Genomic DNA, 57671 nt, shown 5'->3' on the forward strand with positions numbered 1-57671 from the left:
CTCCGCGAGATATATCGGTGAAATATGAATTATCTCCCTCCAGAACATTGGACAAATCCCCTAAAATACCTTCTCTGCCCAGCTCATCAATGGTTAGCCCATCAATGATAAACAAGTCGTAGGCTAGAGCTTTCCCAGAATACACCACAACATCTCGCAGCATTTCACTTTCAAAATAGACCTGAGATACGGTATGTCCATATTGCTTTTCGAACTTTTCTATCACGGTATCAGAGATATAGTCTTCCCAAGTGAAAATCTTGATCTCTTCAGCAAAACTCTGAACTGAAAAAAGAATAGAACAAGTTAAAGCAAAGCAAGTTAAAAAACGCATCAGATACCTATTACTACTTATTTCTATGGAGTCCAATTATGACGTTGACTCTAGTATTTATAATAATTACACGCGTAGTTTGCCTTCTTACATGATATGGATTCAAGATCTATATTAGATTTTGAACAAATAATTGACTTGCAATAGATTATGGTTAGGTAGAGAGTTGATAGGGTAATGTATGGGCTTGTTCAAAGGGGGGGAATAATATAATCATCCGCGTTACGTGCATAGTAGAAACGGTGATCAACACCAGATCCAATTCATTTTTAATGTGTTCTCTACTGAATGCATATCTGCCAAGCTCCTGATAAGTTTCATTTGCTATAGGTCGTTTGTATTCGTTGAAAGAACGATTAAGGCATTTCCATTAATATGCATCTTCCCCCTTAAACCTTTCTTTTGTTTAAGAGCTTAGACGCAGCCATAATTATAGATCTTCAGGGAAGTGGTATTTTAGAGGCTTGACGACACTATCAAGCCCTTCAATTTTCAAAGCAAGGCACAGTTTTAATAAGTCGCCCAACTCGCCAGACGGGAAGCCTTTCTTATCAAACCAGAGCAAATATTCTTCAGGTAAGTCAATCAATGCGCGGCCAGCGTATTTGCCAAATGGCATTTGCATTCTAGCTAACTTAATCAGGTTCTCTTTCTCTAGCATTACGTGCTCTTTCTATGCGTCGTCGATATTCTGTAGAGTATCACCTAAACGTTCAATCCAGTAGTTGATCGCATCTTTGGCATCGTCCAAAGAGTCAATCATCGTCGAAAAATCTTTATTGCCTGCTTCACGGTCTATTGCTGCAAACAATGGTGTGCCATCTTGTGCATCGCTCACCAGGAGTTCAACACTCGCGCTTCCAACATTGGTGTGCTCACCCGTTGTCACCTTGGATATCGTAGACATAGCGAGGCCGAATGGCAAAACACTACTTGTCACAGCTAAGATAGGATTTGGGGTTTCAACGTTACTCAAGGCAATACTTAAACGTAGTGTTTTACCCGTAGGTTCACCAACAATCGCTTTATGAGGCGATATCTTCGCCTCCAAACAGCTCACCATATGATCAATGAGCTCTTCGATCTCTTCCGGATCTAGTGTCCCTTCTTCTGCAAGAACAAAAATTTGGTCGATCACCACAGAATCATAAGAGTTTAATTTGGATTTCAATCGTTGGGCGTCACGTAGTCCAATCCTTGCCCAAACTAAATCGACACCGCTATCAGGACCAGGCTGAAAGTCTTCGTAGGTGGTGAATTTGGTTTCGGTTATAATCGGACCGCCTGCACAACCAAACAAGAAAATGCTGGTTGCGACAAGCACAAGAAGTTTTGAAGGGTTCATAGCGCACTTAGGTTAAATTTAACACTCGACATAAGTATGCCATACCCTAAGAGAAAATATTGTAGAAAAAGGATTTAAAACTCAGAGCTAGATCTAAAATTAGTCTCGCTGAACAGTGTGGGCATACTCTACTATCACTTGATTACCTTCGATGTAAGCATTTTGAATCTCACCATCAACACTCATACGACTTTTCAGATAGACTACTTTAGGCCCTGAATTATTCGCTTCTTTCAACGAAGGGAACACATTTCTAGGTTCTAAATGAAGTAAGCGGCAGAAATGGCTAATGAAGGACATGGTTAGTGCCGTTTCCCCTCTTAGCACTCTTGAGAAATCAAGTTGGTTCATTCCTAGCTTCTTTGAAAACTCCATTTGCGTAATTCTCATGCGCGATTTTTGTGACATCCACGTTTGATATAACGCATCTCTATCTTGCTCAGTGAATTCCATTACCGGTTCCTTTATATAATTCATGTCAATCAATTGTCCGGTTTTTCATACATAACATGTCAGAGTTAGGTTAGTGGAAGCCAAAGGTTTGGTCTGATATAAGGAAAACCTTATGTAGTTCAGCGCAAAGCTGTCAAAGCAAATAATGATCCGCCAACAGAGCGACAAATAAGATCATTAGGTGATAAATGGAGAACTTAAAGGTCTTCATCGCCATATTGGGCTCATCACGATATTTAAGTACCCAAGCATGATAAACAAACCCACCGTTGAGCACCAATGAAGCGCTTAGATATATCCAACTACTCATGCCGACCAATACCGGCAATATACACACGATGCTAAGCAACAAGGTATAGAGAAAAATAGAAGTCTTGGTGTATTCGATTCCGTGAGTCACAGGCAGCATGGGGATATTCACTTTGGCATACTCATCACGACGATGAATCGCCAACGCCCAAAAGTGCGGAGGCGTCCAAATAAAGATGATCATCACCAACAACCAAGCATTTGAATGCAATTCATTAGTTACTGCCGTCCAACCTAATAAAGGGGGCATAGCGCCAGCGATGCCTGCTATCACGATGTTTTGCGGCGTTGCTCGTTTCAAGTACATGGTATAAATCACGGCATAACCCAATAAGCTTGCAAAGGTTAACCAAGCGGTCAGTTGATTGACCCACACCACTAACGTGACAAAGCCAAGTAAGCCGATACCAGCAGCAAAGCTGAACACGTGCACACTGCTCAGTTCACCCGATGGCAAAGGACGTCGGTTTGTTCGAGTCATTTGCCCATCAATCTTTTTATCGATCAAGTGGTTGAATGCAGCTGCCGAACCTGCCATCAGCCCTATCCCAATCATTCCGAACAGGGTTTGTTGTAAGGGCAATCCATTGGGTACCGCTAAACACATCCCAACCAGTGCTGTAAGCAACATCAAAGCCACCACTTTTGGTTTGGTCAGCGTTAAATAGACTTTCCAAGTGGCTTTGTTTTTTGTAGCAATTTTGTTACTTAAAGCTGTGTCATTGTTGGTTGCTATCTTATGAGTTAAGGCTGCGTCTTGAGCCACCACTTCATACTGTGTTGACGTTCTACTGACCATGATTACCTCCTTGTAATACACTGTTCTTCACCAAGATCTCACTCGGTTTGCGTTGCCACACGACAAAATTGGTTACAACCATGCTGATGAGCAACATCGCTGCGACTAGGTTATGCAAAACCGCAACTAAAATTGGCAGATGAAACCATACATTACTGATCCCAAGGCCGATTTGAGTAAACAAGACTATTGCGACAATCACGCTCAGCTTTTGGTGAGGCGCTTGGCCAAATTTCCATAGCTGGAACACGATCATCAGCACCGTTAACGTCGCCACAATAGCCCCGAACCTGTGCATGACATGGATGGTAAGCCTCGCGGGATATTCCAACACACCAAACTCATAGTTATCGTGTCCATGTTGAGCAAAATCGAACGCATTTTTGAAGTCGAGGTAGCTCATCCAGTTACCTTCACAAATCGGCAATTGGGTACACACCAAAGCGGCATAGTTTGACGATGTCCAGCCACCTAGCAGTATCTGCCCGACTACAATGAGTAATCCGAATAGTGCCGAAATTTTAAGTGGTGAAGAATAGGCAACCTCTCCAAAACGGCTTTGGAATTGAGACAAACGACAGTAGAGCAAACACAACAGTGACAGCAACGTGAAGCCCCCCATCAAATGCGCCATAACCACAACGGGCATCAACTTGAGAGTCACCGTCCACATTCCAAGCAAAGCCTGAAATATCACGGTTGCAGAAATAAGTAACGGCAGACCAGCAGTTGTTATATTCTTTTTAATACACCAAGCAACAACGACAAAGATAAGCAGCCCTAATGTTCCTGCAAAGTAGCGATGGATCATCTCTATCCAAGCTTTGTCTGCTTCGAGAGCTCGTTCTGGAAATTGCAGATTCGCTTCAGTCACCGCCAATACATCAGAAGGCACCGTGATCTTTCCATAACAACCAGGCCAGTCGGGACAGCCAAGACCGGCATCAGACAAACGAGTGTAAGCACCGAGTACAATCACAGTCAAAGTTAGGAATATAGTCACTCTCATAATCAACATGAGTAACTTTGGAGCTCCTTTTTGCATTGCTTATCTCCCTATCTAGAATCATCAACGCCGACTAATTACTGGCCTTTACCCCACTCTCGACAACTTGAGTAATTTTCGTAAATCATGAATCATGCCTTTAGATTGGCTGACTAACTGCGAAGGATCAGAAACGCTTTTGTATTCCATAACCAATTGCCCGAGTGGGTCAATTATCACAATGGAAGCTGACGCAAACTCGGAACTTAACTGATCACCACCAGCTAACAAAGATAGATCAGGCTTATCAAGAGAACCCGATAACGAATTACCTTCTGAGACGAAAACAACGGCGGTCACGCGTTCTTTGTTTTTTCCTAACGCTAAGTAGCTTTGATTCAAATAATGAAGCTGTTGTTCACACAAGCTTTCGCACTCCATCGGTGCGATATAACCCACTAACCAACCCTCTCCAGCCATGGGTACCGTTACGCCAAAATCCGCTAGCGTGACTCTTGGTTCTACCAATTCGCCTGAGTTAGTGACACCTGAGGTATACCAATTCTGGTCCAACACAGTTTTGGCGATAATCGCAGGCAAAGTGAAAATTAGAACGAGTCCGATTAATACCAAACGTCCCTTAGTACGACGGCTTCTAAGCTCAGCCATGTTTGCCTCCGTACTTTCACTGTTCACTTGTGCTTGAGATTTATCCATCGTTGTTCTCCGTGATAGGTGTCGCTTTTAAGTACCGATAGCCAATTAACAACATCAAAAACAAAAGTACCGCTGCCATTACAAACCATTGAAATGAGTAACCGAAGTGCTTCTCAGATTTCATTGCCGTCGGTCGCCATAACAACTCATAAGGCCAGGAACCTAAGCTCTGAGGTTGGAAGACAAAGGGCAGCACTTCTTGCCCGGTGTATTGTGATAACGCTGCTATGTTTAGGTTTTGGATTCTATTCGGTGTCGTATTTTCTAAACCCAATTCATGACTTAAAGGATTCACTGAGCGTGTATACAAGCGCCCTGACATTTTGCTTGGTACAGTAATGCTTCCTAATTGCGGTAGTTCTCTTCTGTCATTACTTGCCGCAACAAACCCAAGATCGATCAACAACTGTTTTTCAGCCACTAATGAGTTGTTTTCATCTTCAAGACGAACCTTTCCCAACATGTAAATCACATACCCTACCGTTCCTTGGTTTATCTGGTTGTCTAACAAGAACATCAAGCCACTCGTATTTACCAAATCAACATCAGCCTTTAACCCGCTTAGGGTTTGAGGATTTAATGACTCTTGGCCAGATAAACCCTGCTCTCGCAACTCAGAAATAACGACATCTAAAGGTTGTGGCGATAGCTGTGCTCTCTCTGTCAATTGCTGTTCATAACGCAATTTCTCGTTACCTCGATCTAACTGCCACAAACCCAACTTGATTAAAATGCCGACTGAAACCACAGTTAAAACAACCGCTATCCAAAAACCTTTACTGCGGAACTTGTGTTCATCATCAATCAATCGGTTTGGAGTTATCACTATGGCGTTATCTACCTTTGTGTTGTTATTTAAAATTGTACTGGTCGCTTTGCTGTTTTTTATCGCTTTCAATTTGATGAAAGGTCTAATCCAAATCGCCTCGGGCAAACACAATGGAAAAAGGCTCAGTCACTTTTTGGGTCGTCGAGTGATGTGGTCAGTCGTTGTCGTACTACTGTTATTACTGGCTTTAGGTTCAGGAATGATAACGCCCAACCCTCGCCCTTATTAAGCCCATACAAATCCAGCAGCTAAACCAGCATATTTCGTTAGAGCACATACACAAACACAAACAAACCTAACCAAACCACATCAACAAAATGCCAATACCAACTGCCCGCTTGAAACGCAAAATGATCTTTTGGAGAAAAATGGTCTTTCGCAACTCTTGCCAGTAATACAACCAAAAAAATCGTTCCTAAACAAACATGCAAGCCGTGAAATCCAGTCAGCAAAAAGAAGGTGTTACCGTAGATACCAGACTGAAGTGTCAGTCCCATCTCCTGATAAGCGTGAAGGTACTCTTCAACTTGGAAGAACAGGAAGAAGCCAGCCAGAACAATGGTTATTTCCAACCACACGATTAAAGCCATACGTTTATTCTGTTCAAGACTGATATGTGCCATGTGCAGCGTCACAGATGAAAGCAGCAGTATAATAGTGTTTTTAAGCGGGATACCTTGCCAAGGCATGGCTTGTGTCGTCACACCATCAGGCGTCGTCGTTAATGGCCATATAGACTGAAACATCGGCCACAACACTTCATGGGTCATCGCATTGTTGCCTGCGCCACCAATCCACGGCACTGAAATCATACGAGCGTAAAAAAGAGCGCCAAAGAAAGCACCGAAAAACATGATTTCAGAGAAAATGAACCAGCTCATACCTTGTCGAAAAGATCGAGAAATCTGCTCAGAATAAAGACCACTCAATGATTCCGTGATCACATTGCTAAACCAACCTGCGAGCATGTAAAGCAGCACAGCAAACCCGACTAACAACACCGCTTTTCCAAATACACCACCGGCTGCGTCGGTGCCCATATTTTGCACCGTCAAGCCAGCACCAACCGCGACCAAAAACAGTGCTACAGCACCCACCAATGGCCAGTGGCTTTGATGTGGAACGAAATAAACTTCCTTTTTAGAACTCATCGCTCAACTCCTTATGTTGATACTGGTTCTGTAAATCCCTAGTTACTTGCGAGCACGTTAGACTCAGGCTTACTTGCCTCTCCACTCACCTGACTCGTGATGTTAAACAGCGTATAAGAGAGTGTAAGCGTATGTATTGATTCAGGAATGTCAGGATCAATGTAAAATATTAATCCCATTTCGGCACTCTTGTGCCCCTCTAATGGTTGCTGATTGAAACAAAAACATTCCATTTTGTTAAAGTAAGTCGCTCCCATGCCTGGAGAAACCGATGGTACGGCTTGGCCAACCAATGAGGCACCGGATAGGTTTTTAGCGATGTAGTTAGTCTGAATCACCTTACCAGGGTGAACCTCTAACACTTGAACTTCGGGCGAGAACTGCCACGGCATATCTGGCTTGATGTGGGACATGAATTCAACGCGTACCGTACGAGAATAGTCGGGCTGCATTCCCTGAGGTTGAACGGCAGAAACCGTATTGGTTTTGCCGTTGATCCCTAGGGCGTCACACATCACATCGTAGAGCGGCACCAAAGCAAAACCGAAACCAAACATCGCAACCACACTCAACACCAAATAACCCGTCAGCTTTTTGGATGAACGTTTAGGTTGGTTTTTATCTTGATCGCTTTGCTTATCACTCATGGCTCTGCCCTCTAATCCACTTTAGATGGATGAGTAAAGGTATGATGAGGCGCAGGGCTTGGAACTGTCCATTCTAGCCCTTCAGCTCTATCCCAAGGCTTGCTTGGTGCGGGCTCTCCGCCTCTTACGCACTTAATAACCAACCATAAGAAGATCAGCTGAGACAACCCAAAGGCAAAACCACCAATCGACACCACTTGGTTAACGTCAGCAAATTGAATAGCGTAATCTGGAATACGACGTGGCATGCCCGCTAACCCTAAAAAGTGCATCGGGAAGAACAGCACATTCACTGAGATTACCGACGTCCAGAAATGCCACAGACTGAGCTTGTGGTCGTACATATGCCCTGTCCACTTAGGCAGCCAATAATAGGCGGCAGCCATAATCGAGAACACAGCACCTGTTACCAGAACATAATGAAAGTGAGCCACCACAAAATAGGTATCGTGGTATTGGAAATCAGCAGGCACTATTGCCAACATCAATCCAGATAACCCACCAATCGTAAACAGAACAATGAAGGCAATCGCAAACAACATTGGTGTTTCAAAGGTCAAAGCCCCCCGCCACATAGTCGCCACCCAGTTGAAGACTTTCACACCGGTCGGCACCGCTATCAACATGGTGCAATACATGAAGAACAGTTCGGCAAATACTGGCATACCCGTTGTGAACATGTGGTGTGCCCACACTAAAAAAGACAAAATGGCGATACTACAGGTCGCGTACACCATCGAATGGTAACCAAACAAGCGCTTGCCACTAAAGGCTGGGATGATAGCCGAGACGATACCAAACGACGGCAAGATCATGATGTACACTTCGGGGTGCCCAAAGAACCAGAATATGTGCTGGAACATCACCGGGTCCCCACCACCAGCGGCATCAAAGAAGCTTGTTCCAAAGTATTTGTCAGTCAGTACCATAGTCACCGCACCCGCGAGAACGGGCATCACGGCTATCAGCAAGAAAGCGGTAATTAACCATGTCCATACGAACATTGGTAACTTGAACCAAGTCATACCCGGTGCGCGCATGTTCACTATGGTTACGATGACGTTGATCGCCCCCATGATCGAACTGATCCCCATAATATGGACAGAAAATACAAACAACGCCGTACTATCAGGACCATAAGTTGTCGAGAGCGGCGCATAAAATGTCCAACCAAAGCTCGGGCCGCCTCCCTCAGTAAACAAAGAACCAATTAAGATCAAGAAAGCAAAAGGTAGAATCCAGAAACTGAGATTATTCATTCTCGGCAGCGCCATGTCTGGAGCGCCAATCATCATTGGGATCATCCAGTTAGCCAAACCTGTGAATGCAGGCATCACGGCACCAAACACCATGATTAAACCGTGAACGGTAGTCATCTGATTAAAGAAGTCTGGCTCAACGAGCTGTAACCCCGGTTGGAATAACTCCGCACGGATCACCATCGCCATGGCGCCGCCTGTTAAGAACATGGCAAAGCTAAACCAAAGGTAAAGTGTACCGATGTCTTTGTGGTTGGTTGAGTAAAGCCAACGCGCCCAACCTTTGGGAGCAGCATGTGAGTCGTGATCATCATGAGTTAAATCATGGCTGTCCAATGAACCTTCAGCTGAATGACTCAGTGCTTGACCTTCTGCGGGAGCCGATTTCACCGGCTTATTGATTGGCGAACTCATAACTGCTCCTTAGCATCGTTTTGTGCCTCATCCGTTGAGCCTTGTTCACTGTTCGTTTCACTTTGTTCGTTGTCAGATCCACCTTCTTGCTTCGCCTTATAAGCGTTCACATCTGAAGCCTGAACCACATCGCCAGTGTCATTACCCCAAGCATTTCTTTGATAAGTCACTACCGCAGCAATCTCTTTTTCGGTTAACTGATTATCGAACGCCTGCATTGCGGTACCTCCGCGACCATAAACAATGGTATCGATATGAACACCCACATCACCAAGTGCAATAGGACTTCCTTTAATGGCAGGAAATGCGCCGGGAATACCTTCCCCATTGGCTTGGTGACAAACTGCGCAACGGGTTTTGTAAACTTCTTCACCGATGACGTTCAATTCATCTAAGGAAAGTGACGCATCTAGTGCATCTTGAGCCGCTTGCTTTGCGGCTATCGCCAATTCTTTCTGTTCCGCAAGCCATCCATCAAAGTCATCCTCCTCCATTGCATGCACCACTATCGGCATGAAACCATGAGCACGACCACACAACTCTGCACACTGCCCTCGATAAACACCGGGCTCATCGATCTTTGTCCACGCTTCGTTGATGAAACCGGGAATGGTATCTTTTTTTACCGCAAAAGCTGGTACCCACCATGAGTGAATAACATCATCAGAAGTCATCAAGAAACGGACTTTACGATCGATAGGCAGTACGAGCGGATTATCCACTTCTAACAAGTAATGTGCCCCTTTAACTTCGATTCCTTCAATCTCTTTATCACTTGTCGCCAAAAGACTAAAAAACTCAACATCTTCGCCAAAATAGCTGTAATGCCATTTCCATTGCGAGCCTGTAATTTTGACAGTGAGTTCTGATTGAGAGGTGTCTTCCATCGCTATCAAGGTCTTGGTGGCTGGGATGGCCATAGCGATGAGAATAATGATTGGGATGATCGTCCAAAGAATTTCAACTTTAGTACTTTCATGGAAATGAGCCGCTACTGCACCCTTCGACTTTCGGTGTCTCACAATAGAGTAAAACATCACACCGAAGACGACGAAAGCGATCGCACAACAGATATAGAAGATCAGCATATGGAGTTCATACACTTTACCGCTAATCTCAGTAACACCTTGTGTCATGTTGTATTCAGTACTTGCATGCACTAAAGGCGATATTAAGGCCGCAACAAAAATATTCAAAAGCCACGCTAGACTGACCAATAATCTTTTCAAAAGATCTCTCCTCATCCTTCCTAATTGGATAATTGCGACTTAAATGTTGTTGCGGGCTATAAGTCATTACTAGCAGGGCAACATACATTGTTATTCCGATTACATATGAAAAGGCTGAATCTCAATCTACAACTCACGCGACGACTAAAGTGATACAGTCTCAGTGACCACTGACCCATAAACAACCTATGTACTTTCCGATTAAGAGACATTGGAAGTTTCTACGAAAGATTCAAAAACGGCGAACTTGTCAAACTTTGTTATATTTATGTAAAAGGCTAGTTAGTGATATCCAATTGTTCAAGGTAAGTGTGCTTACTAAACAGACAATTATTGAAGTAGCTTTATCCATATGCCCTTCCCTTGCTGTTGGAATTTATTTTAAATCGAGTTTTACGATTGCTTTCATGGAAATGATAATCAATATCACTTAAATTAAATCAACAGAAAGATATCCCGACATGAAAAGGTTTAGTGATTATGCAAAATGCAATGAACTGGTTAGCGAGAGACCCAGATCCAAGAACTCGTGAAGAGCTACAGTACCTCATCGATGAGGGGATGAACGACGAATTAGAAGATCGCTTTATTCAACGGTTAGAATTTGGTACAGCAGGTCTACGAGGCAAAGTTGGATGCGGTCCAAATCGAATGAACCGGTTAGTAATACAGGAAACAGCAACCGGACTTGGCCACTATTTAATCGAGCATGTCGCTAATGCCACCATTCGCGGTGTCGTTGTTGGCTATGACGGGCGCTTAGATTCAAAGCAGTTCGCCATTGATACAGCTTCCGTGCTTACGGCTTTGGGGATCAAGGTTTACCTAACCTCTAACGTGGCAGCAACACCTATTGTGGCTTTCGGTATTGAGCATTTTAATGCGGCGGCTGCTGTTGTCGTAACGGCTAGCCACAACCCACCAGAATATAATGGCTTCAAGGTGTACTGGGAAAATGGCGCGCAAATTATTCCCCCTCACGATGCAGGCATTGCAGCTGAAATCGACACTGCTGCAGCCAAACCTATTCCTTTAATGAACTTGAGTGATGCAGAACAGCAAGGCAAATTAGTGTGGCTCACCGAGGGATATTATCAAACCTATCGAGCTGCGATTAATCAGAGCCCGCATGTAAACAACAGTACCGAAGCCGCTAAAACAACCATTACCTATACCGCCATGCATGGTGTAGGTGCACAAATGGCTGAAGATCTTCTCCATGATTCTGGATTCCACAAAGTATTCAGTGTACCGGAACAAAGAGAGCCCGATGGTCACTTCCCGACCGTTAACTTCCCGAACCCCGAAGAAAAAGGGGCAATGGATCTCGTTATTAACCTCGCCAAAAGTGTTGATGCCGACATCGCTTGCGCTAATGACCCAGATGCAGACCGATTTGCCGTTGCAGTTAGAATCGATGATACAATTAGAACCGATGATGCTTCTTACAAGATGCTGACTGGGGATCAAGTAGGTGTGTTATTCGCTCACTATTTATTATCGAAGCCGCACACCAAAAACCAATTAGTTGGTAACAGTATTGTATCTTCAACCTTGCTTGAAAAAGTGGCTCAATCCCACGGCGCGACTTACTTCCAAACGCTAACGGGCTTTAAATGGTTGGCGAATATTGGGATGCAGTTGGAGGATGAGCAGAATGAGTTCTTGTTCGCCTATGAAGAAGCCCTTGGCTACACAATCGGCACTCAGGTACGAGATAAAGATGGCCTATCGGCTATCGTTGTCTTCGCTCAATTAGTTGAAGAGTTGAAATCTCAAGGTCAAACCATCTGGGATCTCCTCGCTCAAATTTCGCGTGAGCATGGCGTCCATACTAACGCTCAGAGAAGTATTGCGCTTGACCCTGACTCGCCATCTATTGGTTCTAAACTCAGAGCTGCTCAACCTAAAGCTATAAACGAGGTCGCTATCTCTGTGATTGAAGATCTGCAATCCTCTTTGCGATACATCGTTGGTGGCGATACTGAAACCATTAACTTACCAACAAGTGACGTGCTGATTTATCACCTTGAAGATGGCTCACGTATTATCGTCCGCCCTTCTGGCACAGAGCCAAAAGTGAAAGTCTACTATGAAACAGTGACAAAGTTTGAAGAAACAGAGACGTATGAAGACACTCGTTTACGTGGTGAAAAGTTCATGGAGAAACTAATTGAACAGCACCAAAAAGAGCTGAATTCTTAGTCGGTGAAGCGAGAGTTTACTCGATATTCGAATAAGACAATTCGTACTTAGCAGAACCAAAAATGGACGCATTAAGCGTCCATTTTTTATCGGCAATGAGCCGTTATCATGTGCTTTACTTAGGTAATTGAAGCAGTAAAGAAAGAAGAAAGCATCCAAACCGCTAACACAATAAACACGCCGCCCATCACTTTCTGCTGATAAGTACGAAACTTTGCGTTTTCTACGAGAGGCTTACCAATAGTACCCACCAAAGCCACAAGAAGAAAATTAAACGTCAAACCAAGAACGTTCAATAATAGGCCCAAAAACAGCATCTGTTCACCAGAGGTCGCTTCAATATTTGTAGAAACGAATTGAGGCAAAAACATCACAAAAAAAACCAACGCCTTTGGATTAAGCAGATTACTAATTAACGCTCTTTGGTAATACGACTTAGCGGCAGCATTGTCACTGAGTCCGGCCGCTTCTCCCTGATCGGTTCGAAGGCAGTCCCATCCCATTTTAAGTAAGTATGCACCACCTAATAAATGCAGCGCTTTCAAAGCAATAGGGCTCATAGCGATCAATGCCGACACACCCATCGCCGCCAGCACTGTCAGAATAATTCCAGAAGTCGCGTTACCTAGGCTCGCAAACACACCGACCTTACGACCATAGCTCATACTTGAGCTCGCGATCAGTAACATATCAGGACCAGGTAAAAGGAGAAGTGCAACAACGGCTGTCAGGTAAACAGGTAAAATGGCTAAGTCGATCATGAGCTTCAGTATTGATAAAAACGGAGCCGGATTTTATATCAATTACAAACGCCATTCTAGATGCAACCCGTTGCTTGATGGTTAATTATTCGAATTAACAACCACCAACAGCCAGTAAAACCAACTTATTAACTAAAAAAACCAATGTGATTAACTCGCTACCCATTCAATCTCAATCAATGTCGTTTCTCCACACTTAAGGCGACCAAGGAATATATCGCCGCGGTGTACTTCTCCAACGCCTTTAGGGGTACCCGTCATCACGACATCACCGTCGAGTAATGTCGTGTAAGAAGACAACTCTTCGAGGATAGTTTTCGGGGAATAGAGCATCTGTTCAACGTGTCCTTTTTGAACGCGGACACAGTTGATAAACAGTTCTATATTCAAGTCCGCGAGGTCTAAGTTATCAGTTGGAACAAAGCGACTAAATACGGCTGAACCATCAAATGCTTTGGCGCGCTCCCAAGGTAAACCTTTCGCTTTTAAGCTACTTTGCAATTCACGTTTAGTGAGATCTAGCCCTAAACCCACAGCGGAGTACTGACCATTTTCAACGATAAAACAGATTTCTGACTCGTAGTGCAGCGCTTCTTGATGAAAAGAAGACAGAGATGACGTAACACTGGTGCTCGGTTTATTGAAAACCACCATTGAGTCTGGAATTGCGTTATTGAGTTCTTCGATGTGATCGACATAGTTACGCCCAACACACAGCACCTTAGTTGGAGTTGCTGTTCGTTTCGAATTCATCAATTGTTCCTGATCTACAACGCTGCTCATAGTTTGTCCCTGAACTATTTTTTGGAGTGCAAAGTTTACCGCAACATAAAGAGAGAATCTTCGACAAGATGGTTATCAACATCTAAATTCTGATCTTTAGCTCAATTTAATGATTTAAATACTTTTATCCGAAGATCGCGACATATAAGAACTGATGACAAGAGCATAGCTACGTAGATGAAATGAATGGCTAGGTAACATGAAGGAAAAACTAAAACAGATGCGTATAGAACGAAAGAAGCCCTCTCTAATCAAGAGATCAGAGAGGGCTTAGCATGGTGTCTAGGACAGTATCCTAAAAGGTAAACTTAAGGAGTAAACACTATGCTAAATTAGTCTGCGACTTATAGGTAGTAACGAGCACCAAGTAGCCACTGGTCGTCAGCTTTTTCTTTGTAAACGCCAGAACCTTGTAGGTCGAACTGGTAACCAGCAAAGCCTACGAACTGAGACGTGAAGTTGTATTCAGCTTGTAGAGCAGTAGTAGCAAATACTGTATCGCTTAGCTTGTCGTCTTCTACCGCTTCGTAGTTAACGCTTAGGTTAAGGCTGTTAGAAAGAGCGTAAGAAGCTAGTAATTCAATTGCAACTGACTCTTCAAGAATCTGGCCGTTACCTGAGTTCATGTAGTTGTTCATTGCGTATACACCAGCAAGGTAAAGACCTTCAGCGCCGTATGAACCGTAAGTTGCACTTAATACGTGAGAATCAGCAGTTTTTGAACCCACTACACCAAAGTAGTTAACATCACCGGTGTTGTATGCGTAGTTCGCAGTAACGTCAGCAATCGCGTAATTCAAAGCAATTTGAGCACGGTTGCCGTATTCGTTCGCACCATCAGCTTTGCGACCTTGCCATGCAACAGCTGCGTTTAGAGAGCCAGCGTTGCCGAAGTCGATAGCGTTGCCGTAGCTAACCATTTCTTCGCCACGACCAGTACCTAGGTTACCGTGATCTTCGTAGATGAAGTCATTCGCGAATGCGATTGGCATATCTGCTACACCAGCAACGTTGTAGTAAGGTGCCCATTGAGTACCTACTGCTGCACGACCGTAATCGTCATGAGAAAGACCAACGTAACCAAGACGAGTTGTGAATGACTCTTCACCACCGTCAAGCATGTTTAGCGCCCATTCACCTTTAGCATCAGCAGTAAAGCCGTTACCAAGATCGTGAGTTGCACCGAAGTTGATACGTGGAGAAACAGATTCTACACCGATATCATCGCTGTTAAGACGGTCATCGCTGTTTACATCACCAACTGCAACTGAAACGTGACCGCCAACTGAGAATGTTGTGCCGTCTTCGTTGTAAAGCTCTACTGCAACTGCCTGTGTACCAAATACTGCACCAGAAATTGCTAGCGCTAAAAGTTTCTTATTCATTGTCATATCCATTATGTAACTGGGTGAGTTATTCACTAACAACCTCGTGCTTACGGAGAAGTTGTTACCTGCATTTAACAAGTGGACAAACACTAATATACGAATGACAAAAAGTTGCATTAAAATATGTAAAATAAAAAAATTCGCACTATAAAAAACAAAAAAACCTTTTTAAACAATAAATTAAACTAAAAACACAAATGCGAACTGTTACTTTTTGAGATAAAAACATCAAAATTTTTGGTTTTCTAATCACCAAATAAACATTAAAAATCAAAATTTAAAATTACTCATCAGACCATTATATGACAAACTTTTAACCTTGAAACACCTTGTAACATCTAGAATGCATTTGAAACATTTAACCCGGTAAAATAATTTCCACTGCTTTAGAGAAGAAAAAGTAACTCAGCGGAAATTCATCGAAGCCAGATACAAAAAAAGCAACCAATCAGTGATGGGTTGCCTTCAATAACTCATAGCTTTCGTTCTTATTTAAAGCAAACCTCAGCCCAACGAGCCAGACCTGCTGTTACTGAGCCGAAATAGTTACCACTCACAATCGGTACATTCGGTACAGCTTCTTCTACTGCTTGGCGAAGGATTGGAGATCGAGCCGAACCACCGGTCATGTAGATAACATCTGGCTTTTTCTGACCTTGTTGAATGGCTTCTTTTACTAACTCAATCATCTTAGACTTTGGTGTTTCAATAGCTTCGATCATCTGTTCAACAGAGATATCAACTTCCACTAACTCAGAAGCGACATTAATCGCCGTTCGGTATTGAGCACATTCAGCTAAAGCAATTTTGGTTTCTTCAGCTCGACGCACAATGCTGTAGCCTAGAGTATCGTGATAAACCCTCATCAAGCGATCTAACTTTTGAGGATCTGAAGCTTCTTTACGAAGTAACTTCAAGGCCGCTAGGTTTTCGCGAGAATAGAAGTTCTTTTGCGCTTCAACATTATTGATCGCAATTGGATTCCAGAATTGAGTCAGCGGCATATCGATACCTGAAATGCCTTTACTACCCATACCGAAAGGTGACATCAGTTGTTTAAAAGCAAGGTAGATATCAAGGTCATTCCCTCCTACCCTTTGCCCGCTGTGGGCTAATAAACTTTGAGTACGATCCGCCTTACCCGACCAAGTTGGTCCCATTTCTAACAATGAGCAATCGGTCGTACCACCACCAATATCCACCACCAATACCGTTTGGTTTTCAGTTAGGGTACTTTCATAATCAAGCCCCGCCGCAACAGGTTCAAATTGAAAAGCAATATCAGTAAAGCCAGCACGCTTAGCTGCACGAGAAAGAATATGTTCGGCTTGTCGGTTTGCTTCTTCACCACCTCGACCATGAAAGTTAATCGGACGACCAATAACGGCTTGTTTAATCTGTTCTTGAGTCGTCAGTTCGGCTTGGTGTTTAATATTCGCCATCATTGCACAGACTAAATCTTCAAAAAAACTCACCTGAACATCATGTAGCCCACTCGCACCAAGGAAAGATTTCGGCGATTTCACATAGTAAACGTCACGAGGGTCTTCTAAGTAAAGATCCAACGCTGCCTGACCAAATGCCATATCTTCAGGCACTAAATCAATACTCTCTTCTCGGTTCAACGCAATCGCACGTCGTAACACCTGCTCGCCAACCACATCGCTCGGTTTGATATTCAAATGGCGAAATAGATGCTCAGAAACGCTTTCACGAGTCGGAGCAAACACAGTTGAGGGAATATAGTGGTTGTTACCTTCCAACGGTAATAGGCTTGGTTCTCCATTAACCATTGCTGCAACAGAACAGTTTGCCGTTCCATAATCAAATCCAATAAACATAATATCCCCCACTCGACAAAAGGGGCGAGATGCTACATGAAAAACCTTAAAATTACGAGTTGCTTTGTTAATTTTACTGAGTCAATTCTTGGTTAACAGGGCTCTGCAAAGGAAAACAAATATGCTACATTTCAGCACAAATGAATCATGGGTCAGATAAATGAAAACACCTTGCCGAGCGGCTTGTAAAAATAATGGCGGCATATGCAGTGGATGCCATCGAACAATGGATGAGATTATCGGCTGGAAAGGGTTATCTGAAAACGAAAGAGAATCAGTGATGAATAATCTGAGTGGCATTAGCTCAACTCATCAATGCCCAGAATGCAATGAGCCTGCACAATGTGATATCAGTGCGGGAAAAGAGACGTGTTGGTGCTTTGAATTAGAGAAGCGAGACACCGACAATATTCCAAAAGCAGGTGTTTGTCTGTGTCGTAAGTGCCTATCAGCCTTACCTGTTCAGTAGTTTTTGTGCCTATGAACTTGCACTAGAACGCAAAAAGAAGCGAGATACCATTATCTCGCTTCAAGACACGATTAACTAAATGAGTGATTACTTAGCTTTTGCAACCAATGCCGGCTGAGAGAACTCGACTCCCCCCCAACCATGTATCATGAAGTTTCGAATATTTTGATGGTCGGTATTCTCAGGAAAATCTAGTACGTCATTTCGGTAAAACTGACCAAAACAAGCCAACGTTTGATCTACTGAGAGGCCTAACGCTAAACCAAAGGCAAAAATCTTACACGAACCATTGTTCTGCCCTGCCGCATTAACCACATCGCCATTACGAAATTCACTCTCAGAAAAATCATAGCTAGCTTCTATCACTTGCATTGTATCTTCAAATTGAACGCTTTCCGGTGCTTGTTTCAGGTTTTCTAAGAAAGTTTTCAGTTCCATTTACTCATTCTCCATTAAGTACACAACTAACAATAGTCTATCTTGTTTTACGGCAAGAGTAAGCTGTTGTTTCCTGTTGAAAACACCTCACCTTTTTACTCGACACCTGCAATTACCTTAATGAAACTAATGACATAGTATTATCAGGACGTTATATTATTTCATCAGATGGTTAACATTGTTCAATAACGAATATGCATAAAGATAAAAACATAGAACTGTTCAGATACCTTAAACCCGGTACAAAAACAGCAGGTGTGTTGGAATTCGGCCCAGACGACTCAGTCCAAATAAGCACCCTGTATATTGGCTATAAGGAAGATCAGTACCTGATCTTAGAGCTCTCCCAAAAAGCAACCGAGGCACTCACTCTCAGAAAGCTCACTAATGTTGATATGATTGTCCGTGCTATTACCGATACTGAGCTTGGACATATCATTGCATTTAAAACCAATGTACTGGCTCATATCACTTCGCCAGCGCATCTTATTTTTCTTCGCCCGCCGTCTAATTTTGCGACTAAACCAATCCGCGAACACGAAAGATACAAAGTGCACCTAGGGTGTGAAGTGACCTTTGACACGCTGTCACTTGACGCAACGTTAGTGGATTTTTCTGTCTCTGGCTGTGGTGTTTACATTACACAGCAATCTGATATCGATATAGGTTGGAAGATCAAAGTCAATTCAGTACTGAGCGAGCATTTAGAAAGTGAGTTGGTCTACAAAGTGGTGAGTAAGAAAAAGCAAGGTCAAGGCTGGATTTTTGGTATCCAATTTCCCGAACACTTAAGCATGAGTGATGAGCTAAAAACACTACTGTTGGAACAAGCCTTTATCGCAAGTTCTTTGTAGCAGTTTATTATTGGGATGTTGTGATTATAAAATTTTAGGAATAAAAACGATATTTCACCACAATTTCATAAAGGAATCCCATACGACTATTTGCTTTTGCTAAAGATTAGTCCTGTTGCTCCCAGTAAGAGTTTTTAAAATGTACAAAAGCTTGGTGTAGAGACTCTTCCTTGATCGGTTTTACAATCACGTAATTTGCCCCGGCGGCTAGGAAGCTGTTTCTAGTCGACTTCTGAGCGTCAGCGGTACAGGCATAGATAGGTGTTGACAAAACAATCTCATCTCTCAATTTCTGAGTGGTTTCGACCCCTCCTAAATTAGGCAGTTGGTTGTCCATTAGAATGAGGTCAAACGTATTCGCCTTTGCCATTTCTATTGCTTCTAAACCGTCTTTAGCCCAAGTCACGATCATTCCATATTTTTTACAGAAAGCTTGTGCGATAAATGCATTCGTGTGATTGTCTTCTACCAACAATACTTCTAAAGGTCGACTAAAAAGCGTTTCAGGATCAATCTCTGCTTGTGGTTTGTAACCTAACAACGACTTTGAATGCAATTCAACCGGTAATTCAACAATAAACTCAGAGCCTTGACCCATGACACTGCGAACTTGAATATCTCCCTCAAGCATATCGACTAGGTTTTTTACAATCGTTAATCCGAGACCAGTGCCGCCATACTCGCGAGTTGTGGTCTCCTCTGCTTGTACAAACGGTTCAAAAACTGCATCGATCTTGTTTTCATCAATACCAATACCACTGTCTTTGACTCGCACAATTAAGCTGGCTTTGTCGGAGTTAAAAATACTTTCTAGCTCAAAGTTGACTGAAATGCTGCCTTGATGAGTAAACTTCAATGCATTACTCAATAGGTTAAACATAATTTGGTTAAGTCGAACTTGATCAGTGTATATCTCAACGTCATCAACTAAATGATTCATAATACTAAAGACAACTGATTTATCCTCGCATAACGGTCGATAAATACTATCCAACGTATTAACCAACTCCGTTAAGCGAAAGTCTTTTTTCTGTATATTAAATTGACCCTGTTCGATTTTAGAGAAGTCCAAGATGTCATTAAGTACCGCCAGTAAGTGTTCAGCACTGTTGCAAAGTACATCGACTTGGCCCCGATTATCTTCTCCCTGTAAAGAACGTTTAAGCAGCTGGGACACACCTAGAATACCGTTTAGCGGCGTACGAATCTCATGGCTCATCTTAGCTAAAAAGTCGGCTCGTACATTCGCAAGATGCTCAGCTTCTTCTCTTGCTCGATCAGCCTGTCTCTCTGCTTCTATCAGCTTAGTGATGTCTTGCCCTTGAACCACCACTCCTGTAATACCGTGTTCAACGCGAATCGCAGACATGTTCCAACGGAACACCTTTTCACCGATTGGCACATTAATCCCCGTCAGTTTCGCGCCTTGAACCACCATTTGAATGTTCGGCAACATACGACTCTCAAACTCTTGAGCCATCGCACCATAGTTGTCATCGTCATCGAATAAAGCCATGCGAGCTGCCGGGTTCATCTGAATCAAATCGCCTTTTTCAGACCAGACCAAAATGGGTGAATGAGCAAAATTGAACAGATCTTGGAACTTTTGGTTCTGTTCAGATAAACGTTCAAAGGTATCTTCTAGCGTGCAACCAATATGATGGAACTCGAAAATATTGGAACCATCAAACTTGTTGTATTCATCATTGTCACTTGCGGAACGGGTAAAGTTCATCAGTTTATCGAGCTCAGCCGCGACTCTTCTTTGAATCCAAGCTCGCGTAAAGAAGGACATAAAGACGATCACAACGATCACGACAATAATGGCGCGCTCATAATTCTCTTCTAACTCAATAAAATTGGTGTTTTTTTGCACCGCTCGAATAGTGAGTGGTGTATCAACGGCGTTTATCTGAATCGTCGTGATGGTGACGAAGTGGAGAGGTAATTCATCATGGACTTCGTAAGCAAGAATATCCGTTATCGTATAGCTTTCGTCACCACTGAACGTTGAAGTAACTGGCGCTCCATTAGCCTCGATGACAATATTTTCGCAATTACTTCCTTGTTGGATAGATTCTGCAAGAGAGAAGTTATTGTCTAGCACAATGGCAATATATAACTGACCAAGAACCTCACCGGTCGCGTTATCAATAATGGGTGTTCTTCGTGCCAATAAATGGCGGTCGCCAATATCGGTGGCTAGCTTCAAAAAATGCCAATTACTACTGAACGATACTTCATTAGAGATACTCTCTAATGACGTATTGTCTAAACCATAAAACTGACCATTTCCATCGTCCCAAACTAGACCATTATGAGTAGAAATAAAGCGTAAATCTGGCGCGTGAGCAGGCTCCCGCTGATCAACACCAAAGAAAAAATAGCTCAACGCCTCTTCATTATGAGTATCAAAATACCCTCTTAAAGTTTGACTGTGTGAACTACTATCTTGGTGAATTTGAAGAACAGACAAACGGTAGTCGAACATGTTTTGGATCAGGCTTGATGTTTGCTGAACGGTTCGATTGGTCTCTTGTTTCACAATATTACTACTGGTCTCATAATTATGAATAAGCACGCCAAGCGCCATCACCCCTATCACTAAAATAATAATACGGGTAATTAATTTGGCTAAAGTGTTTCTTGGTGTATTGGCGTAGCTTTTCTTCATTATTGGCCTGAGTACCTAAATGCACGCTTCTTAAGTTCTGAAATACGTTCCGAAGAGTCTTCTTTGGTGACAACTTCGAACTCACCAGAATAAACGGTAGGAACTTCCAACCCAGCAAGGTCCCATTTGATAGCTTCTGCCATCGCAATACCCGTATCGTCATTCATTCGCATGACAGTAACATCTAAGTCACCTCTCTCAATCGCTTCAAGTTCAGCAGAACCGCCTCCCCAGCCATTAATTAAGATATCTTTACGCGACTCACGAATCGCTTCTACAGCACCTAGAGCGACATCAGTTGCACATGCATAGATAAAGTCTAGATCCTTATTGTTCGCAATGCTGATTTTAGCTGCCTGGTAACCACTTTCCTTATCTGATTTAGTGTAGAAAGAAGACTTGAGATCAAAATTAGTATCGGTGTTTACATCATGGATAAAGGTATCGCCACGAGCATCACTAATGTAGCCCTCTGAACGATATAGAACCGAGTACTTACTGTTAGGAGGTGTCACTTGTTTAAAATAGTCCGCCAACTTCAAGCTGCCTGTTGCATGGTCAAAACCCACATACATAAATGGCTGCCTGTCTGCCCACGCACGTACTGGAGTGGTGATGTTTTGCAGGATCAACTTGGTATCCGTAGAGCTCAATACATGCTCAATAAATTTACGGTGTCGAGTTGTATCTAGCGTAAAAATTAAGTAATCCGTCTTGTTTTCAATCGCCTCTTGCAAAGAAATACTCTGCTGAGATATATCCGCATTGACACGAGTAAACACTTGGTTTATTTGGTAATTAATTCTTAACCTGTCGAGACGTTTCTCAAAGGCTTGGATATTTCGGACCCAATAATCGGAGATCTGTTGGCCAGGGTAAACAACAGAAATTGTGATCGGTCTATCTTGAGCTCGCTTTAATGGCACGGGGTGGTTTTGTACAGCTTCGACCATCTTATCCGTCAGCGCTTTTTGTTCTGGAAATTTAGCAAGATAATCCTGGTATTCCCAATACCCATTGAGGACACGGGTACCGTGGGAGAGAGCGGACGCAGAAAATACGGCAAGTCCAAACAACATCAATAAACGTTTCATATTTTTCTCGTTTTATATGAACTACTTTGGCTCATTTTTTAACCTAGCATGACACCATCTCTTTGTATGGCTGAAATATATTATGTAGGACAACGACGATAAATGATAGCGTCTAAAACTAATTAGAACGACATTCCAAATGAGTAATTAGTCAATCTGATATTGATATAAAAACTGATGGCCCTAATGCAAGTATCAAAAAGACAACAAAACGGTTTATATTTATTAAAAATCAATAACTTAAAAAGTATCGTACAATTCTTCATTCTTAATAATTAGTTCAATAGTGAATATTTTAGCTATGATTTATGAGACTTCGGTATATTGAATTTTATCTTCTTGCCACTCAATGATTAATTTGAGTGATACCAATTTTTCTTTACGAGATTTGGGCAATTGTTTGATCGCGTATTCGGTTTTCAATGCCTCACTTTTAGACCCGACACTAAAACTCCAAACTAGCTTAAGTGGACCTTTACCTTTTAAGGCCTTTGCACCTTTACCTTGCTGATGTTGTTCAAAACGACGCTCTAAATTGTTAGTTACTCCACAATAGAGCGCGTTGTTTTTATTGCGGATCAGATACACGACCCAATCCGCATCTTTATTAGACGTCGTCATTTAAAGCAGTGATTCAACCAACTCTTTCAACTCCGCCACTTCTGCTCTTAGGCTTGCGATTTCAGATTCAAGTTCTTCAAACTTTTCGCTCGTCGCAGATGGCGTAGCCGCGCCAACAGATGCCGTCTCAAACGCTTCAACATCAACTTCTCCACTCAACAAGTGTTGGTAACGAGATTCACGTTTACCAGCTTCGCGAGGAAGTTTGACCACTAATGCACCAGCTTCTCTTGCAGCTAATTTCTCTAACGTAGCTTCCACTTCTTTCACATCATTGAAATTCGCTAGGCGGCCCGTTCGAGTTCGAAGTTCACCGGGTGTTTGCGCACCGCGAAGTAACATACAGCAAATAATCGCACGCTCTTGCTCGGTAAACTGCAGATCACCAAATTCAGTATTGCAGAAACGATGTTGATACTTATTAACACGGCTGTTGAAGCTGCTTTCATCACTCACCATGCGACGCGCAATCAAACCATCAACCGCATCTAAAACATCTGACTCTGACAGAGAAAGAACTGGGTCACGATTGCTCTTTTGATTACAAGCCGTTGTTAAGCTATTCAGTGTCAGTGGGTAATGATCGGGAGTAGTCACTTCTTTCTCGATCAAACAACCAATGATTCTCGCTTCAATTGGGGAAAGTACTGTGTTCATCGTTTTTCCTTTTTATTATTTTTGATAATTCCACCTCAACACTTAACAATTCAGCCAGTAATAGCTAGTGCTCAGACAAAATTGGTACTCGTTTCTTTCTACCTTGCTCATCAATCAATATGATCTTAGAACGATTAAGCTCTATTTCCACGACTTCCAAATAAGTACGCTCTTGGACATATGCTTCACGAAGCTTGTTTTTCTCTACTGAAGATTCAGTCGCATGCTCCACCGAATCTACTATTTCCAATTGTTGTTCTTTCATTTAACATTTCGTATCAATGCAGTATCTATACTGGATACTAACGTGAACACTTAGATAAAAACAATCACGTATCAGCGAGACTGCCGAATAATTATACAAGCTTACTTTCGCTTTGATCTAAAGACTGTTACATCATCAATTGATGTGCTTTAATCAGAACCAGACAACGTATTTGACGAATAGGAAAAGGAATCTATGAGCAGCGTATTTGAAATTGTTAACCAAGCACGACGTAAGAACAAACTTAAGCGTGAACTTTTAGACAACGAAAAGAAAGTTCGCGACAACCGCAAGCGTGTCGACCTCCTTGATAACCTACTTGATTACATCAAGCCAGAAATGACTCATGACGAAATCTTAGGCATTATCAAAAACATGAAAGCAGACTACGAAGACCGTGTTGATGACCACATCATTAAGAGCGCAGAGATTTCTAAAGCGCGTCGCGATATCAGCCGTCGTATTCGTGAACTAACAGAAGAAGACAAGCAAACCCAAGGTAAGAAGTAATCTAACCGAGTAAATTGACTTGCAATAATGTTAGCAACCCACTCTTTGTAGTGGGTTTTTTTGTACGTAAATTCTATCGTCTATACTTAATTGAACGTAAATGATTTGGTGACAGCAAGTTATCAAGTGAAGGTAAGTTACTAAGTAAACGCAAGCAATGGAGTGACCCTATGTACGCAAGTATTCTGATTACCTTAGCGCTATCATCAACTCAGCCCTACCCCGAAGAATTTGAGAGACTTTACACTGAAGAGACAGAAATCACTTACGACGACCTCGTAGTAGATGTTCATGGTTACAAGGTTCCGACTCGATCGGCATTTCGAGGTTGGATGCTTCTTAATCATGCAGAAGATAAAGTAAAGGAAGTTGGGCAACAGCTCAAAGATGCTGGTGTGACCAAAAGTATGCCATTGCATTTAGTGCTACTTCAAGGAACAGACTGGGCAATGAGTAACACCACTTTGTTTACCCTTCCCAATAAGAAAAACGTGCCTAACATGATCAATACCTTGAAATACATACAACAATACATCGAGCCTGAAATTGGTATTGTTATCCCTGTTTCAGGCGAACGTTCTAAGATTTACAACCAGCAGGCTGGAGGGGCTCTGCAAAGCAAACATTTGGAATTCTGTGCCTTAGATCTCGTTCCTGCCAACGGCATTTCTCGAAGCGATCTGCACGTTAAACTTAAAAAGATTCATGCTGAATTCGGGCAAAAAAACAACGTTGGATTGGGGCTATATTCTGGAGTTCGATTCCACATCGATACTTGCGGGTTTAGACAATGGTAATTAAGCACACGATCGAGTCACATTGACCGCAAATCCACCAGAGTCAATTTGACCCTATTGGTATTTAAATTCAATATAAAGCATTGATAATATTAATTTAGAACAACTGGAACGCTAATTGCTATTGATAACAAGTATCATAATTATTATTGGCAATTAGGAATTCAATATGAAGACAATGACTCAACGCTTTCAAACTCTACTTTCTGTATCAAACTTCAGTTTAGCGATTACTGCCTTGCTCATGCTACTGAGCATTATCATTGCCTATCCTTTGGCCGACCATTTCTCTTTGTCCATCCAGATCGTCGCACACATCAGTACCATATTGGTAGCTGCATTACTAAAAATAAGTTACGTAGGTCGTTGCCTTGCCCAGTACAACCTTGGCTTGGAAGTTCGCTAGATACTTAGCAGTCGTTTGGAGATAACCCTATTCTTCATTTAATAATGAAGCTCTATGGCGCTATAGAGAACGTTAAAGGCGCTTCACAATAACATCACTCAATGAAAACTGAGCTCGGCAACAAAACGACTAGACGATATCAAGACTACTAAAGAGATCATAAAGCTGATGAGACTTATAAGGTTTCGGTAAATAAGCGTTCATTCCTGCTTCAAAGCAATCTTTGATGTCTTCTTCTAATACACTAGCGGTTAACGCAATAATAGGCAGTGGTATAGCTTGCTGATCGAGTTCCCACTGTCGGATCGCTCGAGTCGCCGTTATACCGTCCATAACCGGCATCATACAATCCATTAAGATTGCATCAAACTGAGCTCCTTGGGTTATCACATCGACCGCTTCTTGCCCATTACTGGCAATCAAATATTCATAGCCCGCTTGCTCCAAGAAGAAACTGGCTATTTTCTGATTCATCAGGTTATCTTCAACAATTAAAATACGTCGATTCAAGGCACGAACTTCTTCATCCTTTGATACCACCTGTGGTGCTTGCTCTTCACCTATATCAAGAGACTGCAGGCTGTTTAGGAATCGTCTTCCTAAAAAAGGTAATGTATGGGTCGAGTGGACCGATTCTGGTATGAGATTGGTTTTAAATAAATGATGCTGACACACAATGACGCGTGTCAGTGGATATAACTCCTTTAACGCTGCAAGATCTTTCCTCATAGAGTGATGTAGCGTGTGACAATAAAAAACCAAGTCACTTTCTTTTAAGCTCTCATCAAGTGCCGATATAGATGAAACAACGTTAGGTTTGATGTTCAAGCGACCACACTCTTTAACCAGTTGATCGAGATAATTAAAAGAGTTCGAGATAATAGTCGCATGACTTAAAGTCTCGAAAGTTTGGACATGAGTTTCAACGACATCGACATACAGACAAAAAGTAAACGTCGAGCCCTCTCCTTTCAGCGAACGCGCGGTAATATAACCGCCCATCAAATCCACAAGTTGACGACAAATCGCAAGCCCTAACCCTGTGCCGCCAAATTGGCGTGTAATGCTGCCATCTTCTTGGGTGAAGGGTTCGAAAATGGATTCTAACTTCTCAGGCTCAATTCCAATCCCGGTATCAGATACACTACACTCGAGCTTACCTCTGCCCATAGACATCGGTGTATAAGCAATATCCGTTGTAATGATTCCCTTAGACGTAAATTTGATGGCATTAGACAACAGGTTTGTCAGCACTTGTCGAACGCGGTATTCATCGAAAAACAGTTGTCGTGGGGTTTGAGCGTCAATATTGATATCGAGTTCAATATCTTTACTTATCGCTTTCGACAAAATCACACTCACTGAGTCATAAACCGCTTCTCGCAAATCGGCATTATGTGGCGACAGCATTAGGTTGCCAGACTCTATCTTAGAAAGATCGAGAATATCATTGAGCAGCACCAACAACGAATGTGAAGACGATTCTATATCTTCGAGTACCTCTTGTTGGTTAGCACTCAGTTGGCTCTGGGATAAGATCTCGGCCATACCGATAATGCCATTGAGCGGCGTTCGTATCTCATGAGACATATTAGCTAAGAACGCGCTTTTCGCTTTGTTTGCCGAAATCGCATCCTCTTTTGCTTCAATTAGCTCTTTATTGTGTTGATGATTACGCTCCATTACTCGATTCAGGGTTTGAGTAAACTCGGCTAGCTCATCGTTACCTTTCACTTCAATAACCGTAGGCTTACCGTAACTATCCGCACATTCAGAAACCCCTTTTAAAATGAGTGATAAGTTTCGGTTTAAACGTAAAGAAGTCGCGATACCCAACCATAGCAAAACACCTGAAACGACAAGAATCAATAATGTCATAATCAAAGTTTGTCTTTTCTGCAACGCAATATTTCTGGTCAAATCAGATTGAAGTTGTTGAGTGTAAGCACTCACCGCTTCTGAAATGGCCTGCTTCTTTCGTTCTAAACCTTCAACATGCTCATATATTTCAGGTGACGAGAAATCTCCTTTCAGAATTCGTCCAGTAAAACTGTCTTGAAATTCGTCTTTGGAAAACGTCTTTAATAGTGTTCTAATTTCAGGCGAGCGACTACCCGAGCGAAAAAACGTCGCTAACAGCTGTTGCTGCCTTTCTAAAGCACCCACATAACTCAACAGATATTGATCTTTCAGTTCTGGAGAACGATATAAGCGGTAACTCAACCACGCTTCTCTCTGTGTCCAAAATACGTAATTAGTGAGATTGATAAACACCGCATCGGTTTGACTGATTTTTTCATCGACTAAATTAATGTGATATTCGGACAACTCCATTAATACATCTTTTAGCAAATCGAAAGCGCGCTCTGTTAGCTGTGTATTGTCATTGTTTGGAATTGCGCCTGTACTTTTTACAGCTCCACCTAGGCTAACTAACACACGCTTCAGTTCTAACAATTGTGGTTCGACGGTCCAAGTAGTGTCGAGCGATTGAAGTCTTCTCTCGAACTGAGATAGCCTATCAAGTTCAGTTTGCAGTCTTGATAGTAATTGGCTTTTTTCGGGGGAATCATTAGACAGAACCAACCATCGATACGCATCACTTGAAATAGTATTAAAAGATTGAAGCGCTTCAACCTTAATGCGGGTTGTCTCAAGGTGACTCATTTTTTTATCGTTCTTCAACACTTCATTGACTGTAAATCCAAGCATGATGAATACAGAAACGGTGGAAAGAAAAATAAGACGCCATCTAATTGACATGTTTATCATTTTTATAACGACTCCCTTCCCGTAAGTGATTTTTTCTAGCCTAAGTTAAGAATAGGACATTAACCGGAGTTATTGATCAAATTGGATATGAACAAACGATACTCCGAGCCCAGAATGACAAATTAGCCGCCGCTGGTATCCATATCAGAGGGTAAAGGGAGAACGACTCCCAAAAACAAATGAGGTATCAGCATGAAGAGTGTATATAACTGAGCTTTAAACAATTGAAGCTTAAAGAAACGACGCATTATCGAGTTATTATCACTCATAGAACGCGTGGACCGGAAAGCTCATTGGTTTGATTCAGCAGTCAATAATAATTCTACATATTAACCAAGCCGTTAGTTGGGTTAAATTTGTGACACCTAAACGCTTGCGTTACGTACTTTCCGCACTCAACTTCAGCTTGTTCAAAGGTCGAATAGGAAAACTCGTTGATTGCCTTATTTGTCGTTTACTTTTTACGTGTAACTCGTGTTCATGATCACACCTTTAGTGTTCACCATGGCCAGGTTTTCATATCATATTTTGAGATAAGTATTTTTTGTCGAAAAATAAGTACTACAGATTGTTAAAGTCAATAGCCTTTATTAACACTAAAATGTTGATTTTTGGCTACTATATCGGAATTTTATAGATAATTTATCTGCATTTATTTTTCCTAGCAGAATAACCCGTCGTACCTTACAATCCTGCCACATAAAAATTACAAGTTGCACACAAGGCATATCAAGCACATTTAAGTGGCAATAAAGACCACAGCCTGATGCCTTAAATCCCCTATGCTGATTGGCTTCCCTACAACCGCCATGAATGCAGAAACTTAACGTGAAAGGTCCCGAGTAAAGATGAGTCCCGAAAAGCACCTCCTAGACTGGCAAACTAGTCAAACTATTGCTGAATCCATCGCCCCAACTTTAGGTCAGTTATACCGTCAAAAAGGCGTAGAGGTTATCCTCTTCGGTAAGACCCTGGTTAACGCGACAACTATCGACATCATCAAAGCTCACCGTATCGCAAAACGTTACACTGGTTCTCCTCTTACAGCAGAACAGACTCAACCAATCATTCAACACCTTCTCTCTATGGAGCTATCTCCATGTCGCATCGATGTTGGTCGTCTTGCTCATGCATTCTGGCAAGATCGCGAAGACACAAACGGGTTGGATGATTTCCTACAAACTGCACTCATCGAATCGCTTAAAGGCGATGCGATGACAGAACCTCGTGACGTTGTATTATACGGTTTTGGTCGTATTGGCCGACTGCTCACTCGTCTGTTGATCGAGAAAAGTGGCCCGGGTTATCCACTGCGTTTGCGTGCAATCGTTGTACGTGGCGGCAAAGATGGCGACCTAGAAAAACGTGCTAGCCTGCTTCGTCGTGACTCTGTACACGGCCAATTCAACGGCAGCATTGTTGTAGACCAAGAACGCAAAGCGATCATCGTTAACGGTAACTTCATCCAAGTTATCTACGCAAACAAACCAGAAGACGTGGATTACACGGCTTACGGTATTGAAAACGCACTTGTGGTTGATAACACAGGCGTATGGCGTGATGCGGAAGGCCTAAGCCAACACGTTGCGTGTAATGGTGCGAAGAAAGTTCTACTGACTGCGCCAGGTAAAGGCGATATCAAGAACGTGGTATTTGGTGTGAATGAAAATGTTATTCAGCCAGAAGACACCATCATCTCTGCAGCAAGCTGTACTACTAACGCAATCACTCCAGTATTGAAAGCGGTTCACGACAAGTTTGGCGTGCTGTCTGGTCACATCGAAACGGTGCACTCATTCACCAATGATCAAAACCTAATCGATAACTTCCACTCGGGTGATCGTCGTGGTCGTGCTGCGTCACTGAACATGGTTTTGACATCGACTGGCGCTGCTAAAGCAGTATCAAAAGCGATGCCGGAAATGGAAGGTAAGCTAACAGGTAATGCGATTCGCGTACCTACGCCAAACGTTTCAATGGCAGTTGCGAACCTAAACCTTGAGAAAGGCACAAACAAAGAAGAGTTGAACGAGTACCTGCGTGAAATGGCGCTGTCTTCTGCTTTGTCTGCACAAATCGATTACACAGACTCGACTGAGATTGTATCGACGGACTTGGTTGGCTCTCGCCACCCTGGTGTGGTTGACGGTGTTGCGACTATCGCACAAGACAACCGCGCCGTGTTGTATATTTGGTACGACAACGAGTTTGGCTACAGCTGTCAGGTTGTTCACTGTATGGAACAAATGATGGGTGTGCGCTACAAGACTTACCCTGAAGTATAAAAACTGCTTAGAATCTGTAAATTGCTTAGATTCTATGACTTCCTTAGATTCTATAAACAGTTTTAGGTAACCAGCTCCACAACATAATAATTATATCTGCAGGGTCTGTAACGGGCTTTGCAACCCTTCTTGTTTTACTCCCCCGTATAAATAGGAAGGTTGCCACTTAGATCTGCTCTCTCTATCTGATCTAAGTGGCCTTTTTACATCTGGCAAGCTAACTTTTATCGCTATTACAAGAACTTTATCCTCATCACTCTTGGAAAGCTTCACTTCACGTCTGTTACAACTCAATCTCAACATCTGACTGAATCGAGCTCGAACACGCGAGTACATAACCTTGCTCAATCTGTTCTGGCGTCAAAGTCTCTTGGCTGCTTGACTCCACCGAACCTTTGGTTACTTTACACTTACACGAACCACAAATCCCACTGCGACAAGCAATAATAATCGGAACGCCTGCTTTCTCTAATGAATCAGCGAGTGGTGTGCCCGCCTCCGCTTCTACTTCTGCGCCAAAGGCAGGAACAAACACCTTAACGGCACCATTTGAATCTGCAGACGCTTCCGCTTGTGATTCTTCTGAAGCAGTATTGCTATTGGCTAGTGAATCATTAGTTTGAGTCGCTGGAGTAAAACTTTCTTGATAAAAGTTATCCATGTTGAACTCAAGTTCTTTCAGGTAGTTTTCTATGTCTTGCATGAAGCCTACAGGCCCACACAGATAAACCGTTCTATCTAAGATATCTGGGCTCAGTTTCACTAACCAATTCTTATCTAATCGGCCTTGAGGAGCCTTTGTTCCTTCACTGTCTTTCAGCAGTAATCTTAAATTGAAGTTCGCATGTGTCTCATCAAGTTGGTTAAGCTCTTCAAAGTAGATGGTCTCGCGTCGATTACGTGCCATGTGAACAAAATCGATTTCAATATCACTACCTTGAGCCAACCAATACTTTGCCATCGCCATCACAGGTGTGATACCACAACCTGCACTCACTAGCGTTACTTTCTGTGTTGCCGTTGGCATGCAATCAATACAGTTAAACGTACCTGCTGGCTTCAATACAGAAACCTCATCACCTTCATCAAGTTCATCAACAATAAAGTTCGAAACCAAACCACCTTCCACACGCTTTACCGTCAGCTTCAGGCGGTTATCTTCAGGACAAGATGCTACAGAATAGGCACGGTAATCGGTTTTCGTCGGCATATCCAAACCCAAGGTAATGAACTGCCCTGGCTTAAAGTTGAAATGTAAGTCTTGTGGAATGCGGCCAAGCTCAAAGCTGACCGTATCTGGCGTCTCGTGCCATTTCTTTAAACACACTAAATTGATTGAATCGCTATCCGACCATGCATACATAGTTCGTGTACCTTGCTAATGATTAAATGACTAAAGATTTAAATCTAAAAAACCCCGCCGTTGTCTGTTTTAGAAAAACGTCACAACAACGGGGCTTTGAGTTGGCCTAAATTAAGCCGCTAAGATTGTTTTAAGATCTTGTTCTGGCGTTGAGATAGAACGCATATCGAACTCGTCTTGAATAATCTTTAGTAGATTTTCTGTTAGGAAAGCTGGCGCTGTTGGGCCCGTGTAAATACCTTTCACACCAAGAGCGAACAGAGTAAGCAGGATAACAATCGCTTTTTGCTCGAACCAAGATAAAACCAGCGTTAACGGAAGTTCGTTAATGCCACAATCAAACTCTTTAGACAGTGCTAGAGCAAGCTGAATAGCTGAGTAAGCATCGTTACATTGACCTACATCGAGCAGACGTGGGATACCGTTAATGTCACCGAATTGATTTTTGTTGAAGCGGAATTTACCACACGCAAGCGTTAAGATGACTGAATCTTCTGGCGCTTGAGCTGTGAAGTCTGTGTAGTAGCTACGTTCAGATTTGTCACCGTCACAACCACCGACTAGGAAGAAATGTTTGATGTTGCCTTCTTTCACTTGCTCAACAACCGCAGGTGCCGCTTCCATCAATGCGTTACGACCAAAACCGACAGTGATCATTTGCTCGATCTCGTCGTGTTTAAAACCTTCTTGCGCCAGTGCACAGTCGATTACTGCGCTGAAATCGTCGCCTTCAAGGTGTGCAACACCCGGCCAGCCTACGATGCTACGCGTAAACAGACGGTCTGCGTAAGAACCTACATCTGGGTTAAGTAGGCAGTTAGATGTCATTACGATAGCACCAGGGAAGTTCGCAAACTCTTTTTGCTGGTTCTGCCAAGCGCTGCCGTAGTTACCCGCAAGGTGTGGGTACTTGTTCAGTTCAGGGTAGCCGTGTGCAGGTAACATCTCACCGTTAGTGTAAACATTGATACCCTTGCCTTCCGTTTGTTGAAGGATCTTTTCTAGATCATGCAAGTCGTGGCCAGAAACAAGAATACAGTGACCTTTCTTAGTCTTCACGTTCACGGTTGTTGGTTGAGGGTGACCAAATGTATCTGTCTCACCTTTATCCAGCATTTCCATTACTTTGTAGTTCATCAAGCCAATCTGCATAGATGTATCTAGCAGTTGTTTTAGGTCAGATGGATCAGTACCTAAGAAAGCCATGATTTCGTGGTATTCAGCAAAAATAGCATTGTCAGTTTGACCAAGAACACGCGCGTGCTCCATGTATGCTGCCGCACCTTTTAGACCGTATAGGCAAAGAAGGCGAAGACCGATCACATCTTCATGTTGAGAGTCGTGACCACGGTTTACCGCAGCTTGAGGTGCAAGTGCCAATAGCTCTGAAGAATCTGTTGGAAGATCGAATTGCGCAGCAGCCGAAAGTGCTGGGATTTCAAAGCCGATCAATGTAGCAGCCGCACGTACCTGTTGCTCTAGACGCTGCTTAAACTCGTGAGATTGTTGTGCAAACTCGATAATACGCGCAGGGTCGAAGTTAACATTAGTCAGTGTTGCGAAGAATGCTTTTGGCGCCCACTCATCAATTTCAGTATCAATAACATCGCAAGCGCGACCTAAATTTGCCCAAAAAGAAACACCTTGAAGAGAATGCACCAACACATCTTGAAGATCGGATACTTCAGACGTTTTTCCACACATACCTTGTGCGAAAGAACAGCCTTTTAAGGTTGGGGTTTGAATGGTTTGTTCACATTGAATACAGAACATATAGGGCTCCCAGTAATTTTTATTAGCTGTAAGTACTTTGCTTACAGTGACTTATTCCAAACCCTATAGAGCATCAAGCGTGCCAACTTTTAAGTGGCTGATTTTAAACAGCTAAAGCAAATTCCATATTTTTAGTGCGTGATTATGACTACATATAAACCCTCAATTCAAACACACCTGTGTCATAGTGACTCTATGAGATTAATTAACGATGTTCATGTTTCGTTCAGAATAGAAGCGATATAGTAACAACATAGAGAAAAGAGGAATGAATATGAAAAATATATTAGTTACGATTGTTGCGCTGTTTACTGGCCTATTGGCGTTATTCACTAGCTTGCTCCTTGCTATTCCTTTAGCTATTGCAGCTTTAATTACTGGCAAGCGCATTCAGAATCAAATGAAGAAACAAGGTTTCTCAGCTCATATGAACACTCGTCAGTCATCAACCAGTGATGCTGGTGTTATTGAAGGCGAATACGAAGACCTTTCAAACAAAAAATAGTCTAAGCTTTTGCTTCAAAATAAAACACGATAGAGACAACATTAAATAATGACCAGAAAGACCATTATTACGCTCATTGCCTTAACGACTTTAGGTCTCGTTGGTTGCTCCAGCGAGACCATTGAACCCGCTTACGAAACCTCCCCAAACTTGCCTGAATATCAACAAGATACTTTTGACGCATACATCAGTGACACTCAAGATTGGTTGCTGAGAAATCGCGTGTTCATGACCGAAAATAAGCAGTTAGAGATTCAACTTAATTCTCCGGCAGAATATCAACCCGTTTCTCCTAACGGGAAAGCCGTATTGTTAGTCCATGGATTAGGCGACTCACCCTACTCATTTAAAGATATCGCCACGCATCTAGCAGAACAAGGTTACCTTGTGAGAACGGTATTACTTCCCGGTCACGGCAGTCGTGTGGGCGACTTAATGCAACCAAGCTTGGAAGATTGGCAAGGTGTCGTAGCTCACCATACTCAGTTACTTGAGCAGGAATATGATTCTGTGTGGCTTGGCGGTTATTCAACAGGTGCAAATCTAGTGACTTCACAGGCGATGAACGACCCAAAGATCTCAGGGCTATTGCTATTCTCCCCTGCATTTCAACCAAGCTCATCAGCCGTGCAATACGCAGGTCTAGCAAGTTATTTTATTACTTGGGCTGACCAAGATCCTGAAGACAATATACTGCGCTATAACTCGCTGCCAATGAATGGCGCTTCGGTTTACTATGAAACATCAGAAGTGGTTCGCGAAGATCTACAAGATAAACACTTCGACAAACCTGTTTTTATTATGATGAGCGAAGGCGATAGTGTCATTGACACCAAATTTGTCCAGCAAGCGTTTAGTCGATCGATGCCAAACCCAAACAATGTGTTGATTTGGCTAGGGGAAGCGACACTCGAAGATCCTCGCGCTATTCAATACAGTATGAAGATTCCAGATCAGCGCATTTCTAATGGTTCTCACATGGGCTTACTGTTCTCACCCAACAACCCGTACTACGGAGTCAATGGTAGTAAGAGAATTTGTTCTAACGGACAAGCAGAAGGTTTTGAAGAGCAATGTATCGATAATAGTGAAGTTTGGTACTCAGCGTGGGGTTATATTGAGGATGGGAAAAACCATGCACGCCTAACCTACAACCCTTACTTTTCGGACTCAATGACGAAGCTTGATGCAGTGCTGAACTCGGAAGGCTAGTACATCCATTGATTTGAAAAGTAAAGGCTCACTGGACAACGTCTAGTGAGCCTTTTTAATAGAAACCTGTTATCGCGAGAAATGACTTACTTCTAAATCGTCCACACCACACGAACAGCCAACAAAATCAAAACTACACCAGACAGTCGATCGATCAATTGAGCTTTCGAGCGAATACGCTCAACAATCAATGGGCTAGACAACACCAATGTGATGAAGGTGTACCAAAGGCCATCAACAATCAACGGGGTTGAAACAATAATTACTTTATTAGTTAGCTCATTACCTAGTGCAACAAATTGGCTAAACAGAGCGATGAAGAACAGCGCGATCTTTGGGCTCAGAATAGAGATCAAGAAAGCCTCACGCGCAGATTGCATGTAGCTCATCTGCTCACCCGCTTCCAATTTCGCAGCTACGCCACCTTTCGAACGCAACGCATTCACACCAAGGTATAGCAGATACGCAGCGCCCGCTATACTGATACCTTTAAATAACATTGGTGATTGTTCAAGTAACACCGCCAAACCAACAATCGTTGCGAACGCATAAATACCAATGCCAGCGGCGTGTGACCAAGCAGCAACAAGCCCATTCATACGGCCACCAGCCAAACTATGCTTAGCGATCATCGCTAAGCTTGGGCCTGGAGACATCGCGCCCAATAAACAAATCGCCAATAAAGAAAACCAAATTGTTACTGTCATCATTCCATTCCTAGTAAAAACATACGCTCTGACTGAACGCCTTGTACTTGCTATTTACAATAATTCGCAGAAAGTATTCTTTGAAATCAAAGATCATCATCATAGTTATGATTTGAAATCATACTTATATTGTAACTCGATTTTTGCATAGCCTGGAATGCCTTCTCTCGTGCCCATTTGTGTGCAGAGTCGTTGTCATACTTAGGGTGCCACATCAGCCAATAGGTATGCATTTCAGTATCAAACGGCAAAGAAAAATAAGTAGTCTCTAGGTGTCGTCCTAAGTTATGAGCGATATGTTCAGGCACAATCATTAGATAATCATCTTGCATCAACACCGTGCCTGCCGACGAGAAAAACGGAACCTGTAAAGCAACTCTACGTTTAAGATTTTGTTTCTTTAATGCAATATCCGCGTAACTGTCTTTGTCTCCGCCACCCGTCACTTTAATATGTGAGTAATTAACGATATCCTTCGCACTCAAGGCTAATTGCTGAGCGAGCGGATGAGACTTACGCATCAAACACACCGATTTATCTTCACCAAGCTTAATGCTCGATACTTGCTCTGGTTTTTTGGGAAACATGCTGGAAGCTAAATGAATACCCGACTCGTTTAGCGCTTCAAGATAATTGGGCTGCCATAAACGGTAAGCCAAATTAATATTTGGGGCTTCTGCAGAGACTTCAGAGACAATGACAGGAAGAATATACTGAGCAACATAATCGCTGGACGATAACACCAATTCACCCTGCCAGTCTTGTGGTTCAAAGGGTTTATCATCCAATAAATGGTCGAACTCACCCAACAAATCATCCAGTTTTCCCTTGAGAAGCAGAGCTCGATTGGTAGGAACCAGCTTGTTGCCATCACGAACAAGGAGAGGGTCACCACACAAGTCTCTAAGTTGAGCCAATTGGCGACTCACCGCCGATTGCGTTATGTGCAGGCGCTGAGCTGCACGGCTTACATGGCACTCTTCAAGGAGCACATGCAGCGAGCGCAGCAAGTTTAAATTTACATTACTTAGCAAAATTTAGGCTCCTAGCAAGATTGAAGCTCCTAACCATGTTGACGCTCTTAGCGCAGTCGATCACTCCTAACATGAACGGCCTAACGAATTCTGTTTGTTAAAAAACTCGGTCAAAACCGTATGCGTCATTAGGTGGCGAAGATCTGGGTAACTTTGCAATTGATCGCGGACTTGATTCAAGTGCTTCATGCTTTCCACTTCGATGTACAACATCATATCCGTCTCACCGCTGATCGAATGGCACCATTGAACCCCGTCAATACTCTGGATACGTTTCGCGTAAGACTCACAACTGTGGTTACTACTCGCTAGATCAAACTTCAATGTAATATAAGCGCACACATTCTTAGGTTGATCAGGTTCCGCTATCTGCGCGCAATACCCTGTAATCACCTTATCGTTTTCTAATTTCTTGATTCTAGCATTGACTGCAGAGCGAGAAAGGCTCACGTCTCTAGCAATATCGCTCACTGAGCATCGAGCATTAATTTTGAGGATATCTAAAATTTGCCGATCAAATTTATCCATGATTGCGATGACTTCCATTATTGTTCTATTTATAGGGACTAATTTGACACAGTTTTCCTCGATAGAACAGCCGACACTTTCACGTTGAATTGAATCAATACCGTTAAAATGACCGCCTCTTAAGACGTTTCGCTAGCTGCATTATTGATAGCGACAATGTATGCTTTCAATCACAATGCAGAATATGCACTCTGCACCTCAATTCTAACTGAAAACAACACCGCACCATCAGCAAGGACAGCGAATGACGCAACTCAAACAAGAGATCACCTTGATCTCAGGAATCGGACAACTCTCAACCACTTTGCTAGGTACTGGGTTATTTATGATTCCAGCCATCGCCGCAGGAATCGCAGGACAATTATCACTGTTAGCTTGGTTGATATTGTTTATCGCAATCTGTCCAATTGCGCTTACCTTTGCAGCGTTAGGGAAACGCTACCCGAATGCGGGTGGCACAGCTTATTTTGTCCGTCAGGCATTCAGCGAACGTTTAGAAACAAGTGTTGCATGGTTATTCGTAAGTGTCGTTCCTGTGGGTATACCTGCCGCCATTGCATTAGCCGGAGGTTTTGCTCAACAGCTATTACCTGCGCCACTCGATACGCCTCTTGGAGCGCAATTCATTACCGTTGCACTGCTTATTGTGGTTAACCTCATGGGCAGCAAGTCGTCTGGCCGACTGCAAACGATTATTGCACTTTCAATATTTGCTTTAGTCAGCGCTTTTGTCTGGAAAGCTGATATCGGGGCTACTGATGTTGTTATTCCTGCAATTACATCAGATTCAATATGGTCAATTGGTGCAGCGCTTGCGGTGATGTTTTGGTGTTTTGTTGGCATAGAAGCTTTTGCTCACATGGGTGAAGAGTTTAAAAACCCACAACGTGATTTTCCAATCGCGATCATCGCTGGGTGCTTTGTCGCGGGCATCGTCTATTGGGCTTGCTCGGTGGTCATCATCAAAGTGGGTGCTTACGGTTCGCCTGAGTTTGATGCGACTTCAATCCCATGGGTTACGGAACAACTGTTTGGTAATGGATTTAAAACGGTGATAAGCGTTCTAGGATTCTTCGCATGTTTTGCGAGCTTAAACCTTTATACTCAAAGCTTATCTAGAATGATCTGGGCTCAGGCACGCCAACACAGACCAGAAAGCCGAATGGCAAAACTTAACAGCCATGGCGTACCGCTTTACCCAACCCTAGCGATTGGCTTTATTGCGCTTATATCGTGCGTAATTGGTGAACTATCTGATTTGGATCTTGAATTCTTTCTCAAGCTTGCTAATGGTATTTTTGTTCTGGTTTATCTGCTCGCAATGTTAGCGGCTTGTCGCTTGTTAACTGGAACATCGAGATACACAGCTATGGTTGCTCTCGTTATTTGTACCTTGGTTTTTATCTGCTTAGGTTGGTCAATGCTCTACGCGGTTATCACCTTTGTGACACTGTCACTCCCTTGGCGCAAGTGGCTAGGTAAACCAACGGTTTCTATCGACAAATTGTAAGGTAACGTTCGCAACCATTCTTGATAAAGCTTAGAAGCCGCCTATCAAATTCAAAGCAATAATGTCAAAATCAGAGCACTATTGATAAAAAAGCCGAGCGATCTCTTTGATCTTCGGCTTCACATCATCTAACGAGATGTTGCCAAAACCCAATACCACCGCGCTCCAATCACGCCCAGCACTCGATCCATATTCGTAAAAATCAAACGGTCGAATCACAATATTTTCTTGCTCTGCTTTACGGCTCCACTCTTGCTCTGATATCCCATTTAACCATTTAACCATAACATGTAGCCCTGCCGCTTGACTGACCACCTCAAGATCACCATTAAATTCGCTATCAATGGCCTCGATCATCGCTTCATATTTGAGTTTGTATAAACGACGCATCTTTCTGATATGTCTTAATAAGTCACCTTCACGAACAAAATCAGCTAATGCTGCTTGCGTATGTGAGGCCGTGTCTCCACTGAGCGCGTCTTTAATCTCCAAACACTTAGTAACTAATTGTTCTGGTACCACCAAGTAACCTAAACGAAGGCCATTGAACATCACCTTACTCATCGAGCCAACATAAATGATTCGATCATCAAACCCCAGTTTCCCTGCCAAGCCTTGCATACTGGTATAAGGGCGATGAGCAAACTGAAACTCACTGTCGTAGTCGTCCTCAATGATCCAAGACTCATGTTTGTTGGCCCAATCGATAAGTTTTAAACGCTGATCTGTGTTAAGTGTTGTACCCATCGGGTATTGATTACTGGGGGTGACATACAAGGCCTTAGCATCGCTGGCGAGTATTTTTTCAATATCAAGGCCAACTTTTTCTCGGACACTCACACCATCCAATTCAAGCTTGAATAGATCAACAATTTTATGTACTTGTCGATAGCCAGGCTCTTCCATAAGAATCTTATCGCCCACCTCCAACGTCGCCATTAAACCTATTGAAATCGCTTGCTGCGCACCTGCCGTAATAATAATTCTATCGGCATGACAGCGAACTGAACGGCTACTTGCAAGGTAACCGCTCAACGCTTCTCTCAATGCCAAACTTCCCTGGACGTCTTGATTCCCCGCGATGCTCTGACGCTCAGAGTGGCGTTGTAACAGTCTTTGCCACTTAGTAAAAGGGAAAGCATTCAAGTCAGGAACTCCCGGTGCAAAACTTCGGTTGATATCATTGGGTGTCACTCGCGCGCTACTTGGCATATCAACCTCTGCACTCACATCATGTGAACTCTGAATACCGTTCGATTGAGAGAAACTCAAGAAATACTCTGGCTGCTCAACCGACACATAAAAGCCTGAACCTTTCTTGCTCTCGATATAGCCTTCTGTGACCAGCTGTTCATACGCGTAAATCACCGTATTTCGGCTCACAGACAACTCAATAGCCAATTTACGCGTTGAAGGTAACTTATAGCCTCTGCTCCATAAATTTTGAACGATCTTCTCTCTGATTGCATGAAACAAGGCGGTTTGACGAGTTTCATGTTGATCGTTTAACTGTAGGTCACCGACATCAATAGGCTGCATAACTGGATCCAAATAGTGTTTAAAAGTGGCTCTATTTAATAGACCAGTTAATCGATACATTGATCAAAAGGCAATGATTAAGGAGCGATTATGTTATCTAACACGAAAAGAACAACGATTAAGAAAGGGGCTCACAAGGCCGTATTTAACACAGAAAAACTGCATCAAATCATCGACGAGAGCTTAATCGCACATATCGCATTACAGGGTGATCAAGGTCCGATGATAATTCCGATGCTCGCATGGCGAGTAGATGACATGGTCTACATTCATGGCGCTAAAAACAGTCGATTATTAAAAGGCTTAAAAAAGGGAGAACCAACCTGCCTAACGTTCACTTTGTTTGATGGATGGGTGCTAGCACGCTCTGCATTTCATCACAGCGCGCATTATCGTTCTGCTGTTGTATTGGGGTTATTCTCAGTCATCGATGACAATCATGAAAAGGATCGCTTGTTGAATATCTTTATCGAGCAAATCGCACCGGGAAGAACCAGCGAAGTCAGGCTCAGTAATGAGAAAGAGCTCAAGGCGACCGAGTTATTGGCGATACCTTTAACGGAAGCATCCGTGAAGATTGGTAAACATGGTGTAAATGATGATAAAACTGATATGGATATTCCCGTCTGGGCGGGTGTGTTGCCTTATCGCACCGTTGTAGGGCCACTGGAAACGGTTCCCGAGCAGAAAGGCCTCATCGAAAAACCAGATTATCAAGCAGCCTATGGCGAACGTTGGTATCAAAATTAACACACCAATATGGTCAACGGAACGGAGTTATATACAATCTGACTTACAGAAAATTAACATGACTCAATAATGTAATCAGATGATGACGATGAATAAGGACACTCTCCCACTTAAAGGCTTGCTCAATGGTATTGGGCAAGTCTATTTCACACCGTCCGTCATGACGTCACTTCTGCTGTTGCTTGCTATTTCTATTGAATCACTGGCACTGGCTTGCCTAACCCTGCTTGGTGCAAGTTGCAGTTATGCATTGGTCTTTTATATATTTACCTTCAGCAACACAAACAAGTCAGTTGACAACATTAGTAGCGGCATGTACGCATTAAATGGCGCTTTAATTGGTTTGTTTATCGGTAACTTTTTTGGTGTCACACCATTATTGGTCCTAGTCACTGTGTTCGGCGCGTTGCTCACCGTTCCCATAGCCAACATTGTATTCAGCTTTAAGAAGTATCGCGCTTACACCAGCGCTTTTGTCCTCACATCTTGGCTAATTTATGTTATCCAATCGACCTTAGATCTATCGGCCTTTGCTACCCCCACCTCTGTATTCGTTCCAATAATCAGTATTGAGCAAGGTTCATGGTTTAATTTGTCAGCAGTGGTGATCCCGCTCTTAAAAGGGATCAGCCAAGTCAGCTTTATCGAAAATGCATTGTCGGGGCTAGTTATCTTAATCGCCATCGCACTTAACAACCTAAAACATGCTCTGTGGGTCGTTGCTTCGGTCGTTCTCAGCACAGCTTTTAGCCATATAATTGGCGCTTCTGGCGCGCTAATTGAGCAAGGTCTTTATGGGTACAATGCCATTCTTTCGACTCTTGCGCTTGTGCTTTATACACGAATCCCATGGCCGTTAATCCTATTAGGCATTCTTTTGAGCAGCCTCATCACACTCGGTTTTCATGAATTGTCACTACTGCCGCTGACGGCTCCTTTTATCCTTAGTACTTGGGTTATCGTTTATTTAACCACTCACTTTCAAAAGCGAGTCAAAGGCTAATAAAAGTAATGATCAGCATTCACTATCAAAACGTTCAATATACTGCTTAGGTGTTAGTCCTCGGTGTTTTTTGAACATCCTATTAAAGCTCGCGACATTGGTATAACCTAATCTCGTTGCAACTTCTTCTATCGGCACTGAATACAACAACAGTTCCACGGCCACGTTGCTTAACGCGTATCCCATTATGGTAGAAAAGTTAACACCCAATTTGTGTAATCGTCGCTGGAACTGCTGTTCAGATAGACCGAGTAAACTGGAAACTTTATGTAAGGTAGGCAAACCAAAATGACGACTATAATTGATCATCTCATAAGTCACCTTATGTTCATCACCAGCATCCGGCATATTGAGATAATTGTCTAAGTCATGAAAATTCATCGCCAGATTCGTTTTACTGTTCGATGGTGATTGATTAATGGATAACCTAGACTCACTCCGTATCCAAACCTCTGTACGCGGCTGCCCCCATTGAACCGTGCAACCGAAATACTCATGGTAAAGATCAACGTTATCTCGATGGCCGGCAATTGATACCGCCACAGGTTTAAAATCATCCCCTAAATAACGGCGCAAAATCTTCATAATGAAAATTGCCACTCTTATTGAGTCGTGTACTTTGCCCGTTTCCGTGTAAGCGGGATTGTCGTAGCACCATTTAATCATGGTCCCGACTTGAGCACCGTATAAGAAAGCACCCGACTGTAAACAGTGCAGTCCGATGTTGACTCTACGAATCGTCGACGCAAGATCGTGACCAGAAAAAAACCAATTCGTTAACGGGCCTAATCTTTCAATATCGACACGATCGGCCAATTTCAATATGATATCCGGATCATTAGTTTGCTGTTCAAGCAAGTCATACCATTTATCAACTTCATTCACCGGAATGAGGTTCATCGAGTTACTAAATACCGACTTAGGAATACCTAAACGCTCCACATTAACCATGGGATTCGTCACTGCATGCTGATAAATACCCAAAATTCCTAACGCTCTTAAGAAGTTACAATGGTTCATTCGTCGCTGCCCCCTAGAAGTTTAATGATAGATCAAATCATATAAACACTATTATCGAAATAATTGGTAAATTTACAACCTATAAATCCGACGTCCATCACACTCGGCGCATCATTTAGCTTAGGATTTATCAATGAGTTTATTAAGTGTCCCATTTGTCGGAACCGGTGCCGATACCGCATTGCACGTCGTAGCAGGCGTTGTATTAGTCGCAACTATCGCGGCTGCATGTTACGGATTCTGGCGTGTTCATGAATTACCAATCAATAAAGCTCACAGTAAAGAGCATCAACAACTCGGCTTAATCACCGCATTAACATGGATTGGTTTTATTTGGCATTGGGTATGGGTACTTGCCGTCATATTGGCCTTTGTTGATATGGAAAAAGCCATTATTAACCTGAGGGACACATGGAAAGCGCCAGCTAAACCTGACGTTCAACCAGAACAAAACGATAAAAATGAGGAGAACCCAGTATGTTAGAAGGTTTAGCTATTTGGGCACTGTTCATTTATTTACTGAGACTAGTGGGCATGCCGTGGAACAAAGGCACTAAGGCGTTCGCTTATCTCGGTGGTACGTCATGGTTGATGTTCGTGTGGGTTGGATTGATCAACTACACTCCGATGGATCTGTCGGGTGGTTCAGTTGTTCAGTCTCCACATATTCAGTTACGTCCGGACTCAACAGCGGTAACAGGGAAAACGACTAAAGTTCACATCAGTCCAAACCAAGATGTCATGGAAGGGCAGCTTCTTTATGAGATTGATGACACTAAATATGTAATCGCAAGAGACAAAGCCAGTGTTCAACTTGAATCAACGGAAGTCGCTTTAGACACAGCTCATCAAGAAGTTAGTATTGCTAAAATCAGTTACCAATCAGCGCTTGAAGACATCAAGGCTTCGATTGCACAAATAGAATCAGCAAAAACAGACTTAGTACTGCAATCAAAAACGCTTGATCGTTACCAGAAGCAAAACAGTGTCGTAGAACATACGATTACTGAAACTGACATCGACCAACAAACGGCAAAGGTAGACTTAGCAACTCATAATGTCACAACCCTAGAGTCTCAGCTCAGTAAAAAAGAAGTCGATGCCGAAAATGCGAAACTAAACATCCACAAAGCAGAAACCAATGTGAGTAAAAAGCAAACTGAAGTCGATTCAGCAAAGGCTACGTTGGCACAAGCACAATGGGATCTGAACAGCACCAAGGTAACCGCTCCAACCGACGGCTTTGTGACAAACTTTATCCTTCGTGAAGGACAGCGAGTTTCAATGATGCCTCGTATCCAAATGTATACCGAAGAAAAGTATGTATTGATGCGAGTGAATCACCAAGCGATTCGTAACGTAAAGGTTGGCCAACCCGCAGAGTTTTCTACCGCCGCATACCCGGGGAAAATATTCTCTGCGACCGTAGAAGGTATTGTAGAAGCGACAGGCGAAGCACAAGCTAACTTACTAGGCCTCGATGAGCAAGTTCGTGTAACGACAGGTCGAAACCTTCAGAACAAGCATCACTTTGTCCGTCTAAAAATTGATGAAGCGGAAGGTTACGATATACCAGTAGGTTCTGTTGGACTAGCATGGGTAAGCGGTGAAAAGCCAATTAGCTTTATGGGTTTCCTAGATGTGATTCGTGGAATCATCATTCGAATGAAGTCTCAACTATACTTCTTTTACTCCATCTAACACGCCTCATTAGTCAAAAAAAGAAAGCCCGTACGTTCTCAGATATTACGGGCTTTCTGTTTTTTTAACTTTCAGTTTTTTCTATTTTTTCGGCTACAAATTCTATCTAATAAAGGTCTAAAAGAACTTAAAAATGCAGAAACCTCAGCGCCTCTACCGTTTACTCTTATTGGCGACCAAACGACCAACACTTGCAAATTGCAATTGCAAAATGCGATATCGAATTCCAAAAAAGCGAACAAAACGCTCAAATACGCACCAAATTGCTATAAAACAACCGTTTCATGCTGTTTTAAAAGTTGGCACACTACCTGCAATGTATATATTGACCCTTCTTAAGCCGAGGGTCACCTAGCCAACTGACGTTGTTAGTGAACCTTTCTTGTTCACAAAATATATAAGCCAATTGCGGTTATTGCGATTGGCTATTTTTTTGCCTGTCGTTTGATTAACCCCCCTCCTAAATATACAGACACCCATTCAAAATAATAATAACCAACATTAACATCCAACACCCGACATTAGACAAGTAATGCGTTATAGAAAACGTTTTCTATTTATTTATATGGCACAATAAAAAAAATAACCCCATGTTATATAAGACGATTAATTCGTTAACCTACTCAGATGTACAACTATTGACAAAAATAGCATTGACTATGTGATTTATACCACCATAATGCGCTCGTTTGCCTGCAATACGGCAACCGTTATTTTTAATTTTGATCAATTGCGGAGGTAAAAGATGGCTGCGGATAATAACTACAGTCTTGGGCCGGTTCCAGCATCGGCTAGGAAAGGAGTTGCTTCACTCACCATGGTAATGCTTGGACTCACTTTCTTCTCTGCAAGTATGTGGACAGGTGGTTCACTCGGGACAGGCCTCTCATTCAACGATTTTTTCCTCGCCGTTCTCATCGGTAACCTAATTCTTGGTATTTACACTTCTTTTCTTGGCTACATCGGCTCATCTACTGGCCTCTCTACTCACCTTCTTGCTCGTTTCTCTTTCGGTACTAAAGGCTCATGGCTTCCTTCTGCTCTACTTGGTGGTACACAAGTCGGTTGGTTTGGTGTAGGTGTAGCGATGTTCGCAATTCCAGTACAGAAAGCTACAGGTATTGATACCAACACCTTGATCATTGTGTCAGGTCTTTTGATGACAGGTACAGTGTATTTCGGAATTAAAGCGCTAATGGTGCTTTCAGCGATTGCTGTTCCAGCGATTGCTATTTTAGGTGGTTACTCAGTATTGACTGCGGTAGACAGTGTTGGTGGGTTAGAACAGCTACAACTGATTAAGCCAGAGACGCCAATGGACTTCTCAATGGCCTTAGCAATGGTTGTCGGTTCATTCGTGAGTGCAGGTACTTTAACTGCCGATTTCGTTCGCTTTGGTAAAAAGCCAGCGAGTGCAGTATTAATTACAATGGTCGCGTTCTTCATCGGTAACTCACTGATGTTTATCTTCGGTGCAGCCGGTGCAGCAGCAACAGGCCAATCAGACATTTCAGATGTAATGATTGCACAAGGGCTGCTGCTTCCAGCGATCATCGTGCTTGGCTTGAACATCTGGACAACCAATGAAAACGCTCTTTATGCATCTGGCCTTGGTTTATCTAACATCACTGGTCGCTCAAGTACTACAATGTCTATCATTAACGGCATCATCGGTACGATTTTCGCGCTTTGGTTGTACAACAACTTCGTAGGTTGGCTAACCTTCCTATCGTTGGCGATTCCACCAATTGGTGGCGTAATCATCGCCGACTTCTTTGCGAATCGTAAACGTTACAAAGATTTTGCAAATGCAGAGTTCCAAACTGTTAATTGGGCTGGCATTATCGCGGTAGCAACAGGCGTAGCCGCTGGTCATTTCCTTCCTGGCGTTGTTCCTTTGAACGCAGTGTTAGGTGGTGCAATCAGTTACCTCGTGCTTAATCCTCTATTGAACAAAAAAGCTCTGAAATCTCAGGCCGCTTAAGGACACACTATGACAACCTTATTAATCAAGAACGCGAAACTTCAAGACCAAGAGGGCTTGAAACAGATTCTGATTGAAAATGGTCAATTTTCTCGCATTCTCGATAATGACGCACAAATTAATCATCAAGGTGACATTCTTGATGCTGAAGGTGGCATTGCAGTTACACCGTTCTGTGAACCGCACATCCACCTAGATACCACTCAAACCGCTGGTGAGCCTAACTGGAACATCTCTGGCACTTTGTTTGAAGGTATTGAGCGTTGGGCTGAGCGCAAAGAACTGCTATCAATTGAAGACGTTAAATCTCGTGCGAAGCAAACACTGAAATGGCAGATCGCTAACGGTGTTCAACACGTGCGTACTCACGTTGACGTATCTGACCCAACGTTAGTTGCGTTAAGAGCGATGGTTGAAGTTCGTGAAGAGATGAAAGAGTGGGTCGACATTCAGATCGTTGCATTCCCTCAGGAAGGCATTCTTTCATACCCTAACGGCAAAGAGTTGCTTGAAGAAGCAGTGAAGATCGGCGCTGACGTTATTGGCGCTATCCCTCACTTCGAATTCACTCGTGAATACGGTGTTGAATCTCTGCATTACGTGTTCGAGCTTGCACGCAAGTACGACTGTCTGATCGACGTTCACTGTGACGAAATCGACGACGAACAATCTCGTTTTGTTGAAACACTGGCAGCCCTTGCTCATAAATTTGAGATGGGTGAAAAGGTAACAGCAAGCCACACAACGGCGATGGGTTCTTACAACGGTGCTTACGCGTCTCGTCTGTTCCGTCTATTGAAGATGTCTGGTATCAATTTCGTAGCAAACCCGTTAGTGAACATTCACTTACAAGGCCGTTTCGACGATTACCCAAAACGCCGTGGCGTGACTCGTGTGAAAGAGATGCTAGCAGCAAACATCAACGTTTGTTTTGGCCACGATGATGTGTTTGACCCATGGTACCCGCTTGGCACAGCAAATATGCTTCAAGTTTTGCATATGGGGCTGCACGTAACACAAGTTATGGGCTATGACCAAATCAATACCTCACTTGATTTGATCAGCAAGAACTCAGCTCGTACTCTAAACATTCAAAACAACTACGGTATTGAACAAGGTAAACCAGGTAGCCTTCTGATCTTGCCTGCTGACAATGGCTTTGATGCTGTTCGTCGCCAAGTACCAGTTCAATACTCAGTTCGACACGGCAAGGTAATTGCTGAAACGCAACCTGCAAAAACAAAAATTAACTTAGATCAAATCGAAGATATCAACTTCAAACGTTAAGATCGTCTATACTAATGATGAAAAGGAAGCTACAGGCTTCCTTTTTACTTTGTCACTGCAGCAAAACCCTATAAAACTATCAGCTATTGAGGGTAGTTTATGTCGGTTGGCACAACATGACAAAAAAACTCGATGATTTATCAATCAATGAGTGTACAATCGGAAAGACTGTGTTAACATGCACTCGCTCTGTTAGCCGGAGTTATTTAAGTTAGATAAATAGTAAAAAATGACATGTAAAATCGTTACCCGTTTTTGTAAGTAGTTTTTCCTTATTTCTTAGCAATATTAAATAATTCAATTATCAGCGCATTGCAGTAATGCAATCAACAATTTAGAAAATTTATGAATAAGGGACAAATTATGTCTAACACAAATACTGGCACTGTAAAATGGTTTAACGAAGAGAAAGGTTTCGGTTTCATTTCTCAAGACAACGGCGGTGCTGACGTATTCGTACACTTCCGTGCAATCGCTTCAGAAGGCTTCAAAACTCTGAAAGAAGGCCAAAAGGTTTCTTTCGAAGTTGAAAACGGTCAAAAAGGCCTACAAGCAGCAAACGTTGTTGCTCAATAATTAGCTTTTAGCTAAAAAGAATTTTAAAGCGCTGATTTTTATCGGCGCTTTTTTATGTCTGCTTATAAATCTCCCCTATCTTTGTCCTTCCTTCGATGTAAGTTTAAATCGGTATATACCTAACGAGTCAAACTTCATCAATCAAAATTTCTAGCGATGTTATCGAGTGTTTTAACAAGCTAGGATGACCCATTATTTAGTTTGATTAGTATTAGGCGTCTACTATTCGGACATAGCTTCTAAACGTCACTTAGTGAGAATCATTGAAGTATTACAACACTCATATTCACTTGTAATTTTATAAAAACCCAATCTTCGTTCAAAAAAATCAACCCAAAATATGTTTAAAGAACAATCCATTACCTGCCATTAATCAATGCGCAATCGATATTCATAATAAAAATAAGTAATTTATCCAACCCTCATCCATTAATCATATAATTTTTGAAGCAAAGACCTTCGAAATCCGCTAATCTTGTCCGAAAGTGGCTTGAGTTAGTTTGGTATCTGCAGTAAAAATAATGAAAAAAGACGAATTTCAGAAATCCACCGCTAATCTAAAAAAAGCGGTACCTCTTATGATGAAGAACAGAGTGTCCACCACACCTGCAAATTATGCACTTTGGTACACCTATGTCGATAATGCTATCCCGCAGCTGACTCAAGACATGGATGGTATTTTGGAAAGCTACGGCATTTGCCCACCAGCTATTGGTGAGCAACTTTACAACAATTATGTTGCTAGCAAATCCGAAACCAACATCAACGATCTTCGCGCAAACTTAGAATTGTTGGTTTCTGAAGTCTCGAACTCGATGAACGATACGCTCACTGACACCTCCGCTTTCTCCGATATGATCGATAAAAGCTTCGAGGATCTAGCTCGTGTTGACAATGATAGTTTGTCTATCGATGAAGTCATGTCTTTGGTTCGCCAACTTGTTTCAGAATCTCGGAATATCCGTCACTCGACCCAATTTCTCAATTCTCAGTTGAATTCTGCAACGTCAGAGATCACCAAGCTGAAGACCCAATTGGTAGAAGTACAGAAAGATGCGCTTTTTGACAGCACAACGACGCTCTATAATCGTCGGTCTTTCGACCGTGATATAGAAACCTTGTGTGAAGCGAAACAATCTCTGTGTTTAATTCTGCTCGACATCGATCATTTTAAAAACTTCAATGACACGTATGGCCACTTGTTTGGTGACATGGTTCTTAAAGGAATTGCTCGTAAATTGAAATTAAGTTGCCGAGAAGGTATTTCAGCATACCGATTTGGTGGTGAAGAGTTCGCTCTTATCGTTCCAAACAAATCACTACGCATAGCTCGCCAACTTGCTGATACCAACCGACGTTCTCTAGAAAAGCTGTCGATTAAAGATCGCCGTAGTGGAAAACAGGTTGGTAATATTACCGCTTCGTTTGGTGTTGCTGAACTTGAACCAGGCGAATCAGCCCAGTCATTAGTTGAACGCGCGGATAAATTACTTTATGAAGCGAAATCACTTGGCCGTAACCGAGTCATGCCTCTTTAAGGTTATCACTAGTAAATCTCAACTAGAGCCAGTGAAGCATTAATCAATATACGTTGAGAAGAGCATCAAAAAGCCCCAAAGACTAACTACTGCGTTAATCTTTGGGGCTTTTCTCGTTAGTAGACGTATCGATTGATTATCTACTGGCTTTAACTTTATAGTTATCTCAACCCTATTTCATGTAACTAGATTTGGTAACAATAATTTAGACAGTAATCTTCACCACTTTTTGCTCTGAACTCTTTGTCTTCACTGCATGCCTTTGGTTTACCCTTCGCATCACCTTGAATCAAACTTATCCAGTGGCGCATTGCTGCGATAGTCTCTTCACGCATTGTGGTCGTAGCTTCCATTGGCGACTGGCCAAAGGTTGTGCAAGACTCAAGTTGAATATCATTAATCTCAACCAGTTCAATACAACCCGTTCCTTTATGGCAACCAATCATCACCTCTAAGTGGCTTCCGCTACTATCGCGGAACAAGATAGAGTCTGGGTCATTCTTCTCACCCATGTACGCTACAAACTGTTTAGGGTGCTTTAAGCCACTGTGCTGGCCATCTTTAAAGTAAGCCATGATATGGCGGTAATCGACTACGTAGCTAGTCACATCTTGATGTGAGCCGTTCTCTAACGGAAAAAGTCTATCAAGCAGTTGCTTCGCTTTCACTTGCTTCTCAGTTTGCTGGTTGGCACTGATTGTCTCCACGGCAAAGACAGCTTCAGCGATAAATGGCTTTGATTGTTTTTGGATTTCTGTTTTATCGAATGTCAGCATATTCATAGTCTTTCCCTCTTGACCAGTCCGGTGGTAACCACCGATTTCTACAGCAAAAATGTGTCCTAGAGCAATTATTCCAAACTAACGTTTAATTTATTTGTCATTTTGTGAATTGCTTAGTTTGTAGATTAGCGCTTTTTTACATACAATTTCACAACAAAAATTTTACAATGTGAATTTTACAAATATGGCCTTGTCAAAAAGTTTAGTTCGTCAGTCACACTTCCTGGGTACGAAAATACGAAACCTAAGAAAACGTAACCATTTAACGATGGAAGATCTGTCTGCGCGTTGTATTAGAATCAACCCAGAATACGCACCTTCCGTTTCTTACCTCTCAATGATTGAACGTGGAAAGCGGGTTCCAAGCATTGATATGCTGGAGGTGGTAGCACAGGTCTTTCAGAAGAACCCAACCTGGTTCCTCGACGATGAATCTGAACAACAAGCCATTGCCCCTGATAAAGGGAATCGTGGTGGGATAAGTGGCATGGCACTTGAGCCTAGTTTCCTTTTCTCCAACGACATCCTACAAATTGCTATTCCTGAAATGCTGTCACAAACGGGAATCTCGGGCCGTCAGTTTGCGCATCTCTTGATTAGGGCACACCAAGAGAGCAACCAGAACCACTTCCCCGACCTTGAGCGCGCCGCAGAGGAAGTGGGCTTAAAACGCCTTAACCTCAGCGTAGAAGACCTTATAGACATCGCTAGAAACCTAGGAATCAACATCCGCTGGGTAACTCGTACACCACAAGACGTTGTTGATGAGCTAGGGATTAATGCCAAGCAGTTAGTCACCTCGTTTTTTGAGCCTCCCGGTACGATCTTCTTGAACGAGATTCTTAAAGAGTACCCTACCCGTCTGAAATACGACCTCTCGGTTTATATCGGCCATTGCATTCTGCACAGCAAAGAAGGCCTAAAGAGTGTGTTGTCGGTCGGTAACAACAACACATGGGACGACAACCAGGTATCAGGATCTTCACAGCTCAACTCTCAAGATATTCTACAAGCATGGCGAGATTTTGAATCCAGCTTCTTTGCTGGGGCATTGTTGTGCCCAAAAGTCCCGTTTAGGCAGTTACTCGACCGTACTGGTTACGAAATCGACGTTCACAAAAGAGCAGGGGTTTCCCCCTCTGTTGCGATGCGTCGAATGACGGTAGTATCGCCCTACCCTCACTGGCACTACTTTGATGCTTATGGGCCGGGGAAACTCAAGGCAGTTTACCGCGGGAACGGGATTCCGCTACCTTGGGGAAATATGAGAACGGTGGCTGATCCATGTCAACATTGGGCTGTATTCCGTCGATTATCAGAACCTCGAGCGGGAAGCTCGGCTCAAATCTCCATTTTGAATGTGGGCGATGAGCCAAGGATCTACTGCTGTGAATCTATCAATATGACGGATCCTGCCGGCAACAATCGCGTGTTATGTGCTGGTATAGATCTCAACCCTGCGATTGATGCTCAAGGCGGTAATTCAAGAGACATAGCAGAGCAACTTAAAGCGTCATGCGTTAATAACGGCGGTTCTGTGGTTATCCCACGTAACATCAAGAAAGATCTCACGACAATAGCCAAGATTCTAAATATAAATTGGATTGAACGTGGGATAGAGACAGAGGCGAGGCTTATCTGCTCAAGAGGAGGAGAATGCCCGCGCCAACCAAGCTGTTACTCGAAGTGCGGGGAGTAAAAAGTAATAACAAAAAATGGGACCTAAAATTCAGGCAAAAAAAAACCAATCACAAAAGGGTGATTGGTCATATATTTTGTGTGAACAATAAGGGTTCACTAACAACGTCAGTTGGCTAGGTGACCCTCGGCTTAAGAAGGGTCACTAATACTAATGCACTATGCGTGCCAACTTTAAAAACCCGTATTTTCTACGCATCTGGACACGTATTAGACGTAAATCCTTGTTTGTTTTGCAAACTGAAATTGCAAATTGCAAAAACCAACAAAAACGCTAGTGATTATGTTGTTATTAATGAACCATTAAAGATTTATTAACCTTCCTCTACATACCTTATTTCCCTTAGATTCAATGACTTTAAACACAAATAAATCCCTGCTAGTTTGTTAAACAACACCCATAAAAAAACGCGAACATTGAAATTCAATATTCGCGTTTATTTGAGTTAAGTAGCAGAAAGTGACTAATGAACAAGAATTATCCTAAAAAGCAATTCTTGTTACAGAACCTCTACAACACTTATCTTATTAACCTATCTGCTTATCGACTTACCAAAGAAAAACTATTTCTGAGGTGCTGGCTTAGCACGGCTTCTAGATGGTTTATTCGCTGCTGGCTTATTCGCCGAAGGCTTATTTGAACCATAGCTACCACCGTAACCTGTCTTCTTAGGTTTCCCTGCGCCTGCTGGCTTGCCAGAGTTGTTCGGTTTACCAGAAGCATTAGGTTTACCCAATGTACTTTGAGAACCTGAGTTATTCACAGAAGGCTTGTTAGCCGCATTACCGCGTTTATAGTTACTGCCATTATTTCTTACTGACTGATCATCCGTTGCAACGGCTGAATTGCCATCAGTCGCCTTCTTAGCTGAATTTGGCTTACGCTTAGGAGCAGAACCTGAACCAGAGACATGACGCTTGTTTTTACCTGCTGGTTTATGTCCGCGAGCGTTCTCACCTGAACGTTGGCCATCAGAATGTTCACGAGGCTTCTTCGGTTTTTTAGGCTTAATTGGACGAGAATCGAGTCGAGACTCAGGTAACTTATTTACTGGGGAGAAACCTTCAAGTTCACGACGCTCTAGCACCTGTTGAATCAGGCGTTCAATACCGAACAGCTCACCCACTTCATCAGCACACACCAATGAAATTGCTTTACCGACTTCACCAGCACGGCCAGTACGACCAATACGGTGTACATAGTCTTCTGATACATGCGGAAGATCGAAGTTAACCACTTGAGGTAGCTGTGGGATATCGATACCACGAGCAGCTATATCGGTCGCAACAAGCACTCGCACTTTACCTGTTTTAAAGTTCTCTAAGGCTTTAGTACGCGCACCTTGGCTCTTGTTACCATGAATAGGAGCGGCTGTGATGTCTTGCTCTTCAAGGAAACGAGCAAGCTTGTTTGCACCGTGTTTTGTTTTGCTGAATACCAACACTTGTCGCCAATCGTTATCTTTGATCAGCTTAGCTAGCATGGCGCTCTTTTTCTTTTTGTCTACTGGGTAGATGCTTTGCTCAACCGTTTTCGCTGTCGAGTTTGCAGGGCTTACCGAGATCTCAACAGGATTGTTCACCAAGCCTTTTGCTAGGCTACGGATATCATCAGAGAAAGTCGCTGAGAACAGTAAGTTCTGACGCTTCTTAGGCAAAAATGCTAAGATTTTACGGATATCACGAATGAAGCCCATGTCTAGCATACGGTCAGCTTCATCTAGCACTAGAATTTCAAGTTGGTCAAAACGCACAGCATTTTGGTTATATAGGTCAAGTAGACGACCTGGTGTTGCCACCAGCACATCACTACCTTTACGCAATTTTTGCATCTGAGGGTTAATTTTCACGCCACCAAACACAACGGTAGAAGTAAGCGGTAAATTAATACCGTATTTAACTACGCTGCCGTTCACTTGCGCAGCAAGCTCACGTGTTGGTGTTAGCACTAGCGCACGAACTTGGTTCTGACGTACGCGAGGGCCTTTTGATAACATTTCAAGAATAGGTAGCGTGAAGCCTGCAGTTTTACCTGTACCTGTTTGAGCAGCGGCCATAACATCTTTGCCCGTTAGGACAGCAGGCACGGCTTTCTCTTGGATTGGTGATGGCTTATCGTAACCTTGTGCTTCAATAGCTTTAAGGATCGGTTCAGAAAGGCCAAGGGAGGTAAAACTCATAGATTATTTTCTCAGTTGAATAACATTTAGTATGAGCAACACGATAAAAATGCGTTGCTTCAGCTTTTGCTTATCAAATCATTGATACGAAGCAAAGCGCGGTATTCTGAGGCTTTTCCCCACTTTCAGCAACTAAATTCTAATCATAGACCAGATTCAACTTAGGTGACTTGGCGCTTCTGTTGGTACATTTTTTCGTCAGCAGCTTTCAATAGACCATCTATATCATTGAAGTTGTCATTATAACTTACCCAACCAACACTGATACTGAGATAAATCGAGTGCCCGTCGTAAACGACTGGAGTTTCACAAATCGCACTTTGTAGCTTACTTGTAATCGATGCCACGTGTTGATCATCGATAATACGTGGCAACAACACTAAGAACTCATCCCCACCTATTCTTGCAACAATATCAGAGGTGCGCAGTTTACTTTTTATCCGTTTAGCACATTCAATTAAAACTTTGTCGCCCGCTGCATGACCATAAGTATCGTTAATCGCTTTAAAGCCATCGAGGTCAATATTAACCACAGCAAAGGTCTGTGTTCTCTGTTTTTGAACCGTTTTAAATGCTTGCTTTAGGCTATACATGAAATAGCGTCGATTCGGCAACATTGTCAATTCATCATGCATTGATCGGCTATCCGCAACACGATAAAGCCGGTAAATCATAATATAAGCAATCGCAAGAATAAGCATCAGAGTGTAGCCTACAAGCCTAACACCATGGATACGATACCAAGGCACATCCATAAGCACATGCTCATTCCCAGATAAAGCAAGGTACCATCCACCGTATGGAAAATTTACTTGCTCGGTCGTAAAGGCATTATTGAACACATCTTCTTTGCCATAGAAAACAGCGCCCTCTTGGCCCATACTATTTGCACCACAAATCGCAAACTCATATTTATTTTCTATTCCATCGACCCCAACATCCTCGAGCAGTGAATCTAAATCGATCACGGCACTCAAAACTCCCCAATAGTCTTGATTAAAAGGGGGATCTCTAAAGATAGACGTGCGTGTGATCAAGGCTTGGCCGCCTTGAAACAACTCAAATGGGCCAGCAATAAATGTATTGCCGATGTTACGAGCAATTTCAACCGATTCCCATTGGGTTGGGTGGTCGCGATAGTCAATGCCAAGGATTTGTTCATTGCCTTCCATTGGATAAACGAAATTTAGAACATCATCTTCAGCTAAAGCTATCAATCGAATATGGAAACCATCTCGAATAATATTTTGCGCAATTTGCTCCCAGTCTTTTTGGTCGCTATTAGGGTTTACGGATACAAGGGTTGATAAGCTATTGAGAATATACATATCGGAAACGATCGTCGCTTCTATGCGAGATCGGATAATAGAGAGCTGTCTCTTTGCCTCGGAATAGGATTCATTTTGTAGGAAGACTAACTGTTTGGTGTGAAAGAACTCTATGGCGCTCACAACCAACAAGAAAAACAACAAAGATAATAATTTGGCAGGCCACTGCTTGCTAGAACGACTTGGCATTCACGAACCTCTAACACTTTTGTTCTGTTTACTGCCTTTAACTGGCTCATTTCTGGCTTACTCTTCAAGTATGCCGTCAAGTCGTTAAAAATCCACATTTAGCGTCCGGTCTCCACTCATTATTGAGTCATTCATCACTGATAAGCCAATTAGTCACTCCGGTTGTTAAATCA

The 57671-nt window shown here is 42.7% G+C and carries 53 protein-coding genes (1 of these 53 running past the window's edge); 20 read left to right on the forward strand and 33 right to left on the reverse strand.

The features are described 5' to 3' along the window. The 8 genes from SJY39_RS13160 to SJY39_RS13195 form a co-directional block, all read right to left on the reverse strand. A protein-coding gene (locus SJY39_RS13160; protein ID WP_010428706.1) for a spermidine/putrescine ABC transporter substrate-binding protein crosses the window boundary here: on the reverse strand, positions 1-334 show its start. It extends 704 nt beyond the left edge of the window; the window shows 334 of its 1038 coding nt (coding positions 1-334); the start codon lies at positions 332-334; the stop codon falls past the left edge of the window. 430 nt (positions 335-764) lie between these two features. Beyond that, on the reverse strand, positions 765-995 hold the full coding sequence (locus SJY39_RS13165; RefSeq protein ID WP_010428703.1) for a DUF3820 family protein: 231 nt from the start codon (positions 993-995) through the stop codon (positions 765-767). 12 nt (positions 996-1007) lie between these two features. Continuing rightward, a complete protein-coding gene (locus tag SJY39_RS13170) occupies positions 1008-1679 on the reverse strand; it encodes a DUF3313 domain-containing protein (protein ID WP_016788892.1) in 672 nt (223 codons plus the stop codon). A gap of 99 nt (positions 1680-1778) precedes the next feature. Further along, positions 1779-2132, reverse strand: coding sequence for a hypothetical protein (locus tag SJY39_RS13175; protein ID WP_010428699.1), 354 nt, complete (start codon positions 2130-2132; stop codon positions 1779-1781). A 133-nt stretch (positions 2133-2265) separates the two neighbouring features. After that, positions 2266-3240, reverse strand: coding sequence for a heme o synthase (gene cyoE / locus SJY39_RS13180; RefSeq protein ID WP_010428697.1), 975 nt, complete (start codon positions 3238-3240; stop codon positions 2266-2268). Beyond that, on the reverse strand, positions 3230-4285 hold the full coding sequence (locus tag SJY39_RS13185; protein WP_010428695.1) for a heme A synthase: 1056 nt from the start codon (positions 4283-4285) through the stop codon (positions 3230-3232). Before SJY39_RS13185 ends, cyoE begins: the two co-directional genes overlap by 11 nt. A 48-nt stretch (positions 4286-4333) precedes the next feature. Next, positions 4334-4942 carry a hypothetical protein gene (locus SJY39_RS13190; RefSeq protein WP_010428693.1) on the reverse strand — a complete coding sequence of 203 codons (609 nt, stop codon included), beginning with the start codon at positions 4940-4942 and terminating at the stop codon, positions 4334-4336. Then, positions 4935-5882, reverse strand: a complete 948-nt coding sequence (locus tag SJY39_RS13195) for an SURF1 family protein (RefSeq protein ID WP_080572689.1) — start codon at positions 5880-5882, stop codon at positions 4935-4937. The genes SJY39_RS13190 and SJY39_RS13195 overlap by 8 nt, the downstream gene beginning before the upstream one ends. On the opposite strand from SJY39_RS13195, the gene SJY39_RS13200 reads away from it, so the two are divergent. Next, entirely contained in the window at positions 5770-6000 is a 231-nt protein-coding gene (locus SJY39_RS13200; RefSeq protein ID WP_010428690.1) for a DUF2909 family protein, read from the forward strand. The genes SJY39_RS13195 and SJY39_RS13200 overlap by 113 nt on opposite strands. Positions 6001-6037: 37 nt before the next feature. Here SJY39_RS13200 and SJY39_RS13205 read toward each other — a convergent pair whose 3' ends face one another. Genes SJY39_RS13205 through coxB form a run of 4 tightly spaced genes read right to left on the reverse strand, consistent with a single transcriptional unit; the run spans position 6038 to position 10471 of the window. Continuing rightward, positions 6038-6922, reverse strand: a complete 885-nt coding sequence (locus SJY39_RS13205; RefSeq protein WP_010428687.1) for a cytochrome c oxidase subunit 3 — start codon at positions 6920-6922, stop codon at positions 6038-6040. A 38-nt stretch (positions 6923-6960) separates the two neighbouring features. After that, positions 6961-7569 (reverse strand): cytochrome c oxidase assembly protein, encoded by a 609-nt coding sequence (locus SJY39_RS13210; RefSeq protein ID WP_010428685.1) that lies wholly within the window; start codon positions 7567-7569, stop codon positions 6961-6963. Positions 7570-7580: 11 nt separating this feature from the next. Further along, on the reverse strand, positions 7581-9242 hold the full coding sequence (ctaD, locus tag SJY39_RS13215) for a cytochrome c oxidase subunit I (RefSeq protein WP_016796955.1): 1662 nt from the start codon (positions 9240-9242) through the stop codon (positions 7581-7583). Next, positions 9239-10471, reverse strand: coding sequence for a cytochrome c oxidase subunit II (gene coxB / locus SJY39_RS13220; RefSeq protein WP_022570980.1), 1233 nt, complete (start codon positions 10469-10471; stop codon positions 9239-9241). Before coxB ends, ctaD begins: the two co-directional genes overlap by 4 nt. A gap of 480 nt (positions 10472-10951) precedes the next feature. On the opposite strand from coxB, the gene SJY39_RS13225 reads away from it, so the two are divergent. Further along, positions 10952-12676: a phospho-sugar mutase gene (locus SJY39_RS13225; RefSeq protein WP_146493102.1), complete on the forward strand. Its 1725-nt coding sequence runs from the start codon at positions 10952-10954 to the stop codon at positions 12674-12676. 119 nt (positions 12677-12795) lie between these two features. Here the strand turns inward: SJY39_RS13225 and SJY39_RS13230 are convergent, their stop codons facing one another. The 4 genes from SJY39_RS13230 to yegD all read right to left on the reverse strand — a co-directional run bounded on the left by SJY39_RS13230 (position 12796) and on the right by yegD (position 17449). Further along, entirely contained in the window at positions 12796-13437 is a 642-nt protein-coding gene (locus SJY39_RS13230) for a LysE family translocator (protein WP_010428658.1), read from the reverse strand. A 150-nt stretch (positions 13438-13587) separates the two neighbouring features. Further along, positions 13588-14220 (reverse strand): fumarylacetoacetate hydrolase family protein, encoded by a 633-nt coding sequence (locus SJY39_RS13235; RefSeq protein WP_016788887.1) that lies wholly within the window; start codon positions 14218-14220, stop codon positions 13588-13590. A 344-nt stretch (positions 14221-14564) separates the two neighbouring features. Continuing rightward, a complete protein-coding gene (locus SJY39_RS13240; protein ID WP_010428655.1) occupies positions 14565-15605 on the reverse strand; it encodes a porin in 1041 nt (346 codons plus the stop codon). A gap of 491 nt (positions 15606-16096) precedes the next feature. Then, positions 16097-17449, reverse strand: a complete 1353-nt coding sequence (gene yegD, locus SJY39_RS13245; RefSeq protein ID WP_010428653.1) for a molecular chaperone — start codon at positions 17447-17449, stop codon at positions 16097-16099. A gap of 160 nt (positions 17450-17609) precedes the next feature. Here yegD and SJY39_RS13250 point away from each other — a divergent pair, with 160 nt between their 5' ends. Continuing rightward, the gene (locus SJY39_RS13250; protein WP_080573667.1) at positions 17610-17918 is read left to right on the forward strand and encodes a DUF1289 domain-containing protein; all 309 of its coding nucleotides are present in this window, start codon (positions 17610-17612) and stop codon (positions 17916-17918) included. Positions 17919-18005: 87 nt separating this feature from the next. Here SJY39_RS13250 and SJY39_RS13255 read toward each other — a convergent pair whose 3' ends face one another. Then, complete coding sequence (locus SJY39_RS13255) at positions 18006-18356, reverse strand: HopJ type III effector protein (RefSeq protein ID WP_016769138.1); 351 nt, start codon at positions 18354-18356, stop codon at positions 18006-18008. A gap of 194 nt (positions 18357-18550) precedes the next feature. On the opposite strand from SJY39_RS13255, the gene SJY39_RS13260 reads away from it, so the two are divergent. Further along, entirely contained in the window at positions 18551-19210 is a 660-nt protein-coding gene (locus SJY39_RS13260) for a PilZ domain-containing protein (RefSeq protein WP_010428648.1), read from the forward strand. 106 nt (positions 19211-19316) lie between these two features. On the opposite strand, the gene luxQ is transcribed toward SJY39_RS13260, so the two are convergent. The 5 genes from luxQ to SJY39_RS13285 form a co-directional block, all read right to left on the reverse strand. Beyond that, positions 19317-21884, reverse strand: coding sequence for a quorum-sensing autoinducer 2 sensor kinase/phosphatase LuxQ (gene luxQ / locus SJY39_RS13265; protein ID WP_010428645.1), 2568 nt, complete (start codon positions 21882-21884; stop codon positions 19317-19319). Continuing rightward, on the reverse strand, positions 21884-22978 hold the full coding sequence (locus tag SJY39_RS13270; RefSeq protein WP_016795856.1) for an autoinducer 2-binding periplasmic protein LuxP: 1095 nt from the start codon (positions 22976-22978) through the stop codon (positions 21884-21886). Before SJY39_RS13270 ends, luxQ begins: the two co-directional genes overlap by 1 nt. 306 nt (positions 22979-23284) lie before the next feature. Then, complete coding sequence (locus SJY39_RS13275; RefSeq protein WP_010428640.1) at positions 23285-23599, reverse strand: GIY-YIG nuclease family protein; 315 nt, start codon at positions 23597-23599, stop codon at positions 23285-23287. After that, positions 23600-24256: a YceH family protein gene (locus SJY39_RS13280; protein ID WP_010428637.1), complete on the reverse strand. Its 657-nt coding sequence runs from the start codon at positions 24254-24256 to the stop codon at positions 23600-23602. Between the two features lie 64 nt (positions 24257-24320). Beyond that, positions 24321-24521: a hypothetical protein gene (locus tag SJY39_RS13285; RefSeq protein ID WP_016769134.1), complete on the reverse strand. Its 201-nt coding sequence runs from the start codon at positions 24519-24521 to the stop codon at positions 24321-24323. 195 nt (positions 24522-24716) lie between these two features. Here SJY39_RS13285 and SJY39_RS13290 point away from each other — a divergent pair, with 195 nt between their 5' ends. From SJY39_RS13290 to SJY39_RS13300, 3 genes are all read left to right on the forward strand, one after another. Further along, complete coding sequence (locus SJY39_RS13290) at positions 24717-25031, forward strand: DUF496 family protein (protein ID WP_004730049.1); 315 nt, start codon at positions 24717-24719, stop codon at positions 25029-25031. A 170-nt stretch (positions 25032-25201) separates the two neighbouring features. Beyond that, positions 25202-25828, forward strand: a complete 627-nt coding sequence (locus tag SJY39_RS13295; RefSeq protein ID WP_010428625.1) for a D-Ala-D-Ala carboxypeptidase family metallohydrolase — start codon at positions 25202-25204, stop codon at positions 25826-25828. Positions 25829-25997: 169 nt separating this feature from the next. Further along, the gene (locus tag SJY39_RS13300; RefSeq protein ID WP_010428622.1) at positions 25998-26234 is read left to right on the forward strand and encodes a hypothetical protein; all 237 of its coding nucleotides are present in this window, start codon (positions 25998-26000) and stop codon (positions 26232-26234) included. A 129-nt stretch (positions 26235-26363) separates the two neighbouring features. On the opposite strand, the gene SJY39_RS13305 is transcribed toward SJY39_RS13300, so the two are convergent. Continuing rightward, a complete protein-coding gene (locus tag SJY39_RS13305; protein WP_016786461.1) occupies positions 26364-28946 on the reverse strand; it encodes an ATP-binding protein in 2583 nt (860 codons plus the stop codon). A 908-nt stretch (positions 28947-29854) separates the two neighbouring features. Between SJY39_RS13305 and SJY39_RS13310 the strand changes: the two genes are divergently transcribed. Next, positions 29855-31291: a glyceraldehyde-3-phosphate dehydrogenase gene (locus SJY39_RS13310; protein ID WP_010428618.1), complete on the forward strand. Its 1437-nt coding sequence runs from the start codon at positions 29855-29857 to the stop codon at positions 31289-31291. Between the two features lie 283 nt (positions 31292-31574). On the opposite strand, the gene SJY39_RS13315 is transcribed toward SJY39_RS13310, so the two are convergent. Further along, positions 31575-32654, reverse strand: coding sequence for a hybrid-cluster NAD(P)-dependent oxidoreductase (locus SJY39_RS13315; RefSeq protein WP_016769129.1), 1080 nt, complete (start codon positions 32652-32654; stop codon positions 31575-31577). A gap of 111 nt (positions 32655-32765) precedes the next feature. After that, positions 32766-34427, reverse strand: a complete 1662-nt coding sequence (gene hcp / locus SJY39_RS13320) for a hydroxylamine reductase (protein WP_010428613.1) — start codon at positions 34425-34427, stop codon at positions 32766-32768. A gap of 274 nt (positions 34428-34701) precedes the next feature. Here hcp and SJY39_RS13325 point away from each other — a divergent pair, with 274 nt between their 5' ends. Continuing rightward, positions 34702-34932, forward strand: a complete 231-nt coding sequence (locus SJY39_RS13325) for a hypothetical protein (protein WP_010428611.1) — start codon at positions 34702-34704, stop codon at positions 34930-34932. 48 nt (positions 34933-34980) lie between these two features. Next, positions 34981-36144: a carboxylesterase gene (locus tag SJY39_RS13330; RefSeq protein ID WP_016788884.1), complete on the forward strand. Its 1164-nt coding sequence runs from the start codon at positions 34981-34983 to the stop codon at positions 36142-36144. A 92-nt stretch (positions 36145-36236) separates the two neighbouring features. Here SJY39_RS13330 and SJY39_RS13335 read toward each other — a convergent pair whose 3' ends face one another. The 3 genes from SJY39_RS13335 to SJY39_RS13345 form a co-directional block, all read right to left on the reverse strand. Then, positions 36237-36851: a LysE family translocator gene (locus SJY39_RS13335; protein ID WP_010428606.1), complete on the reverse strand. Its 615-nt coding sequence runs from the start codon at positions 36849-36851 to the stop codon at positions 36237-36239. 86 nt (positions 36852-36937) lie between these two features. Beyond that, a complete protein-coding gene (locus SJY39_RS13340) occupies positions 36938-37885 on the reverse strand; it encodes a LysR family transcriptional regulator (RefSeq protein ID WP_016788883.1) in 948 nt (315 codons plus the stop codon). Between the two features lie 66 nt (positions 37886-37951). After that, the gene (locus SJY39_RS13345) at positions 37952-38413 is read right to left on the reverse strand and encodes an Lrp/AsnC family transcriptional regulator (protein ID WP_029189134.1); all 462 of its coding nucleotides are present in this window, start codon (positions 38411-38413) and stop codon (positions 37952-37954) included. Between the two features lie 244 nt (positions 38414-38657). Between SJY39_RS13345 and yjeH the strand changes: the two genes are divergently transcribed. Next, a complete protein-coding gene (gene yjeH / locus SJY39_RS13350; protein WP_016769125.1) occupies positions 38658-39923 on the forward strand; it encodes an L-methionine/branched-chain amino acid transporter in 1266 nt (421 codons plus the stop codon). A 78-nt stretch (positions 39924-40001) separates the two neighbouring features. Here the strand turns inward: yjeH and SJY39_RS13355 are convergent, their stop codons facing one another. Continuing rightward, on the reverse strand, positions 40002-41462 hold the full coding sequence (locus SJY39_RS13355) for a PLP-dependent aminotransferase family protein (RefSeq protein ID WP_016795857.1): 1461 nt from the start codon (positions 41460-41462) through the stop codon (positions 40002-40004). 90 nt (positions 41463-41552) lie between these two features. Between SJY39_RS13355 and SJY39_RS13360 the strand changes: the two genes are divergently transcribed. After that, entirely contained in the window at positions 41553-42212 is a 660-nt protein-coding gene (locus SJY39_RS13360; RefSeq protein ID WP_016796957.1) for a pyridoxamine 5'-phosphate oxidase family protein, read from the forward strand. A 79-nt stretch (positions 42213-42291) separates the two neighbouring features. Further along, entirely contained in the window at positions 42292-43215 is a 924-nt protein-coding gene (locus SJY39_RS13365; RefSeq protein ID WP_016769123.1) for an urea transporter, read from the forward strand. A gap of 12 nt (positions 43216-43227) precedes the next feature. On the opposite strand, the gene SJY39_RS13370 is transcribed toward SJY39_RS13365, so the two are convergent. Next, positions 43228-44235 carry an AraC family transcriptional regulator gene (locus SJY39_RS13370; RefSeq protein WP_010428587.1) on the reverse strand — a complete coding sequence of 336 codons (1008 nt, stop codon included), beginning with the start codon at positions 44233-44235 and terminating at the stop codon, positions 43228-43230. Positions 44236-44368: 133 nt separating this feature from the next. Here SJY39_RS13370 and SJY39_RS13375 point away from each other — a divergent pair, with 133 nt between their 5' ends. From SJY39_RS13375 to SJY39_RS13400, 6 genes are all read left to right on the forward strand, one after another. Next, positions 44369-44719: an MFS transporter gene (locus SJY39_RS13375; protein ID WP_010428586.1), complete on the forward strand. Its 351-nt coding sequence runs from the start codon at positions 44369-44371 to the stop codon at positions 44717-44719. After that, on the forward strand, positions 44713-45936 hold the full coding sequence (locus SJY39_RS13380) for an HlyD family secretion protein (RefSeq protein WP_372275354.1): 1224 nt from the start codon (positions 44713-44715) through the stop codon (positions 45934-45936). Before SJY39_RS13375 ends, SJY39_RS13380 begins: the two co-directional genes overlap by 7 nt. Positions 45937-46681: 745 nt before the next feature. After that, positions 46682-47920, forward strand: a complete 1239-nt coding sequence (gene codB / locus SJY39_RS13385) for a cytosine permease (protein ID WP_010428581.1) — start codon at positions 46682-46684, stop codon at positions 47918-47920. A gap of 9 nt (positions 47921-47929) precedes the next feature. Then, complete coding sequence (locus tag SJY39_RS13390; RefSeq protein ID WP_010428579.1) at positions 47930-49207, forward strand: cytosine deaminase; 1278 nt, start codon at positions 47930-47932, stop codon at positions 49205-49207. Between the two features lie 363 nt (positions 49208-49570). Continuing rightward, positions 49571-49783 carry a cold-shock protein gene (locus SJY39_RS13395; protein WP_004730009.1) on the forward strand — a complete coding sequence of 71 codons (213 nt, stop codon included), beginning with the start codon at positions 49571-49573 and terminating at the stop codon, positions 49781-49783. 521 nt (positions 49784-50304) lie between these two features. After that, positions 50305-51321 carry a GGDEF domain-containing protein gene (locus SJY39_RS13400; RefSeq protein WP_010428574.1) on the forward strand — a complete coding sequence of 339 codons (1017 nt, stop codon included), beginning with the start codon at positions 50305-50307 and terminating at the stop codon, positions 51319-51321. A 185-nt stretch (positions 51322-51506) separates the two neighbouring features. Here the strand turns inward: SJY39_RS13400 and SJY39_RS13405 are convergent, their stop codons facing one another. After that, positions 51507-52103 (reverse strand): malate synthase, encoded by a 597-nt coding sequence (locus SJY39_RS13405; protein WP_010428571.1) that lies wholly within the window; start codon positions 52101-52103, stop codon positions 51507-51509. A 169-nt stretch (positions 52104-52272) separates the two neighbouring features. On the opposite strand from SJY39_RS13405, the gene SJY39_RS13410 reads away from it, so the two are divergent. Next, positions 52273-53802, forward strand: coding sequence for a DUF3612 domain-containing protein (locus SJY39_RS13410; protein WP_080572690.1), 1530 nt, complete (start codon positions 52273-52275; stop codon positions 53800-53802). 562 nt (positions 53803-54364) lie between these two features. Here SJY39_RS13410 and SJY39_RS13415 read toward each other — a convergent pair. Both SJY39_RS13415 and SJY39_RS13420 read right to left on the reverse strand, forming a co-directional pair. Further along, positions 54365-55981, reverse strand: coding sequence for a DEAD/DEAH box helicase (locus tag SJY39_RS13415; RefSeq protein ID WP_016769118.1), 1617 nt, complete (start codon positions 55979-55981; stop codon positions 54365-54367). A gap of 161 nt (positions 55982-56142) precedes the next feature. Next, positions 56143-57498 carry a diguanylate cyclase gene (locus SJY39_RS13420; protein WP_010428560.1) on the reverse strand — a complete coding sequence of 452 codons (1356 nt, stop codon included), beginning with the start codon at positions 57496-57498 and terminating at the stop codon, positions 56143-56145. Positions 57499-57671 lie beyond the last annotated feature (173 nt).

Origin of the sequence: Vibrio sp. R78045 (assembly GCF_042466085.1) — a bacterium.
GTDB lineage: Bacteria > Pseudomonadota > Gammaproteobacteria > Enterobacterales > Vibrionaceae > Vibrio > Vibrio cyclitrophicus.

Bases quoted from the DNA above. Each gene is read 5' to 3' on its own strand.
- SJY39_RS13165 (WP_010428703.1), bottom strand. From the start codon at position 995: ATGCTAGAGAAAGAGAACCTGATTAAGTTAGCTAGAATGCAAATGCCA.
- SJY39_RS13170 (WP_016788892.1), bottom strand. From the start codon at position 1,679: ATGAACCCTTCAAAACTTCTTGTGCTTGTCGCAACCAGCATTTTCTTG.
- SJY39_RS13175 (WP_010428699.1), bottom strand. From the start codon at position 2,132: ATGGAATTCACTGAGCAAGATAGAGATGCGTTATATCAAACGTGGATG.
- cyoE (WP_010428697.1), bottom strand. From the start codon at position 3,240: ATGGTCAGTAGAACGTCAACACAGTATGAAGTGGTGGCTCAAGACGCA.
- SJY39_RS13185 (WP_010428695.1), bottom strand. From the start codon at position 4,285: ATGCAAAAAGGAGCTCCAAAGTTACTCATGTTGATTATGAGAGTGACT.
- SJY39_RS13190 (WP_010428693.1), bottom strand. From the start codon at position 4,942: ATGGATAAATCTCAAGCACAAGTGAACAGTGAAAGTACGGAGGCAAAC.
- SJY39_RS13200 (WP_010428690.1), top strand. From the start codon at position 5,770: ATGGCGTTATCTACCTTTGTGTTGTTATTTAAAATTGTACTGGTCGCT.
- SJY39_RS13205 (WP_010428687.1), bottom strand. From the start codon at position 6,922: ATGAGTTCTAAAAAGGAAGTTTATTTCGTTCCACATCAAAGCCACTGG.
- SJY39_RS13210 (WP_010428685.1), bottom strand. From the start codon at position 7,569: ATGAGTGATAAGCAAAGCGATCAAGATAAAAACCAACCTAAACGTTCA.
- ctaD (WP_016796955.1), bottom strand. From the start codon at position 9,242: ATGAGTTCGCCAATCAATAAGCCGGTGAAATCGGCTCCCGCAGAAGGT.
- SJY39_RS13225 (WP_146493102.1), top strand. From the start codon at position 10,952: ATGCAAAATGCAATGAACTGGTTAGCGAGAGACCCAGATCCAAGAACT.
- SJY39_RS13230 (WP_010428658.1), bottom strand. From the start codon at position 13,437: ATGATCGACTTAGCCATTTTACCTGTTTACCTGACAGCCGTTGTTGCA.
- SJY39_RS13235 (WP_016788887.1), bottom strand. From the start codon at position 14,220: ATGAGCAGCGTTGTAGATCAGGAACAATTGATGAATTCGAAACGAACA.
- SJY39_RS13240 (WP_010428655.1), bottom strand. From the start codon at position 15,605: ATGAATAAGAAACTTTTAGCGCTAGCAATTTCTGGTGCAGTATTTGGT.
- yegD (WP_010428653.1), bottom strand. From the start codon at position 17,449: ATGTTTATTGGATTTGATTATGGAACGGCAAACTGTTCTGTTGCAGCA.
- SJY39_RS13250 (WP_080573667.1), top strand. From the start codon at position 17,610: ATGAAAACACCTTGCCGAGCGGCTTGTAAAAATAATGGCGGCATATGC.
- SJY39_RS13255 (WP_016769138.1), bottom strand. From the start codon at position 18,356: ATGGAACTGAAAACTTTCTTAGAAAACCTGAAACAAGCACCGGAAAGC.
- SJY39_RS13260 (WP_010428648.1), top strand. From the start codon at position 18,551: ATGCATAAAGATAAAAACATAGAACTGTTCAGATACCTTAAACCCGGT.
- luxQ (WP_010428645.1), bottom strand. From the start codon at position 21,884: ATGAAGAAAAGCTACGCCAATACACCAAGAAACACTTTAGCCAAATTA.
- SJY39_RS13270 (WP_016795856.1), bottom strand. From the start codon at position 22,978: ATGAAACGTTTATTGATGTTGTTTGGACTTGCCGTATTTTCTGCGTCC.
- SJY39_RS13275 (WP_010428640.1), bottom strand. From the start codon at position 23,599: ATGACGACGTCTAATAAAGATGCGGATTGGGTCGTGTATCTGATCCGC.
- SJY39_RS13280 (WP_010428637.1), bottom strand. From the start codon at position 24,256: ATGAACACAGTACTTTCCCCAATTGAAGCGAGAATCATTGGTTGTTTG.
- SJY39_RS13285 (WP_016769134.1), bottom strand. From the start codon at position 24,521: ATGAAAGAACAACAATTGGAAATAGTAGATTCGGTGGAGCATGCGACT.
- SJY39_RS13290 (WP_004730049.1), top strand. From the start codon at position 24,717: ATGAGCAGCGTATTTGAAATTGTTAACCAAGCACGACGTAAGAACAAA.
- SJY39_RS13295 (WP_010428625.1), top strand. From the start codon at position 25,202: ATGTACGCAAGTATTCTGATTACCTTAGCGCTATCATCAACTCAGCCC.
- SJY39_RS13300 (WP_010428622.1), top strand. From the start codon at position 25,998: ATGAAGACAATGACTCAACGCTTTCAAACTCTACTTTCTGTATCAAAC.
- SJY39_RS13305 (WP_016786461.1), bottom strand. From the start codon at position 28,946: ATGCTTGGATTTACAGTCAATGAAGTGTTGAAGAACGATAAAAAAATG.
- SJY39_RS13310 (WP_010428618.1), top strand. From the start codon at position 29,855: ATGAGTCCCGAAAAGCACCTCCTAGACTGGCAAACTAGTCAAACTATT.
- SJY39_RS13315 (WP_016769129.1), bottom strand. From the start codon at position 32,654: ATGTATGCATGGTCGGATAGCGATTCAATCAATTTAGTGTGTTTAAAG.
- hcp (WP_010428613.1), bottom strand. From the start codon at position 34,427: ATGTTCTGTATTCAATGTGAACAAACCATTCAAACCCCAACCTTAAAA.
- SJY39_RS13325 (WP_010428611.1), top strand. From the start codon at position 34,702: ATGAAAAATATATTAGTTACGATTGTTGCGCTGTTTACTGGCCTATTG.
- SJY39_RS13330 (WP_016788884.1), top strand. From the start codon at position 34,981: ATGACCAGAAAGACCATTATTACGCTCATTGCCTTAACGACTTTAGGT.
- SJY39_RS13335 (WP_010428606.1), bottom strand. From the start codon at position 36,851: ATGACAGTAACAATTTGGTTTTCTTTATTGGCGATTTGTTTATTGGGC.
- SJY39_RS13345 (WP_029189134.1), bottom strand. From the start codon at position 38,413: ATGGATAAATTTGATCGGCAAATTTTAGATATCCTCAAAATTAATGCT.
- yjeH (WP_016769125.1), top strand. From the start codon at position 38,658: ATGACGCAACTCAAACAAGAGATCACCTTGATCTCAGGAATCGGACAA.
- SJY39_RS13355 (WP_016795857.1), bottom strand. From the start codon at position 41,462: ATGCAGCCTATTGATGTCGGTGACCTACAGTTAAACGATCAACATGAA.
- SJY39_RS13360 (WP_016796957.1), top strand. From the start codon at position 41,553: ATGTTATCTAACACGAAAAGAACAACGATTAAGAAAGGGGCTCACAAG.
- SJY39_RS13365 (WP_016769123.1), top strand. From the start codon at position 42,292: ATGATGACGATGAATAAGGACACTCTCCCACTTAAAGGCTTGCTCAAT.
- SJY39_RS13370 (WP_010428587.1), bottom strand. From the start codon at position 44,235: ATGAACCATTGTAACTTCTTAAGAGCGTTAGGAATTTTGGGTATTTAT.
- SJY39_RS13375 (WP_010428586.1), top strand. From the start codon at position 44,369: ATGAGTTTATTAAGTGTCCCATTTGTCGGAACCGGTGCCGATACCGCA.
- SJY39_RS13380 (WP_372275354.1), top strand. From the start codon at position 44,713: ATGTTAGAAGGTTTAGCTATTTGGGCACTGTTCATTTATTTACTGAGA.
- codB (WP_010428581.1), top strand. From the start codon at position 46,682: ATGGCTGCGGATAATAACTACAGTCTTGGGCCGGTTCCAGCATCGGCT.
- SJY39_RS13390 (WP_010428579.1), top strand. From the start codon at position 47,930: ATGACAACCTTATTAATCAAGAACGCGAAACTTCAAGACCAAGAGGGC.
- SJY39_RS13395 (WP_004730009.1), top strand. From the start codon at position 49,571: ATGTCTAACACAAATACTGGCACTGTAAAATGGTTTAACGAAGAGAAA.
- SJY39_RS13400 (WP_010428574.1), top strand. From the start codon at position 50,305: ATGAAAAAAGACGAATTTCAGAAATCCACCGCTAATCTAAAAAAAGCG.
- SJY39_RS13405 (WP_010428571.1), bottom strand. From the start codon at position 52,103: ATGAATATGCTGACATTCGATAAAACAGAAATCCAAAAACAATCAAAG.
- SJY39_RS13415 (WP_016769118.1), bottom strand. From the start codon at position 55,981: ATGAGTTTTACCTCCCTTGGCCTTTCTGAACCGATCCTTAAAGCTATT.
- SJY39_RS13420 (WP_010428560.1), bottom strand. From the start codon at position 57,498: ATGCCAAGTCGTTCTAGCAAGCAGTGGCCTGCCAAATTATTATCTTTG.